55 protein-coding genes and 1 tRNA gene (1 of these 56 running past the window's edge) are annotated in these 55,524 nt (G+C 68.9%); 25 read left to right on the forward strand and 31 right to left on the reverse strand.

Translation table 11 applies throughout. The features are described from left to right. Positions 1-192: 192 nt before the first annotated feature. From dcd to secE, 3 genes are all read right to left on the reverse strand, one after another. Positions 193-741: a dCTP deaminase gene (gene dcd, locus RS883_RS09185; RefSeq protein WP_315759904.1), complete on the reverse strand. Its 549-nt coding sequence runs from the start codon at positions 739-741 to the stop codon at positions 193-195. Between the two features lie 152 nt (positions 742-893). Then, complete coding sequence (gene nusG, locus RS883_RS09190) at positions 894-1,430, reverse strand: transcription termination/antitermination protein NusG (RefSeq protein WP_315759905.1); 537 nt, start codon at positions 1,428-1,430, stop codon at positions 894-896. Positions 1,431-1,442: 12 nt separating this feature from the next. Beyond that, positions 1,443-1,640 carry a preprotein translocase subunit SecE gene (gene secE, locus RS883_RS09195; protein WP_315759906.1) on the reverse strand — a complete coding sequence of 66 codons (198 nt, stop codon included), beginning with the start codon at positions 1,638-1,640 and terminating at the stop codon, positions 1,443-1,445. Between the two features lie 206 nt (positions 1,641-1,846). On the opposite strand from secE, the gene RS883_RS09200 reads away from it, so the two are divergent. After that, positions 1,847-3,328: a M48 family metalloprotease gene (locus tag RS883_RS09200; RefSeq protein ID WP_315759907.1), complete on the forward strand. Its 1,482-nt coding sequence runs from the start codon at positions 1,847-1,849 to the stop codon at positions 3,326-3,328. A gap of 30 nt (positions 3,329-3,358) precedes the next feature. Here RS883_RS09200 and RS883_RS09205 read toward each other — a convergent pair whose 3' ends face one another. From RS883_RS09205 to RS883_RS09235, 7 genes are all read right to left on the reverse strand, one after another. Next, entirely contained in the window at positions 3,359-3,706 is a 348-nt protein-coding gene (locus tag RS883_RS09205; RefSeq protein WP_315759908.1) for a TfoX/Sxy family protein, read from the reverse strand. A gap of 41 nt (positions 3,707-3,747) precedes the next feature. Next, positions 3,748-4,443: a DUF4197 domain-containing protein gene (locus tag RS883_RS09210; RefSeq protein WP_315759909.1), complete on the reverse strand. Its 696-nt coding sequence runs from the start codon at positions 4,441-4,443 to the stop codon at positions 3,748-3,750. Between the two features lie 93 nt (positions 4,444-4,536). Next, positions 4,537-4,612: transfer RNA gene (locus RS883_RS09215), tRNA-Trp, on the reverse strand. A gap of 45 nt (positions 4,613-4,657) precedes the next feature. Beyond that, positions 4,658-7,018, reverse strand: coding sequence for a putative bifunctional diguanylate cyclase/phosphodiesterase (locus tag RS883_RS09220; protein WP_315759910.1), 2,361 nt, complete (start codon positions 7,016-7,018; stop codon positions 4,658-4,660). 63 nt (positions 7,019-7,081) lie between these two features. After that, positions 7,082-7,288 carry a DUF1289 domain-containing protein gene (locus tag RS883_RS09225; protein ID WP_315759911.1) on the reverse strand — a complete coding sequence of 69 codons (207 nt, stop codon included), beginning with the start codon at positions 7,286-7,288 and terminating at the stop codon, positions 7,082-7,084. 8 nt (positions 7,289-7,296) lie between these two features. Beyond that, positions 7,297-8,712, reverse strand: a complete 1,416-nt coding sequence (locus RS883_RS09230) for a DEAD/DEAH box helicase (RefSeq protein WP_315759912.1) — start codon at positions 8,710-8,712, stop codon at positions 7,297-7,299. Between the two features lie 92 nt (positions 8,713-8,804). Then, positions 8,805-9,293 (reverse strand): hypothetical protein, encoded by a 489-nt coding sequence (locus RS883_RS09235; RefSeq protein WP_315759913.1) that lies wholly within the window; start codon positions 9,291-9,293, stop codon positions 8,805-8,807. 91 nt (positions 9,294-9,384) lie between these two features. Between RS883_RS09235 and RS883_RS09240 the strand changes: the two genes are divergently transcribed. Together RS883_RS09240 and RS883_RS09245 are read left to right on the forward strand one after the other, a co-directional pair. Further along, positions 9,385-10,830 carry an FAD-binding oxidoreductase gene (locus tag RS883_RS09240; protein WP_315759914.1) on the forward strand — a complete coding sequence of 482 codons (1,446 nt, stop codon included), beginning with the start codon at positions 9,385-9,387 and terminating at the stop codon, positions 10,828-10,830. 58 nt (positions 10,831-10,888) lie between these two features. Next, positions 10,889-11,668, forward strand: a complete 780-nt coding sequence (locus RS883_RS09245; protein ID WP_315759915.1) for a SapC family protein — start codon at positions 10,889-10,891, stop codon at positions 11,666-11,668. Positions 11,669-11,910: 242 nt separating this feature from the next. On the opposite strand, the gene RS883_RS09250 is transcribed toward RS883_RS09245, so the two are convergent. Continuing rightward, positions 11,911-12,762, reverse strand: coding sequence for an N-formylglutamate amidohydrolase (locus tag RS883_RS09250; RefSeq protein ID WP_315759916.1), 852 nt, complete (start codon positions 12,760-12,762; stop codon positions 11,911-11,913). Between the two features lie 110 nt (positions 12,763-12,872). On the opposite strand from RS883_RS09250, the gene cpdR reads away from it, so the two are divergent. Next, positions 12,873-13,250 carry a cell cycle two-component system response regulator CpdR gene (gene cpdR / locus RS883_RS09255; RefSeq protein ID WP_315759917.1) on the forward strand — a complete coding sequence of 126 codons (378 nt, stop codon included), beginning with the start codon at positions 12,873-12,875 and terminating at the stop codon, positions 13,248-13,250. Between the two features lie 102 nt (positions 13,251-13,352). Here cpdR and mfd read toward each other — a convergent pair whose 3' ends face one another. Next, positions 13,353-16,832 (reverse strand): transcription-repair coupling factor, encoded by a 3,480-nt coding sequence (gene mfd, locus RS883_RS09260; RefSeq protein WP_315759918.1) that lies wholly within the window; start codon positions 16,830-16,832, stop codon positions 13,353-13,355. Positions 16,833-16,960: 128 nt separating this feature from the next. Beyond that, positions 16,961-17,227: a succinate dehydrogenase assembly factor 2 gene (locus tag RS883_RS09265; protein ID WP_315759919.1), complete on the reverse strand. Its 267-nt coding sequence runs from the start codon at positions 17,225-17,227 to the stop codon at positions 16,961-16,963. Positions 17,228-17,298: 71 nt separating this feature from the next. On the opposite strand from RS883_RS09265, the gene recG reads away from it, so the two are divergent. Together recG and RS883_RS09275 are read left to right on the forward strand one after the other, a co-directional pair. After that, positions 17,299-19,359 (forward strand): ATP-dependent DNA helicase RecG, encoded by a 2,061-nt coding sequence (recG, locus tag RS883_RS09270; RefSeq protein ID WP_315759920.1) that lies wholly within the window; start codon positions 17,299-17,301, stop codon positions 19,357-19,359. A 69-nt stretch (positions 19,360-19,428) separates the two neighbouring features. Beyond that, a complete protein-coding gene (locus tag RS883_RS09275) occupies positions 19,429-19,869 on the forward strand; it encodes a DMT family transporter (RefSeq protein WP_315759921.1) in 441 nt (146 codons plus the stop codon). Positions 19,870-19,872: 3 nt separating this feature from the next. Here the strand turns inward: RS883_RS09275 and RS883_RS09280 are convergent, their stop codons facing one another. Together RS883_RS09280 and tyrS are read right to left on the reverse strand one after the other, a co-directional pair. Continuing rightward, a complete protein-coding gene (locus RS883_RS09280; protein WP_315759922.1) occupies positions 19,873-20,193 on the reverse strand; it encodes a PilZ domain-containing protein in 321 nt (106 codons plus the stop codon). Positions 20,194-20,282: 89 nt separating this feature from the next. After that, positions 20,283-21,512, reverse strand: a complete 1,230-nt coding sequence (tyrS, locus tag RS883_RS09285) for a tyrosine--tRNA ligase (protein ID WP_315759923.1) — start codon at positions 21,510-21,512, stop codon at positions 20,283-20,285. Between the two features lie 119 nt (positions 21,513-21,631). On the opposite strand from tyrS, the gene RS883_RS09290 reads away from it, so the two are divergent. The 4 genes from RS883_RS09290 to RS883_RS09305 are packed head-to-tail and all read left to right on the forward strand — an operon-like array spanning position 21,632 to position 26,318. Continuing rightward, the gene (locus tag RS883_RS09290) at positions 21,632-22,696 is read left to right on the forward strand and encodes an anhydro-N-acetylmuramic acid kinase (RefSeq protein WP_315759924.1); all 1,065 of its coding nucleotides are present in this window, start codon (positions 21,632-21,634) and stop codon (positions 22,694-22,696) included. Then, complete coding sequence (locus tag RS883_RS09295; protein ID WP_315759925.1) at positions 22,693-23,865, forward strand: hypothetical protein; 1,173 nt, start codon at positions 22,693-22,695, stop codon at positions 23,863-23,865. Before RS883_RS09290 ends, RS883_RS09295 begins: the two co-directional genes overlap by 4 nt. A gap of 30 nt (positions 23,866-23,895) precedes the next feature. Continuing rightward, positions 23,896-24,978: a hypothetical protein gene (locus RS883_RS09300; protein WP_315759926.1), complete on the forward strand. Its 1,083-nt coding sequence runs from the start codon at positions 23,896-23,898 to the stop codon at positions 24,976-24,978. Next, entirely contained in the window at positions 24,975-26,318 is a 1,344-nt protein-coding gene (locus tag RS883_RS09305; protein WP_315759927.1) for a HAMP domain-containing sensor histidine kinase, read from the forward strand. Before RS883_RS09300 ends, RS883_RS09305 begins: the two co-directional genes overlap by 4 nt. 109 nt (positions 26,319-26,427) lie before the next feature. Here the strand turns inward: RS883_RS09305 and RS883_RS09310 are convergent, their stop codons facing one another. Genes RS883_RS09310 through gltX form a run of 3 tightly spaced genes read right to left on the reverse strand, consistent with a single transcriptional unit; the run spans position 26,428 to position 29,387 of the window. Continuing rightward, positions 26,428-26,628: a hypothetical protein gene (locus RS883_RS09310; RefSeq protein ID WP_315759928.1), complete on the reverse strand. Its 201-nt coding sequence runs from the start codon at positions 26,626-26,628 to the stop codon at positions 26,428-26,430. A 10-nt stretch (positions 26,629-26,638) separates the two neighbouring features. Next, on the reverse strand, positions 26,639-27,922 hold the full coding sequence (locus RS883_RS09315) for a citrate synthase (protein WP_315759929.1): 1,284 nt from the start codon (positions 27,920-27,922) through the stop codon (positions 26,639-26,641). 13 nt (positions 27,923-27,935) lie between these two features. Beyond that, positions 27,936-29,387, reverse strand: a complete 1,452-nt coding sequence (gene gltX, locus RS883_RS09320) for a glutamate--tRNA ligase (protein WP_315759930.1) — start codon at positions 29,385-29,387, stop codon at positions 27,936-27,938. Between the two features lie 71 nt (positions 29,388-29,458). Here gltX and RS883_RS09325 point away from each other — a divergent pair, with 71 nt between their 5' ends. Next, positions 29,459-31,594 (forward strand): ComEC/Rec2 family competence protein, encoded by a 2,136-nt coding sequence (locus tag RS883_RS09325; RefSeq protein ID WP_315759931.1) that lies wholly within the window; start codon positions 29,459-29,461, stop codon positions 31,592-31,594. Next, positions 31,591-32,457 carry a subclass B3 metallo-beta-lactamase gene (gene bla, locus RS883_RS09330; protein ID WP_315759932.1) on the forward strand — a complete coding sequence of 289 codons (867 nt, stop codon included), beginning with the start codon at positions 31,591-31,593 and terminating at the stop codon, positions 32,455-32,457. Before RS883_RS09325 ends, bla begins: the two co-directional genes overlap by 4 nt. A 34-nt stretch (positions 32,458-32,491) precedes the next feature. Here the strand turns inward: bla and lexA are convergent, their stop codons facing one another. Genes lexA through RS883_RS09360 form a run of 6 tightly spaced genes read right to left on the reverse strand, consistent with a single transcriptional unit; the run spans position 32,492 to position 37,255 of the window. After that, positions 32,492-33,163 carry a transcriptional repressor LexA gene (gene lexA, locus RS883_RS09335; protein ID WP_315759933.1) on the reverse strand — a complete coding sequence of 224 codons (672 nt, stop codon included), beginning with the start codon at positions 33,161-33,163 and terminating at the stop codon, positions 32,492-32,494. Positions 33,164-33,218: 55 nt separating this feature from the next. Beyond that, on the reverse strand, positions 33,219-34,400 hold the full coding sequence (glp, locus tag RS883_RS09340) for a gephyrin-like molybdotransferase Glp (RefSeq protein ID WP_315759934.1): 1,182 nt from the start codon (positions 34,398-34,400) through the stop codon (positions 33,219-33,221). Beyond that, positions 34,400-34,873 carry a cyclic pyranopterin monophosphate synthase MoaC gene (gene moaC / locus RS883_RS09345; protein WP_315759935.1) on the reverse strand — a complete coding sequence of 158 codons (474 nt, stop codon included), beginning with the start codon at positions 34,871-34,873 and terminating at the stop codon, positions 34,400-34,402. The genes glp and moaC overlap by 1 nt, the downstream gene beginning before the upstream one ends. Further along, on the reverse strand, positions 34,870-35,658 hold the full coding sequence (gene trpC, locus RS883_RS09350; protein ID WP_315759936.1) for an indole-3-glycerol phosphate synthase TrpC: 789 nt from the start codon (positions 35,656-35,658) through the stop codon (positions 34,870-34,872). The genes moaC and trpC overlap by 4 nt, the downstream gene beginning before the upstream one ends. After that, positions 35,655-36,650, reverse strand: a complete 996-nt coding sequence (trpD, locus tag RS883_RS09355; protein WP_315759937.1) for an anthranilate phosphoribosyltransferase — start codon at positions 36,648-36,650, stop codon at positions 35,655-35,657. The genes trpC and trpD overlap by 4 nt, the downstream gene beginning before the upstream one ends. After that, positions 36,647-37,255: an aminodeoxychorismate/anthranilate synthase component II gene (locus RS883_RS09360; RefSeq protein WP_315759938.1), complete on the reverse strand. Its 609-nt coding sequence runs from the start codon at positions 37,253-37,255 to the stop codon at positions 36,647-36,649. Before RS883_RS09360 ends, trpD begins: the two co-directional genes overlap by 4 nt. Positions 37,256-37,335: 80 nt before the next feature. Between RS883_RS09360 and RS883_RS09365 the strand changes: the two genes are divergently transcribed. Next, positions 37,336-37,764, forward strand: coding sequence for a hypothetical protein (locus RS883_RS09365; RefSeq protein WP_315759939.1), 429 nt, complete (start codon positions 37,336-37,338; stop codon positions 37,762-37,764). 102 nt (positions 37,765-37,866) lie between these two features. Here RS883_RS09365 and RS883_RS09370 read toward each other — a convergent pair whose 3' ends face one another. Both RS883_RS09370 and RS883_RS09375 read right to left on the reverse strand, forming a co-directional pair. After that, positions 37,867-39,363 (reverse strand): anthranilate synthase component I family protein, encoded by a 1,497-nt coding sequence (locus RS883_RS09370; RefSeq protein ID WP_315759940.1) that lies wholly within the window; start codon positions 39,361-39,363, stop codon positions 37,867-37,869. Further along, a complete protein-coding gene (locus RS883_RS09375) occupies positions 39,360-41,306 on the reverse strand; it encodes a peptidylprolyl isomerase (RefSeq protein WP_315759941.1) in 1,947 nt (648 codons plus the stop codon). Before RS883_RS09375 ends, RS883_RS09370 begins: the two co-directional genes overlap by 4 nt. 129 nt (positions 41,307-41,435) lie before the next feature. Between RS883_RS09375 and tpiA the strand changes: the two genes are divergently transcribed. The 3 genes from tpiA to RS883_RS09390 are packed head-to-tail and all read left to right on the forward strand — an operon-like array spanning position 41,436 to position 42,988. After that, positions 41,436-42,185: a triose-phosphate isomerase gene (tpiA, locus tag RS883_RS09380; protein WP_315759942.1), complete on the forward strand. Its 750-nt coding sequence runs from the start codon at positions 41,436-41,438 to the stop codon at positions 42,183-42,185. Between the two features lie 33 nt (positions 42,186-42,218). Next, positions 42,219-42,659: a hypothetical protein gene (locus RS883_RS09385; RefSeq protein WP_315759943.1), complete on the forward strand. Its 441-nt coding sequence runs from the start codon at positions 42,219-42,221 to the stop codon at positions 42,657-42,659. A gap of 5 nt (positions 42,660-42,664) precedes the next feature. Further along, entirely contained in the window at positions 42,665-42,988 is a 324-nt protein-coding gene (locus tag RS883_RS09390) for a YnfA family protein (protein WP_315759944.1), read from the forward strand. A 165-nt stretch (positions 42,989-43,153) separates the two neighbouring features. Here RS883_RS09390 and RS883_RS09395 read toward each other — a convergent pair whose 3' ends face one another. Beyond that, complete coding sequence (locus RS883_RS09395; RefSeq protein WP_315759945.1) at positions 43,154-43,831, reverse strand: OmpA family protein; 678 nt, start codon at positions 43,829-43,831, stop codon at positions 43,154-43,156. Positions 43,832-43,979: 148 nt separating this feature from the next. On the opposite strand from RS883_RS09395, the gene RS883_RS09400 reads away from it, so the two are divergent. Then, positions 43,980-45,281, forward strand: a complete 1,302-nt coding sequence (locus RS883_RS09400) for a hemolysin family protein (RefSeq protein ID WP_315759946.1) — start codon at positions 43,980-43,982, stop codon at positions 45,279-45,281. Between the two features lie 32 nt (positions 45,282-45,313). Next, on the forward strand, positions 45,314-45,895 hold the full coding sequence (locus tag RS883_RS09405; protein WP_315759947.1) for an SAM-dependent methyltransferase: 582 nt from the start codon (positions 45,314-45,316) through the stop codon (positions 45,893-45,895). On the opposite strand, the gene thpR is transcribed toward RS883_RS09405, so the two are convergent. Beyond that, on the reverse strand, positions 45,877-46,413 hold the full coding sequence (gene thpR, locus RS883_RS09410) for an RNA 2',3'-cyclic phosphodiesterase (RefSeq protein ID WP_315759948.1): 537 nt from the start codon (positions 46,411-46,413) through the stop codon (positions 45,877-45,879). The genes RS883_RS09405 and thpR overlap by 19 nt on opposite strands. 161 nt (positions 46,414-46,574) lie before the next feature. Between thpR and RS883_RS09415 the strand changes: the two genes are divergently transcribed. Beyond that, positions 46,575-47,306, forward strand: a complete 732-nt coding sequence (locus tag RS883_RS09415; protein ID WP_315759949.1) for a Bax inhibitor-1/YccA family protein — start codon at positions 46,575-46,577, stop codon at positions 47,304-47,306. 108 nt (positions 47,307-47,414) lie between these two features. Further along, the gene (locus RS883_RS09420; protein WP_315759950.1) at positions 47,415-47,663 is read left to right on the forward strand and encodes a hypothetical protein; all 249 of its coding nucleotides are present in this window, start codon (positions 47,415-47,417) and stop codon (positions 47,661-47,663) included. A 9-nt stretch (positions 47,664-47,672) separates the two neighbouring features. On the opposite strand, the gene RS883_RS09425 is transcribed toward RS883_RS09420, so the two are convergent. Further along, positions 47,673-49,700: a putative bifunctional diguanylate cyclase/phosphodiesterase gene (locus RS883_RS09425; RefSeq protein ID WP_315759951.1), complete on the reverse strand. Its 2,028-nt coding sequence runs from the start codon at positions 49,698-49,700 to the stop codon at positions 47,673-47,675. A 110-nt stretch (positions 49,701-49,810) separates the two neighbouring features. Here RS883_RS09425 and RS883_RS09430 point away from each other — a divergent pair, with 110 nt between their 5' ends. The 5 genes from RS883_RS09430 (at position 49,811) to rplT (ending at position 53,930) form a co-directional block, all read left to right on the forward strand. Further along, positions 49,811-51,334: a fumarate hydratase gene (locus RS883_RS09430; RefSeq protein ID WP_315759952.1), complete on the forward strand. Its 1,524-nt coding sequence runs from the start codon at positions 49,811-49,813 to the stop codon at positions 51,332-51,334. A 66-nt stretch (positions 51,335-51,400) separates the two neighbouring features. After that, positions 51,401-52,252 (forward strand): glucose 1-dehydrogenase, encoded by an 852-nt coding sequence (locus RS883_RS09435; RefSeq protein ID WP_315759953.1) that lies wholly within the window; start codon positions 51,401-51,403, stop codon positions 52,250-52,252. 154 nt (positions 52,253-52,406) lie between these two features. Continuing rightward, on the forward strand, positions 52,407-53,228 hold the full coding sequence (locus RS883_RS09440; protein WP_315759954.1) for an inositol monophosphatase family protein: 822 nt from the start codon (positions 52,407-52,409) through the stop codon (positions 53,226-53,228). Between the two features lie 118 nt (positions 53,229-53,346). Further along, a complete protein-coding gene (gene rpmI / locus RS883_RS09445; protein WP_066699836.1) occupies positions 53,347-53,550 on the forward strand; it encodes a 50S ribosomal protein L35 in 204 nt (67 codons plus the stop codon). Positions 53,551-53,564: 14 nt separating this feature from the next. Continuing rightward, the gene (gene rplT / locus RS883_RS09450; RefSeq protein WP_315759955.1) at positions 53,565-53,930 is read left to right on the forward strand and encodes a 50S ribosomal protein L20; all 366 of its coding nucleotides are present in this window, start codon (positions 53,565-53,567) and stop codon (positions 53,928-53,930) included. A 62-nt stretch (positions 53,931-53,992) separates the two neighbouring features. Here rplT and RS883_RS09455 read toward each other — a convergent pair whose 3' ends face one another. Together RS883_RS09455 and tagH are read right to left on the reverse strand one after the other, a co-directional pair. After that, on the reverse strand, positions 53,993-54,418 hold the full coding sequence (locus tag RS883_RS09455; protein ID WP_315759956.1) for a hypothetical protein: 426 nt from the start codon (positions 54,416-54,418) through the stop codon (positions 53,993-53,995). Positions 54,419-54,494: 76 nt separating this feature from the next. Then, positions 54,495-55,524 carry the 3' portion of a type VI secretion system-associated FHA domain protein TagH gene (gene tagH / locus RS883_RS09460; RefSeq protein ID WP_315759957.1) on the reverse strand. The gene runs 584 nt beyond the window's last position, so the window shows 1,030 of its 1,614 coding nt (coding positions 585-1,614); the start codon falls outside the window, past its right edge; the stop codon is at positions 54,495-54,497.

Consider the following 55,524-nt stretch of genomic DNA (forward strand, 5'->3'; position numbering starts at 1 on the left):
GGGCAGGGCGCGCGAACAAGCCGCGCCCTGCCGTTTACCGATCTGATTTCAGCGTTAGCCTGTCTGCTCTGGCGAACGCGATGTTCTTGCTCGCGACGAGCGCGCGGTAGCCCGCCTGTGCTTCACCGCTAGCAGCGCTGAGCGCACCGACCGAAAGGGCGGAAGGCAATTCCCCAAGGCGGCGCACAGCTCTCAAAGCCTCGGCAGCGTGACCCCGCGCTGGCCCATGTACTTCCCCGCACGATCGGCATAGCTCGTCTCGCAGGGCTGGTCGCCCTTGAGGAAGAGGAACTGGCACGCGCCCTCGTTGGCGTAGATCTTGGCCGGGAGCGGGGTGGTATTCGAGAATTCGAGCGTGACGTGCCCCTCCCATTCGGGTTCGAGCGGCGTCACGTTCACGATGATCCCGCACCGCGCATAGGTCGACTTGCCGAGGCAGATGACGAGCACGTCGCGCGGCACTCGGAAATACTCGACGGTGCGGGCGAGGGCGAAGCTGTTGGGCGGGATGATGCACACGTCGGTCTTGCGATCGACGAAGCTGTTGGCGGCGAAGTCCTTTGGATCGACCAGCGCATTGTCGACGTTGGTGAAGATCTTGAACTCGTCGGCGACGCGCGCGTCATAGCCGTAGGAGGACAGGCCGTAGCTGATGCAGCCCTCGCGCCGCTGGGCCTCGACAAAGGGTTCGATCATGCCGCCGCGCGCCGCGTCGCGGATCCAGCGGTCGGACAGGATCATGTGAGGCTTCCTCTCTCTAGCGGAGCCGAGCGCTCATCCCCGTCCGTTCGCCCTGAGCTTGTCGAAGCGATGCCTTTCTCTTCTACCCTTGAGAAAAGAAGGACCGTGCTTCGACAGGCTCAGCACGAACGGTCGGTGGGTGGCGTATGCTCTTACTTGCTGCGCTCGACCTGCTCGAAGTCGAGTTCGACCGGGGTGGCGCGGCCGAAGATCGACACCGACACCTTGACCTTGGCCTTGTCGAAGTCGAGCTCCTCGACCATGCCGTTGAAGCTGGCGAACGGGCCGTCGAGCACCTTGACCGAATCGCCGATTTCGAAATCGACCTTGATCTTCTGCTTGGGCGCAGCGGCGGCTTCTTCCTTCGAATTCAGCATCCGCGCGGCTTCGGCATCGCTGACCGGCTGCGGCTTGCCCGACGAACCCAGGAAGCCCGTGACCTTGGGCGTGTTCTTGACGAGGTGATAGACGTCGTCGTTGAGCTGGAGCTTGGCGAGGACGTAGCCGGGCATGAACTTGCGCTCGGCCTGGATCTTCTTGCCGCGGCGCACTTCGGTGACCTGCTCGGTCGGCACCTCGATCGCCTCGACCAGCTGCTCGAGGCCCATGCGGGCGGCTTCGGACATGATCGAGTCGCGGACCTTGTTCTCAAAGCCCGAATAAGCGTGGATGATGTACCAGCGCGCCATTTGCTTTTGTCCTTACTGGGCGAGCGAGAGGAGGAACTTGACGAGCGAATCGAAGAAGGTGTCGACGCCAAGGAAGAAGATCGCGAGCAGCGAGGTCATGATGACGACCATCACCGCGGTCATCACCGTCTCGCGCCGGGTCGGCCACACCACCTTGGCGGTTTCGGCGCGCACCTGGCGCATGAACTCGACTGGGGTCGTCTTGGCCACGGGTCCTGTTCCTCACTGCGATGCCGGCGATCCGGGCATGGGCCCGCTGCCCGTTCCCTTGTGGGGGTGCGGTGCGGTCCATCCAGATTGTCGGATTGAGCCGGTGACATAGCGGCCCGCGGCCAGCCCGACAAGAGGGGCGCGCGGCGAACGGCGCGGCGCGGATCGTTTCGGAACCGTCGCGTGGGGGCGGCGTTGGCGGGGGCATGAAGAAGAGCATGATCGACCGCCGCTGGATCGTCGCCGCTTCGGCGATCGCCCTTGCCACCACGCCTGCGACGGCTCAGCGCCAGCGCCCTGCCGCGGCGGCCGCATCGGGACAGGCGGCGGCGATCACGCCCGCCGAGCGACAGCAGGGGCAGCAAGCCAATGCCGGGATCGTCGCCGAATATGGCGGCGCGATGACCGGGCGGACGGCGACCTATGTCGAGGGGGTCGGCCGGAAGATCGCCACCCAGTCGGGCCTGTCGTCCGATCCCGGCGCGTTCGACGTGACGCTGCTCAACAGCTCGGTCAATAACGCCTTCGCGATCCCCGGTGGCTATATCTACGTGACGCGTCAGCTCCTCGCGCTGATGAACGACGAGGCGGAACTGGCCGCGGTGCTGGGGCACGAGGTCGGCCACGTCGCCGCGCGGCACAGCCAGTCGCGCCAGCGGGTGGCACAGCGTAACTCGATCCTGGGTGCGCTGGGTCAGCTGGCGGTCGGCGCGGTGGCGGGGAATTCGGGGTTCGGCCAGCTGCTCGGCCGCGGCGTCGGCACGGGGGCGCAACTCCTGACGCTCGGCTACTCGCGCAGCCAGGAGACGCAGTCGGACGATCTCGGCATCAACTATCTCCGCCGCGCGGGCTATGACACCGAGGCGATGGCATCGATGCTGGATGCGCTGGCGTCGCAGACGGCGCTGGAGCAGCAGCTTCGCGGCGATGCGCGGGCGACGCCGGCCTGGGCGAGCACGCACCCCGATCCGGGCGCCCGCGTCGAGCGCGCCGCGCGGCAGGCGGGCCAGGGGACGGGGACACGCAACCGCGATGCCTTTCTCGCGGCGATCGATGGCATGATGTACGGCGACGATCCGGCGCAGGGCATGATCGAGGGGCAGTCGTTCCTCTATCCGCCGGGCCGCGTCGCCTTCACCGCGCCCCAGGGCTACACGATGCAGAACGGCGCCAAGGCGGTGAGCATCAGCGGGCAGGGCGGCCAGGCACAGTTCGCCTCCGCCGCCTATGACGGCAATCTGGAGCGCTATGTGGCGACCGCGCTGTCGGGGCTCGGCGCGCAGAACGCGCAGCCATCGATCGAGCGGACGACGATCGGCGGCTTTCCCGCTGCCGTCACGACGGTGCGTGGCACGTCGGGGCAACAGCAGGTCGACGTGACGATCGTCGCCTATGCGCCCGATGCGAAGCGCGCCTATCACTTCGCGATCGTGACCCCTGCAGGGCGCGGCGCCGCCGCGTTCGACCCGATGATCTCGTCCTTCCGCCGGATGACTGCGGCCGACACGCAGGCCGCGCGCCCCCGCTATGTGCGCGTGGTGACGGTCAAGGCCGGGGAGACGGTCGACACGCTGGCCCGGCGCATGGCCTATACCGATGTGCCGCTCGAACGCTTTCAGGTGCTCAACCGGCTCGGCCAGGGCGACACCGTACGCGCCGGCGACAAGGTGAAGATCGTCACTTACTAAGCGCGTGAGGGCCGCTGCCCGCAGGCTGGTCTAACCCGCTGCCTTCGGCTTCCGCTTTGCCTTTGGCTTGGGCATCGGCAGCTCGGCGGCGGTCATACGGAACAGCTCCGCTAACCAGTCCCCGTCGTCAAAATGCGCCTCGTCGATGAGGAGGTGGGGCTTGGCACCGGGATAGGGCGACCCCTCGCCGGCATCGGGTGCGTGCGCGCGGCCGGCGCCCGTCGGCGTCACGAAAAGCTGGTCGTCGCACACCAGCGCGACCATCTTGCCATCGAGGTACAGGCCGTATTCGCCGAACATCGCGCGGGCGGTGACATCGCCCGACGGGCCGCCGGCCTGTTCGACGATGAAGGCGACGGTTCGGGGATCGGACGACATGGCGGCGATCCTGCCTGCGAACACCGCCGATTGGAAGCGCGCTAGAAGCGCCCGCCCGACAAAAGCGCGATCAGCAGCGGATCGCGGGTGCGGCGCGGGTCCGCCCGGAACGCGGCTTCCTCGCGGCCGATCGCGCGAAAGATCGAGTCGCTTGCCTGCCGGGACAGCGACGTGGCGATGCCGCCAAGGTCGAAGCCCGACCGGGCGCCGAGCGCGGCGGTCAGGATCTCGAACGCGTCGCCGCGAAGCCCCGCGCTGATCTCCGGGAACATCGCATCGACCAGCGCGCCGCCGGTCTCGCGGCGGAGCAGGTCGGTTGCCGGCGATCCGCCGCCACGCAGAATTGCCAGCGCGTCGGAGAACGTCATGCGGCTTATCGCGTCCATGACGAGCGGCGTCGCACGATCGGCAGCGTCGACCGCGACGTCGTTCACCGCGATCGCGATGCGCCGCTGCACCGCGTCGGTCCGCAGCACCGCGGCGAGCACCGCGCCGCCGCGGCCATTCGCCGCATCGGGCACCGTCAGCCGGGTGAGCTGGTCATCGTAGAAGCCGCCGGGCTGGATCAGCCGCGCGAACGCTGCCTGGCTCGACAAGGTGAGCAGGCGCCGCACGCCCTCCTCGGGCGACAGCGTGCCGATCGGCGTCGAGCACGCCGCGACGACTGCAACCGGCGCAACGGCGATCAGGCCGAGCAGACGGCGCCGCGACGGCGAAACGGGGATGAGGTCGGACATACGCGGCTCCCTGAAGCTTGGAGCCGGCTCTTGGCCCATCATGCCTTGCGCCAGCTTGAACGCGGTGGGCCGGCGCTGATGGAAATTACCGGCTGGCAGGAGTGCACGGACTCGAACCGTGGGCCCTCGGTTTTGGAGACCGATGCTCTACCAACTGAGCTACACTCCTACGAGCCGGTGCGCGCCTTTAGCGCGGGTGCGCGGCGGCGGCAAGTCAGGCTGCGACACTTTCGCCGCGCCTGCGCCGGGTGGCGAGGATTCGCGCCTCGGCAACGGGAAGCGGGCGGCCGAAATAGAAGCCTTGGACCTTGCCACAGCCGAGCGCGCTGGCGATCGCGTGCTCCTGCTCGGTCTCGACGCCCTCGGCCGTGGTCGTCATGCCGAGCGAGTCGGCGAGCGCGACGACCGCGCGGATGATCGCCGTGGCCTCGCGCCCGCCGGTGGCGGCGGCCTGGACGAAGCTCCGGTCGACCTTGATCGTCGAGAAGCGCGTGCGCGAAAGATAGCCGAGCGAGGAATAGCCGGTGCCGAAATCGTCGAGGCTGAGGCGGCAGCCGAGCTCGAGAATGTGCTCGAGCACCTTGAGCGCGCCTGTCCCTTCGCGAAGGAAGACGCTCTCGGTCACCTCGAGCTCCAACCGGTCGGGCGAGATGCCGGATTGCGCGATCGCCTGGGCGACGACGGAGACGAAGGCGGGGTTGTGGAGCTGCTCCGGCGAAACGTTGACGGCGATGCGGATGTCGTCGTCCCAGCGCGACGCCTCGGCACAGGCGTGGCGGAGCACCCATTCGCCAATCGGCGCGATCAGGCGCGCATCCTCAGCCAGCGGCACGAACTTCGCCGGGCTGATCGGCCCGAGTTCGGGATGGGTCCAGCGCAGCAGCGCCTCGAACCCGGTCAGCCGCGCGGTGGCGGCATCGACGACGGGCTGGAAGTTGAGGTGGAGTTCGTCGTTCTGGAGCGCATTGCGAAGCGCGATCTCTAGGACGCGGCGCTCCTCGGCGGCGACATGGAGTTGCGGTTCATAGGTGTGGAAGACGCCGCCGCCTGCATCCTTCGATCGATAGAGGGCGAGGTCGGCCGAGCGGATCAGCATCTCCGCCGTGCGCCCGTCGCGCGGACCGATCGCGAGGCCGACGCTGGCGCCGATATAGAGCGTGTTCTGGTCAACCTCGTACGGCACCGACAGCTTGGCAATGATCGTGCGGGCGAGCGTCTCGAGCCGCTCGGTATCGCGCGCGTCGCGGACGACCACGGCGAACTCGTCACCGCCCAGGCGGCCGATGATCTCGTTCTCCGTCATCATCTGGCGAAGGCGTTCGGAGACTCGGCCGAGCAGACGGTCGCCGACCGGGTGGCCAAGCGAATCGTTGACCGCCTTGAACCGATCAAGGTCGATCATCATGAACGCGCAGCGCGAGCCCCATTTGTCGGCCTCCGCCATCGCATGCGCCAGCGCCTCGTTGATGAGCAGGCGGTTGGGAAGGCCGGTGAGCGCGTCGTAGCGGGCCAGGCGATTGATGCGGTCGCTGGTCTGGCGCGCTTCCGTCACGTCGCTGCCGACACCGCGAAAGCCGATGAACGCGCCGGCTTCGTCATGGCGGGGATTGGCGGCGATCTGCCACCAGCGTTGCTCGCCCGCGACGACGACGGGAAGCAGCAGGTCGCGGAATGCCTCGCGCGCCTTGAGCTTGTCGGCGAGCGTGTGGAGGCCGGCGGCGAACTTGCCCGTTTCCCAGTCCCGCCCGGCGAGCACCTGAAGGAACGGAAGGCCGTTGATCGCGCGCGGTTCCAGCCCGGCGGCAAGCGCGAAACGGGGGCTGGCGCGCACGACGCGGCGCTGCGCGTCGATTTCCCACAGCCAGTCGGCAGCGCTTTCCTCGAACTCGCGGAGCAACAGGCTGACGGTCTCGTCGCGTTCGGAGAGCGCGAGCGCCTGGGCGTGGGTGACGGCCAGCCCGCGGCTGCGGCCGTAGCAGGCCACGCCGAGCAGACCCGCGAACAGCAGTGCCGCCGCGCCCGCGGCCACATGCGCCGAAATCGCGAGCGACAGCGCCATCGCGCCGCCCAGAATGGTGAGGAAGACGATCGTCGCGAGCGGGAGCGAGGCCATCGACACCGCCGTCGCGGTCATCAGGATGACGAGCGTGATCCACAAACCGATCGCCGCATCACCGCCGGTGTTTGGGCCGAACCACAAGGGCGCGACCGCCCAGACGAGGCCAAGTGCCGCGCCGTCCAGCGCGGTCTGGCGCACGTCACGCAGCGTGGCGGCCACGCGCGCACGGTTGTGGCTGGACAAGCGGCGGAACACGACGCCGAGCGCGACGGCGACGACGAGCGTGCCCCATGCGACGCGCTGCCACCAGGGGAACTGCCCGGCCAGAAAGACGGTGAGGACACCGGCACATAGCGTATTGGCGGCCAGCAGCATCAGTGCGAGTTGCACGCTGGTGTTGAGCTGTGCGGCGCGGATGCGCGACCAGTCGACCGGGTCGGTCGTTTCCTTGAGGCCAAGAAGCGCGCGGACATCGATCCGCACGCGGGCAATCGGAATGGTCGGGTCGCTCGTCACCCGCGAACGCTATCGTGTCGCTGGTTATCGATCGGTTAGAGCGAGCGGCCCAGAAACGAAAAATTACGAGTGATGTTCGGACCGTCGGACTGGGAGCGCCGCCATGATCGCGCTTCGCCGTTCGGGCGAATAGCCCGTCCAGCCGGCGATCTCCTCACCCGTGCGATAGCAGCCGAGACAGAGCCCACTTTGGACGTCGAGCATGCAGACGAGGATGCAGGGCGTCTCGATCGCGGCGGGTGGAACCCGCTCGAACCCCTCGTCCGCCACGCCGCGCCTCAGCGGCCGAGTGCGACTTCGAGAAAGGCGGGAACGGGACCGTTCCAGCCGCCATCGTCATGATCCTCGTCGCGGTCGCGGCGGCGATCCCGGCGACCGCCGCGCTCGCCGCGCAGTTCCGGCGCCGGCTCGCGGCGCGCATCGCGCTCGCGGCGCGGTTCGGCCTCGCGGCGGGGTTCGGCTTCCTGGCGCGCTTCGGGCGCGCGCTCACGGCGGGGTTCACGCTCGCGGCGGGGCTCGCGTTCGCGGCGCGGGCGTTCCTCGCGCGGTTCGGGCGCCGCTTCGGCAGCGGACGGCGCGCTCGGCACGGCGATGCGCTCGATCGTCTGGCCGGTCAGCTTCTCGATGTTGGCGATGTTCTCGGCATCTTCGCTGGTGACGAAGGTGAAGGCCGAACCCTTGGCCCCCGCGCGGCCGGTGCGGCCGATGCGGTGGACATAGTCGTCCGGATGCCAGGGCGCGTCGAAGTTGAAGACGTGGCTGACGCCCTTGATGTCCAGGCCGCGCGCCGCGACGTCGCTGGCGACGAGGATGTTAACGTCCCCGCGCTTGAAGCGGTCGAGCTCGGCCAGACGCGCCGGCTGGTCCATGTCGCCATGGATCTCGCTGGAGGCGAAGCCATTGGCGCGCAGCGACTTGTTGAGCTCGCGCACTGTGGTCTTGCGGTTGCAGAAGATGATCGCGGTGCGAACGTCCTCCGCCTTCAAGAGGGTGCGCAGCGCCTCCCGCTTCTTGTCCGCGCGGACGGGAACCAGGCGCTGGGTGATGTTGGTGTTCGTGGTCGCGGGACGGGCGACCTCGATCGTCTTGGGATTGCTCAGGAACTTGTCGGCAAGCTTCTTGATCGGCGGCGGCATCGTCGCGGAGAAGAGCAGCGTCTGGCGCGACTTGGGCAGCTTGGAGCAGATCGTCTCGATGTCGGGGATGAAACCCATGTCGAGCATGCGGTCCGCCTCGTCGATGACGAGCAGCTCGCAGCCGGTCAGCAGGATCTTGCCGCGCTCGAACAGGTCCATCAAGCGGCCGGGGGTGGCGATCAGGACGTCGACGCCCCTTTCCAGCGCCTTGATCTGGTCGCCCATCTGGACGCCCCCGATCAGCAGCGCCATCGAAAGCTTGTTGTACTTGCCGTACTTCTCGAAATTCTCGGCGACCTGCGCGGCGAGTTCCCGCGTCGGCTCCAGGATCAGGCTGCGCGGCATCAGCGCGCGCGTGCGACCCTGGGCCAGGATGTCGATCATCGGAAGGACGAAGCTGGCGGTCTTGCCCGTACCCGTCTGGGCGATGCCGATCAGGTCGCGCATCATCAGGACGGAGGGGATGGCGCTCGCCTGGATCGGCGTCGGCTCGGTATAGCCAGACTCGTTGACGGCGCGAAGCAGTTCGTCAGACAGGCCGAGATCGGCAAAGTTCATGCAAATGTCCGGAAATGCAGCCCCGAAGATCGCGGCCGCGGATTGTGATCGCCGCTTGCGGATTTCGGGCGAAAAGTCAAGTAAAGCCGCGCTCAGCGCGACGGAATGAGCGTCCTAAGGCCCTTGATCCGGCACTCGCCGCCGCTGCGCGAACGGATCGAGTCGCGCTTGGCGCAGATCTGTCCATCCGCGGGCGGACGCAGGTAGAAGCCCGAATAGAAACCGAGCGCGGGACAGTCGTCGCTCAACCGTGCGCGCATCCGGCGCCCGCCCGACAGGACCAGGTCGACGCTGTCGGGCCGGGTGATCGACGCGGCGGCCAGCGATGCGACGGGGACACATTGCTCGGCACGATGCTCGGTCCAGCTGATCGGCGGAAGGGGGGCTGCGGTCGCTGCGGTCGAGACGACGCCGGGCGCCATGCTCATGCGCGGCACGCGGACGATGACGTGACGCTCGATGCGGATCTGCGCCCGCATGCCGGGCGGCGGTGCGGCGCGCGCGACCTGGGCCTGGAGGGCCGTGTCGGGCGCGAGCATCAGCGGCAGCAGGAACAACAGGGGATCGATCAACAAGCTCACCATCTACGCGTCGAACAATCCATCACCCGCCCGGCTTGAACGTGCGATGAATTGGCCCCCCGTCAGGAGCCATGCTAACGGCGCACACACCATGACGCCAGCCCAGACCGACCTGATCGAGACAGCCCACCGCATCGGCGGCGACCGTGCGGTGACGACCGATCCCGCCGATATCGGCCCGTGGCTCACCGACTGGCGCGGCCGCTATCGGGGGGTGGCGCCCGCGATCCTTTCGCCCGCGAGCACCGCGGAAACGGCCGAAATCGTGCGCGCGGCGCGCAACCTGGGCGTCGCGGTGGTGCCTCAGGGGGGCAATACCTCGATGGTCGGCGGCGCGACGCCGCCTGCCGACGGCTCGGCGCTGATCCTGTCGACGCGGCGGATGCGCGCGATCCGCTCGATCGATGCGTCAGCGGGGCAGGCGGTGGCGGAGGCTGGCGTGATCCTGGCGACGCTGCACGACGCGGCGCTGGGCGAGGGGATGCGCTTTCCTCTGACGCTGGGCGCGCGAGGGTCCGCGACGATCGGCGGGCTGGTTTCGACCAATGCGGGTGGGACGCAGGTGCTGCGCTTCGGGACGATGCGGCGGCTGGTTGCGGGGGTCGAGGCGGTGTTGCCCGACGGATCGGTGCATGACGGCCTGTCGGCGCTGAAGAAGGACAATCGCGGCTACGACCTCAATCAGCTGCTGATCGGCGCGGAGGGGACGCTCGGCATCGTCACGGCGGCGGCGCTGACGCTGGTGCCGGCGGTGCGCACGCGAGCCGTCGCGTGGGCGGGCCTCGCCAGCCCGGACGATGCATTGGCGCTGCTGCGCCGGCTGGAAGCCGCGACCGACACGATCGAGAGCTTCGAGATCGTGCCCGGCTCTTCGCTGGCGCTCGTCATCGAGCACATTCCAGGCACGCGGATGCCGCTTCCCGGCCGGCATGACTGGCACGTGCTGATCGAGGCGGCGAGCGGCGATCCGCACGCATCCTTGGCCGAGATGCTCGAAGCCCAGCTTGCGGCGGCGATCGAGGCCGGCCTGGTCGCCGACGCGGTCGTCGCCGTGAGCGAGGCGCAGGCAGAGGCGTTCTGGCGCATCCGCGACTCGCTATCGGAGGCCGAGCGCTCGGCGGGGCCGGCGGCGCAGCACGACATCTCGGTGCCCGTGCCCGTCATGCCGCGCTTCATGGTCGAGGCAGCGGCCGCGCTGGAGGGGGCGTTTCCCGGCACGCATGCCAGCGGCTTCGGGCATCTGGGCGACGGCAACGTCCACTTCCACGTGCGCGCGCCTGCGGGAATGAGCGCCGAACGCTGGTATGCGGAGATGGCGCCGGCGGCGACGCGCATGGTCCACGATCTTGTCGTCGCGGCGGGCGGATCGATTTCCGCCGAGCATGGCATCGGGCAGATGAAGCTTGGCGAGCTTGAGCGTTTGGGCCCGCCGTCGCGGTTGGCCGCCATTCGCGCGATAAAATCCGCGTTCGATCCGGCGGGGCTTTTCAATCCCGGAAAGCTCGTCAACCTTGCGCGCGGCGGCGCCGCGACTTAGACGCGCGCGTCGTTCCAAAAAGTTCCATCACGTCGATTTGGATTCTCAGGAGAGTATCATGGCCAGCGCGCCGCAGGCACAGCTTCCGCTATTCTACAATCAGCTCGAGCCGCTTTCGAGCGCGCAGCATGCCGATTTCCGCGTGCGCCCGTCGAGCACCGCGCCGTTCCTGGCCAACCATCATGCGGTGCCGCTGACAGTGGAGGAGTTCCCGCTGGTGCAGCGTCGGATGCCGATCGTGTTCTCAGTCGGCGACGATCCCGTGCCGCTGGCGCTGATGGGCCTGAACGAGGGGGTGAACACCTTCCTCGACGCCGAAGGCAAGCTGCTGGACGACGAGACGTACATCCCGGCCTATGTCCGCCGCTATCCGTACATGCTCGCGCGGCTGCGTCCGGACAGCGAGGAGCTGTCGCTCTGCTTCGACCCGACGTCCGACACGATCGGCGCGTTCGAGGAGGGCGAGAAGCTGTTTGAGAATGGCGAGCCGACCGAGCTGACGCGCGGCATCCTGAGCTTTGCCGAGCAGTTCGAGCAGGCCGGCCAGCGCACCAGCGCGTTCATGGCCGAGCTCAAGGAGCAGGGCCTGCTGATGGACGGCGAGATCTCGATCCAGCCTGAGGGCGCGCAGCCCTTCGTCTATCGCGGCTTCCAGATGGTCGACGAGGCCAAGCTCAACGAGATGCGCGGCGACCAGCTCCGCAAGATGCAGCAGTCGGGCATGCTGCCGCTCGTCTATGCGCACCTGTTCTCGCTCAGCCTGATGCGCGACCTGTTCGGCAAGCAGATGCGCCAGGGCAAGATGCCGCAGCAGCCGGTGCCGCTCGCGGTCAACTGATCGGCGGCGCAAACGCGCCCTGCCACGAACCGCCCCGGATCAGCGATGATCCGGGGCGTTTGCGTTCAGCGCCCGCGAAAAATCCGATCGGCGACCCTTGCACGCTCGTGCCCGGTCCCTATATTCGAATGGTACGGTTCAGTGTCCCCCCTTTCGCTGGGCCGTGCGACACACCTTCGGGTGTGTCTCCTCCCTGAACCTTGGCCAGCTGGTGCTTTCAGCACCAGCTGGTTTTTTATTGCCTATTCGGCAGCGGCAAGGCGGGGGAGGATGGCGTCGGCGAGCGCGTCAATCATCGCGCGCACCATCGCCGCGATGCGGGAAACGCCGGGTCCCGGCTCCAGCGTCATCGGATCGAGATAGAGCAGCCGGTCGATTTCGACCTGGATTGCATGAATGCCGCGGGCAGGATCGCCGTGCCGTTCGAGGATGTGCCCGCCGGCATAGGGCGCGTTGAGCGCGACGCGGAGGCCGTGAGCGCGCGCCGTCGCCTCCGCCAGCGCCATCAAGGCGCCGCCCGACGCGCGGCCGAAGCGGTCGCCGAGCACCACCTGCGCGCCATCGCCGCCGAGAGTGGGCATCGAGTGCAGGTCGATCAGCACCGCGACGCCGAACCGCGCGTGCGCCGCTGCCAGCGCCTCGCTGAGCGCCGTATGATAGGGTCGGTGATCCTCCGCGATGCGACGCTCGATCGCGGCGCCCGAGAAGCGCGCGCGCCACAGATCACCCGCCGGTCCGGACCGTCTCGGAACGAGCCCCAGCCCGCTGCGCAGCTTGATCGACGGCTGCGGCTGCGTCGTCGCGGCGGCGCCCTCGTCGACCAGCGGATCGCGCTCGCGCTCATGGCGGTTGAGGTCGATCCAGGCGCGCGGACGGCGCGCGATCAGCATCGTCTCGTCGCGATGCGCCGCGCGTGCGATCGCGTCGACGTGGCGGTCCTCCAGCGGCAGCAATGCCGCTACCGGCACGCGCAGCGCGGCGATCAGCGCCTCGGGATAGTCGCGGCCGGCATGCGGCACGGACACCACCACCGGGGAGACGGGGTCGGCGGAGCCATGTCGATCGAAGCTGGGAGGGTTCGGCACTTCGACCACGCTAGGCGCCGACGCCCGCCGCCGCAATCGGCCCGTCGCATGAGGCTGCCTTCGTCTGGAAAATCTTAAGGGCTTCGCTCATACACGGTCGCCTCGACATAGGGGTGGCAATGTACCGAATCTTGCTCGCGGAAGACGATACGGTGATGCGCGACTATCTGACGCGCGCGCTGGAACGTGCGGGCTATCTCGTCAGTGCCGTGGATCGCGGGACGGCGGCGCTGCCGCTGATCGAAAGCGAGCCGTTCGACCTGCTGCTCACCGACATCGTCATGCCCGAGATGGACGGGATCGAGCTGGCCCAGCGCGCCAGCGAGATCGCGCCCGACATGCGCGTCATGTTCATCACTGGCTTTGCCGCGGTCACGCTGAAGGCGGGCAAGACGATGCCGCAGGCGCGCGTGCTCTCCAAACCCTTCCACCTGCGCGAACTGGTGCTGGAGGTGGACCGGCTGTTCGAGATGGAGAGCGTGATTCCCCGGCCGTAGGGGGACGCTCGAACTCATCATCTACCGTTCGCCCTGAGCTTGTCGAAGGGCGTGTTGCGGGACACGTGCTTCGACAGGCTCAGCACGAACGGTTTGACACGATTACCCCGCCGCCTTCGCCAAACCCCGGCTGATCTGCAGCGCGGCGTTGAGACGCGCCTTGGGCGTGGCGAAGGGCCGCGCGACAACCAGCTTCATGTCCGGACGCAGCTTTGCCGTCCCTTCCAGTCGGCCGACATAGGCCATCAGCCCGTCAACGTTGGGGAAGTGATCCTTGGCGAAGCTGACCAGCGCGCCCTTCGGCCCGACGTCCAGCTTGGCGATGCAGGCTGTCTTGGCGTTGAGCTTGGCCTCCATCAGCACCAGCAGGTTCTCGGTCGCCTCCGGCAGCTTGCCGAAGCGGTCGATCAGTTCGGCGGCGAAGGCCTCGATCCCGCGGCGGTCCTCGACCTCGTTGAGGCGGCGATAGAGACCCATGCGCAGGTCGAGATCGGGGATGAAATCCTCCGGCAGCATGATCGGCGCGTCGACGGTGATCTGCGGGCTGAAGTCGCCGGGCGCGAGATCGCCCTCGTCCTTCGATCGGCCCGACTTGGCCTCCAGGATCGCCTCTTCCAGCATCGCCTGGTAGAGTTCGTAGCCGACCTCCTTGATGTGGCCCGACTGCTCGTCGCCGAGCAGGTTGCCCGCGCCGCGGATGTCGAGATCGTGGCTGGCGAGCTGGAACCCGGCGCCGAGCGAATCGAGGTCGGACAGCACCTTCAGCCGCTTCTCCGCCGCCTCGGTCATCAGCCGCTCGGGCGGGGTGGTGAGGTACGCATAGGCGCGCGTCTTGGCGCGACCGACGCGGCCGCGCAGCTGATACAGCTGGGCGAGGCCGAACTTGTCGGCGCGGTTGACGATCATCGTGTTTGCGCTCGGGATATCGAGCCCGCTCTCGACGATGGTGGTCGAGACCAGCACCTCGAACTTCTTGTCGTAGAAGGCGGACATCCGCTCCTCGACCTCGCTCGGCGCCATCTGGCCGTGCGCGACGACGTAGCGGACCTCGGGCACGTCGCGGCGAAGGAACTCCTCGATGTCCGGCAGGTCGGCGATCCGCGGCGTGACGAAATAGCTCTGTCCGCCGCGATAATGCTCGCGCAGCAGAGCCTCGCGCAGGACGACGGGATCCCACGGCATGACGTAGGTCCGCACCGCGAGGCGATCGACGGGCGGCGTCTGGATCACCGACAGCTCGCGCAACCCCGACATCGCCATCTGGAGCGTGCGCGGGATCGGTGTGGCGGTGAGGGTGAGGACGTGGACGTCGGCCTTGAGCGCCTTCAGCCGCTCCTTGTGGGTGACGCCGAATCGCTGTTCCTCGTCAACGATGACGAGGCCCAGCCGCTTGAAGTCGAGACCCTTGGCGAGCAGCGCGTGCGTGCCCACGACGACGTCGATCGTGCCGTCGGCGAGGCCGTCCTTGACCTTCTTGACCTCGGCCGCGGGGACGAGGCGCGAGATGCGGCCGACGTTGATCGGGAACCCCTCGAACCGCGCGGTGAAGTTCATGTGGTGCTGGCGTGCGAGCAGCGTCGTCGGGCAGATGACCGCGACCTGCTGCCCTGCCATCGCCGCAACAAAGGCGGCGCGCAGCGCCACCTCGGTCTTGCCGAAACCGACATCGCCGACGATCAGCCGGTCCATCGGCTTGCCGGAGCCGAGGTCGCCCAGCACGTCGTCGATGGCGCGATCCTGATCCTCGGTTTCCTCATAGGGGAAGCGGTCGAGGAAGGCGGGATAGCCGCCGGTATCGGGCTCGGCCACTTGGCCGGGGCGGAGCGCGCGCTTGGCGGCGGTCTTGATGAGCTCGCCCGCGATCTCGCGGATGCGCTCCTTCATCGCCGCCTTGCGGCGTTGCCAGCCCTCGCCGCCCAGACGATCTAGGCTCGCACCCTCTTCACCCGAGCCGTAGCGGCTGAGCACTTCCAGGTTCTCGACGGGGACGTAGAGCTTGTCGCCGCCGGCATAGGAGAGCGCGACGCAATCGTGCGGCGCCTTCTGCACCGGGATTTGCGTCAGCCCCTCGTACCGACCGATGCCGTGATCGACATGGACGACGAGATCGCCGGGCGACAGCGTTGCGAGCTCGGCAAGAAAGGCGTCGGTCGACTTCTTGCGCTTCTTGCGGCGGACCAGCCGGTCGCCGAGCATGTCCTGCTCGGTCAGGACGGCGACGCCGGGCGCGGTGAAGCCGTGGTCAAGGGGCAGGACGATCAGCGCCGTGCCAAAGCTCTTGCTGGTGTCGGCGGTGCCGAGCGCCTCCTGCCAGCTCTCGGCGGTCTTTGCGCCCTTGAGGCCATGGTCGGCGAGCAGGCCCATCAACCGCTCACGCGCGCCGATCGAATAGCTGGCGAGGATCGGCTTGCGGCCGTCCTTCCTCAGCTTTTCGACATGCGCAACGACGGCCTCATAGACGTTCGCCTGCGCGGTCCGCTCGGGCGTGAAGTCGCGAGGGCCGTCGACGCCGAAGTCGAGGACGCGCGCGCTTTCGGGTTCGCGGAACGGGGTGGCGAGGTGCGCCGGCGCTTCCTCGACCTTGGCAGCCCATTGATCGGCGAGGAGGTAGAGCTGGTCCTGACCGAGTGGGCGATAGCTGCCGGGGTCGCTCGACTGCGCGCGGACGCGATTGGCCTGATAGTCTGCGATCGCTTCGAACCGCGCTTCGGCTGCGGAGATCGCGTTGGCGTCGCGGACGATGACGGCGTCGTCGGGCAGGTGGTCGAACAGCGTCTCCAGCCGGTCCTCGAACAGCGGCAGCCAATGCTCCATGCCGGCCAGCCGGCGACCGTCGCTGATCGCCTGATAAAGCGGATCGCCCGTCGCGGTCGCGCCGAACCGCTCGCGATAGCGGCTGCGGAAGCGCTTGATCGTATCCTCGTCGAGCAAGGCTTCGGAGGCGGGGAGCAGCGTGAAGCCGTCGATCCGCCCGGTGGTGCGCTGGTCGGCGGGGTCGAACGTGCGGACGCTCTCGATCTCGTCGCCGAAGAAGTCGAGTCGAAGCGCCGCCTCCGCGCCCGAGGGGAACAGGTCGACCAGGCCGCCACGGATCGCGAACTCGCCCGCGTCGTGGACGGTGTCGGTGCGAACATAGCCGTTGCCGGCGAGCAAGGCGGTCAGCTTGTCGAGCGAGATGCGCTCGCCCGGCGCGAGCCGCGCGACGAGCTGGCGGATGCGAAAGCGGGTAAGGACGCGCTGCGTCGCAGCGTTGACCGTCGTCAAGAACAGGCGAGGGCGCGTCGCCTTTTGCTGAAGCGCTTGAAGCGCGGCGAGCCGCTCCGACATGACGCGCAGCGAGGGGCTGGCGCGGTCATAGGGCAGGCAGTCCCAAGCGGGGAACTGGATGACCTCGATCTCGGGCGCGAAGTAGGGCGCGGTGGCGGCGATTGCGCGCATCTCGTTGTCGTCGGTCGCGACGAACACCGCGCCACCCGACGCCGCTCGCGTCAGATCGGCGAGCAGCGAGGGCAGAAAGCCGCTCGGCACGCCCGAGAGGGTGAGCGGGGCCTTGGCGGCGAGGATCTTGGACAGGTCGGGCATTGTATTCCTGAAAGCCCTCTCCCCTTCAGGGGAGAGGGTTGGGAGAGGGGCGGTTCAGGCGGCCCGGTCGGCCCCTCTCCCGACCTCGCTTCGCTCGGCCACCCTCTCCCCTGAAGGAGAGAGGGCTATTACTCCGCGATCGGCACGTAGTTGAGCGCTTCCAGCGCCTGCATCATCGGCCCGCGGTACTCCGGCGGGACCGGCTGCGATCCCGTGGCCCAGCCCATGATGTCGACGTCCTGCTCCTCCAAAAGGCGCTCGAACAGGTCGATATCGGCGTCGGTCCAGCCCGCATGGTGCCGGTCGAAAAAGCCGCCGATCAGCAGGTCGGCTTCCTTGGTGCCGCGGTGCCAGGCGCGAAAGCGCAGGCGTTTGAGGCGGTGTTCGCGATCCAAGCGCTTCTCCAATGCACAATAGCCGGCGGGCGCTGGCGGCGGCCGTCGGCTGGTGTATGGGCGAGATAGGCATGAGACCCGAATTGCTCAATCCGCTGTTTGCAGAGATCACGTCGCTCAAGGGCGTCGGGCCGACGCTAGCGAAGCCGCTGGAGCGGCTGAAGATCGCGCGCGTCGTCGACATGGCGTTCCACCTGCCGACCGGCTTCGTCGATCGGGTGCGGCGCGACGAACTCAATCCTGCCGATGCCGGTCGCGTCATCGCGATCACGCTGACGGCGATCGAGATCCGCAGCTCGTCCGGGCGCGGGCCGACGCGGGCGATCGCGACCGACGGCGCGGGCAATGCCGTCGCGCTCACTTATTTCGGTGGCGGCTCGGGCTGGGTGAAGAAGCTGTTCCCGATCGGTGAGCCGCGCTTCGTCTCCGGCAAGCTCGAAACGTACGGCGAGGCGTTGCAGATCGTCCATCCCGACATCGTCGTCCCGCCCGAGGAGGCGGACACGGTCGGCGGGCGCGAGGCGATCTATCCGCAGTCGGAAGGCATCAATTCCAAGCGCCTGGCGAACTTCGCCGCGCAGGCGATCGAGCGCGCGCCGGACCTGCCCGAATGGATCGAGCCGAGCCTGCTCGCACAGCGGCAATGGCCGGCGTGGCGGGATGCACTGGCGCGCGTTCATGCCGACCCGGCCGACGGCGTGGCCCGCCATCGGCTCGCCTATGACGAACTCTTCGCCAACCAGCTCGCGCTGCTGCTCGTCCGCGGCGAGGCGCGGGCGAAGCGGGGGCGGGCGCTGGTCGGCGACGGACGCCTGCGCGCCAGGCTGAACCTGCCCTACACGCCCACCGGCGCGCAGTCGCGAACGGTGGCGGAGATCGAGGGTGACCTTGCCCAGCCGCGGCCGATGCTGCGGCTGCTCCAGGGTGATGTCGGATCGGGCAAGACGCTGGTGGCGACGATGGCGCTGCTGATCGCGGCGGAAGCGGGTGCGCAGGGTGCGCTGCTCGCCCCGACCGAGATCCTCGCGCGCCAGCACTACGAGAACCTCTCGCGCACGCTTTCGGGCATCGCGCGGGTCGCCATTCTCACCGGGCGTGACAAGGGCCGCGTCCGCGAAGCAACGCTGATGGGTCTCGCGGCGGGCGAGATCGACATCCTGATCGGCACGCACGCGATCTTTCAGGAGGCGGTGACGTACCGCGACCTCGGCCTGGTCGTGGTCGACGAACAGCACCGCTTCGGCGTGGCGCAGCGGATGCTGCTCCAGGCCAAGGCCGAGCGACCGCCGCACCTGCTCGTCATGACCGCGACGCCGATTCCGCGCACGCTGACGCTGGCGCAATATGGCGAGATGGACGTCAGCCGTCTGGACGAGATGCCGCCGGGGCGTGAGCCGATCGAGACGCGCGTCGTGTCAGACGACCGGCTGGCGGAGGTGATCGAGGGTCTCGGCCGGCATCTGGCGAGCGGGGGACAGGCGTATTGGGTGTGCCCGCTCGTCGAGGAAAGCGAGAAGTCCGACATGGCGGCGGCGGAGATGCGCGCCGAGGTGCTGCGCAAGCGCTTTGGCGAGGACGCGGTCGCGCTCGTCCACGGTCGGATGAAACCGCCCGAGAAAGATGCCGAGATGGCGCGCTTCTCCTCGGCGCAGGCGGGCGTGCTCGTGGCGACGACGGTCATCGAGGTTGGCGTCGACGTGCCCAACGCGACGCTGATCGTCATCGAGCATGCCGACCGTTTCGGACTTGCTCAGCTACATCAGCTCCGCGGGCGGGTGGGGCGCGGCGGGGGCAAGTCGATCTGCCTGCTGCTACGCGGCGGGGGCCTCAGCGAAACGTCGCGTGCGCGGCTGGCATTGATGCGGGAAACCAATGACGGCTTCGTCATCGCCGAGCGCGATCTGGAACTGCGCGGCGCGGGCGAATTGCTCGGCACGCGCCAGTCGGGCGAGGCGGCATTCCGGCTGGCGACGCCCGAGCTGATGGGCGAACTGCTGCCCGTAGCGAACGCGGACGCGCGGCTGCTGGTCGACCGCGACGGCGGCCTCAAGGGCGCTCGCGGGGAAGCGGCGCGGCTGGCGCTGTACCTGTTCGAGCGGGATGCAGGGGTGGCGTTGTTGCGATCAGGGTGAACGGCCTAACCCGTCGCCCGGCACACGTCCGGGGTGACGGTGGCGAACTGATCCGCTAGCGCCGCCGCCATGAACGCGCTCGTCCCCATTCTTGCCGCGCTGCTCGCCGGTGTCGGGCTCGCCACGCAGTCGCCGACCAATGCGGCGCTGGGGCGGTCAATCGGGTCGGTGACGCTCGCGGCGCTCGTTTCGTTCGCCGTGGGCACGGTGATCCTGATCGCGGCATGGTTGAGCTTCGACCGCACCCCGCTTGCGGCCTTGCGCGGTGCCAGGCCGTGGATGCTCGTCGGCGGCGCGTACGGAGCGTATTTCGTCGCGGCGGCGGCGTTTGCGGCGCCGCGGCTGGGCCTGGCGTCTATGCTGACGATCATGATCGCCAGCCAGTTGCTGACGGCACTCGTCATCGATCATTTCGGTCTCATCGGCCTGCCGCGCGCACCGATCAGCTGGGTCAAGGTCGCGGGCGTGCTGATCGTGCTCGGCGGCGTCATCCTCGTCCGCCGCGGCTGAGGCTCAGCGGCGGAGCACCGTCGCCAGCAGATCGTAATAGCTTGCGCGGTCGAGCCCACTGTCGAAGCGGCAGCCGAGCCGCCCGTCGATCGACCAACGCACTTCTGCCGCGATCGCACCGACGATGGGGAGCGTCACGCGAATGCGATCGCCCTCGCGCAGCCTCGCCTCGGACCTCGCCATCAAGCCGTGTGGCGAGAGGTTGACGATAAGAAGCGGGAGCGCGCGCGCGTCGGGACCGAAGGCGCGCACCGGCAGCTCGACCTCGTCGCGCCACTCGGCCCTGCCGTCCGCCAATGCTTGCTGCGCGCCTGAATAGGCCACGTTGTCACCCCCGTTACCCCGGCCGCCACCATCGCATGGACGCCGTCAACGGCGCGGAAAAGAAGCTGGTTTACGGGCGGTTAGGCGACTCAGCCGCGCGTCAGCATCCCGTGATGCTTCTTGCCGGATGAAATGCGCAGGCCGGCCTCGCCGACCTCGATCACCATCGTCTCGTCCTCAACCTTCGCACCATCAACGCGTGCGCCTCCACCCTTGATGAGGCGGCGGGCCTCGCCCTTCGACGCGGCGAAGCCGAGCGCGACCAGCGCGTCGACGATGCCGATCGATCCGCCGGGCACCGCATGGGTGGGCAGTGCCTCTCCAGCGGCGCCCTCTTCGAAGGTCTTGCGCGCGGTCTCGGCGGCGAGCACGGCGGCGTCGCGGCCGCGGCACATCGCCGTTGCCTCGTCGGCCAGGATCTTCTTGGCCTCGTTGATCTCGGCGCCGCCCAGCGCCTCCAGCCGCGCGATCTCGTCCAGCGGCAGGTCGGTGAAGAGGCGGAGGAACCGGCCAACATCGGCGTCGTGCGTGTTCCGCCAGAACTGCCAATAGTCATAGGCGGGCAGCGCGTCCTCGTTCAGCCAGACCGCGCCCGACATCGTCTTGCCCATTTTGCCGCCATCGGCCGTTGTGATGAGCGGGGTGGTGACGCCATACACCTCCTGCCGGTCGACACGCCGGGTCAGCTCGATCCCGTTGACGATGTTCCCCCACTGGTCCGAGCCACCCATCTGGAGCCGCACGCCCAGCCGCCGCGACAGCTCGCGAAAGTCATAGGCCTGGAGGATCATGTAGTTGAATTCGAGGAAGGAGAGCGACTGCTCGCGGTCGAGCCGCAGCTTGACCGAATCGAAGCTCAGCATCCGGTTGACCGAAAAATGCTGGCCGATGTCGCGCAGGAACGGGATGTATTCCAGCTGGTCGAGCCAGTCGGCGTTGTCGACCATCACCGCATCGCTCGGGCCATCGCCGAAGGTGAGGAAGCGCTCGAACACCGTCTTGATCGACGCGACGTTGCCCGCGATCACTTCGTCGGTCATCAGCTTGCGCGCTTCGTCCTTGAAGCTTGGATCACCGATCTTGCCGGTGCCGCCGCCCATCAGCACGACGGGCTTGTGCCCCGTCTGCTGCATCCGACGGAGCAGCATGATCTGGACGAGACTGCCGACGTGCAGCGACGGCGCGGTCGGATCGAAGCCGATATAGCCCGGCACCACCTGCTTTTCGGCCAGCGCGTCGAGCGCGGCGGCGTCGGTGACCTGGTGGATATAGCCGCGCGCCGACAGCGTGCGAAGAAGATCGGATCGGTATTCGCTCATGATGCGCGCGCCGATAGCATGAAATCGTGCCCGCGCGAGGGGGGACGTCTCGACTTCGCCGGGTGACGGGGTAGAGGAAGGCGATGGACAGGGGCGCGTGCGTGCGGGCGATCGGATTGATGTCGGGCACTTCGCTCGACGCGATCGATGCCGCGCTGATCGAAACCGATGGCGAGGGGCAGGCAAAGGCGCTCGGCTTCCTCGCCAGCGACTGGAGTGACGCCGACCGCGCGCTGCTGATGGCGGCGACCGAGCGCGCGTTGGCGATGGCCGCGCCGGGACGCGATCCGATCATCGACGAGGCACAGCGGCGGATCGACGTCGCCCATGCGGAGGCGGTCACCGCGCTGCTGGAGAAGACCGGCGCGGACGAAGTCGCGGTCGTCGGCTTTCATGGTCAGACGATCGCGCACCGGCCCGATCGCGGCTGGACGTGGCAGCTGGGCGATGGCGCGGTGCTGGCGGCGATGACGGGGATCGACGTGGTCGCCGATTTCCGCAACGCCGATGTGGCGGCGGGCGGGCAGGGGGCACCGCTGCTCCCGGTCTATCACCGCGCTCTGACCGCGGGGCTCGAGGGACCGGTGGCGGTGCTCAACCTGGGCGGCGTCGCGAACATCACCTTCATCGATGGCGAGACGCTGGTCGCATTCGATACCGGGCCGGCCAACGGCCTGGTCGACAGCTGGCTGGCGGAAACGCGCGGGGAGCGCTTCGATGCGGACGGCGCGCTGGCGGCGGCGGGGCGGGTGGACGAAGCGGTGCTGACCGCGATGCTCGACCACCCCTTCTTCGACGAGGCGCCGCCCAAGTCGCTCGACCGCAACGACTTCACCATCCAGCCCGCGCGCGGCCTGTCGCCAGAGGATGGCGCGGCGACGCTGACCGCCTTCACCGCGCAATCGGTGGCGGAGGCGCTGCGCCAGTTGCCCGCGCGGCCGCGGCGGCTGATCGTGGCGGGCGGCGGGCGGCGCAATCCGACGATGATGGCGATGATCGCCGAGCGGACGGGCCTGTCGCCGGAACCCACCGATGCGCTCGGCTGGAACGGCGACGCGCTGGAGGCGGAGGGCTTTGCCTATATGGCGGTGCGATCGCTCAAGGGGCTGCCGATCAGCTTCCCTGGCACCACCGGCGCGCCGCGGCCGATGGCGGGCGGCACGCCCCACCGGGCGCGCGCATGATCGCGGGCCTCATCTTCGCGACCGAGGCGGCCGAGGACCGTGCCGAGGCGCTGGCGGCGACGCTGCCGTTCGGCGGCATGACGCTGATCGAGTATCAGGCGCGGCTGCTGATCGGCTGCGGTGCGGGTCAGCTGATGATCGCGGTCGCCCGCGTGACGCCGGCGTTGCTGGCGGCGGTCAATCGCATCGCTCGTCGCGGCGTCACGATCGATGTCGTCCGCTCGGCCGAGGAAGCCGCAGCCAAGGCGCATCCGCTCGCCAGCATCGTCGTCGTCGCCGATTCGCTCGTCACCACCGATCAGGCGATGCGCGCCATCGCCTTTGCCCAGCCCGACACGCTGATGGTGACGAGTGAGGCGACGACCGCCGCGGTCGAGCGTGTCGATGCCGACCATGTCTGGGCCGGCCTTGCCGCGTTGTCCGCCGCCCGGCTCAAGGAAATCGCCGGCATGCCGCGCGAATATGACTTTCAGTCGACGCTGCTGCGGGTCGTCGTCGCGGGCGGCGCGGCGCACCTTCAGCTACCCGCCGCCGCCAAGCGCGCCGGGCACGGCGTCGAGCGGCAGTCGGGCGCGCTTGCCAGCCGCGGCAATGCGGTGCTCGCGGCGCTGGCCAACGGGCGGACGGGGTGGCCCGATCGATTCGTGTTCACGCCGATCTCGCGCTTCGCCTTGCCGCGGCTGGCGGCCAAGGGCGTGCCGCATTGGGCCGCACCTGCCGCGGCCGGCGTGCTGACGCTGGGCGGGCTGGTCGCGACCTGGTGGGGCAGCACAGGTGTGGGCGTCCTCCTTGCGGTGCTCGGCATCGCTTCGCTGTCGACGGGGTCGCTGCTGAGCTGGCTGCGCGGAGACGACCGGCGAGCGATCGCACAGGAGGCGGCGATCGCCGCCATTGCTGCGCTCGCGGTACTGATGACGGGCGTGGCCGCGAGCGTCGGGGATGTCAGCGCGACGCCGCTGCTGCTCGCGATCATCGGCATCGCCGCGGCGGCGATGGTCGAGCGGAGCCGCGCGCGGGCCGGCTGGTGGTGGGGCAGCCCGGCGGGTTATCCGCTGATCCTGGCGCCGTTCGCACTGGCGGGCTTTGCCTGGGCGGGGCTGGGGGTCGTCGCCGCTTACGCGATGGCAAGCTTGGCCGCGGCCGTAGAAAGCCTGCGCGGCAAGGCTTAGCGGCTCTTTAACGACAGTCGGGATAGGCCCATGCCGATGTCGCTCGATCCGGCCGACCTGCGCGATGGCGAATCCGTCGACGCCGCTACCCTGCTGGCCCGCGCCGGCGGGGCGGAGGCGCGTCTGCGCCGCTCGCGCGTCCATGCAGTCCGTGACCTCCTGCTGCCCGATGCCGCGCGGCTGGACGACCGACGGCGCGCGTCGCTTCGCACGCTGATTCGCGCGATCGTCGGCACGATCGGCGCCGATATCCATGACCATGCCGCGCGCCGGCTGACCGATCGCGGCGAAAGCGCGGGCGCACGGGCGCTGGCGCGGGTCGAGGCGCGGCACATCCTGCCGCCGGTCGAGCGGCGGCTGGGCGAGGAGATGACCGTCGCGACCGACCTGATCGAGCGGGTGACGCTCGACCTGATCGGTGAAGGATTGCCGAGCGGCCTGGTCGAGGCGTCGGCCTCACCGTTTCAGGGCACTCGTACGCTTGAGCAGCGGGCCGCGGCGCTACGTCAGGCGGAGAGTCGTCGCCTCAGCCCGCCCGATCAACCGCCCTATGCCACCGACCTGCCCGCCGAGAGCCAGGCGCACTTCACCTGGTGGATCGCCGCCGCGATCGCACAGGCGGCGCGCCCGCCGCTGATCGACGCACAGGCCGCGGTCGAGCGCGCATTGGCAGAGGGCGCAGAACACTCGCTGGCGCAGGCGGACGAGGGCGAGCGCCTGGAAGCCGCGGCGATCCGCCTGGCTGCCGTCGCCGACCTTCGTGGATCGGCCCTGGCCGGCGCGATCGATCATTGCCTGGCCGAGCGGCGCATCGTCCTGCTTGCGGCCTTGCTGGCGCATGCCGGTGGCACCACGTTCGAGGTTGTGCGAGCGCTGATCGCGGAGCCCGCCGACCCGCGGCTGTGGCTGCTGCTGCGCGCGATCGAACTGCCGCGTGAACAGGTGGCGCGGCTGGGCTATGCGCTGAGCGAGGCCGACCATCGCCGCGACGTCGAGCGCTTTGCCGATCATCTGGACACCTTAATGGCTTTGTCCCAGGCCGATGCCGTCGCCGCGGTCGCGCCGCTCCGGCTGCCCGCGGCGTTCCGCGCGGCGATGGGGGACGATCGATGAACCCGCCGGATACCGCCACCGCGCGGATCGATGCCGAGGGCGTGCTGGTCGCGGCCGACGGGCGGCTGGCGATCATCAATGCCGCGGCGGGGGGCGGCGACGGGCAACCACTCGCGCTGCCGCCGATCGCGTCGCTGGCGCGGCTCTCACGGCGGCTGGGTATCGTCATTGCGCGGCCTGTCACGATCGCCGATGGCGACGAGGATGTCGGGCTCTGGGTGCGCGCCGTGCCCGCCGATGGCGGCACGCGGATCGAGGTGAGCGGCTGGCGCCCCCGCGACGCGGCACCCCCTCCGATCGAGGGCGAAGCCGACCCCTTTGATGCCGCCGAAGCGCAGTTCGTCTGGGAGAGCGATGCGGCGATGCTGCTGACCGCGGCATCGGGCGACCTCGCCCCCGCATTGATCGGTCAGCCGCTGACGCGCGTGTTCGACCTTTCGGCGGACGAGGCGCTGGTGCCGCTGCTCGCCGCGGCCGCAAATCGAACCAGTTTCGCCGATCAGCCCGCCCGGCTGGCGAGCGACGCCCGCGCGGTTCGGCTGAGCGCGCGTGCGCGGCTGGACGCCGGCGGCGGGTTCGCGGGGTTCGCCGGCACCGGCCGGTTTGCTGAGGACGTTTCGCCTGAGCCCTCCGCGCAACCGGCGGCATTCGGCGACCAGTTCGCCGAGCGGCTCGACCGCGCGCTCCGTACCCCGCTCCAGCGCATTGTCGCGCATGCCGATTCGATCGGTGCACAGGCGGACGGCCCGGTGCGCGCCGAATATGTCGATTACGCGCAGGATATCGCCAGCGCCGCGCGCCACCTGATGGGTCTGGTCGACGACCTCGTCGACTTGTCGGCGATCGAGCGCGCTGACTTCCATGTCGAGGTCGAGCCGATTGACCTGGCCGACGTTACGCGCCGCGCAGCGGGGCTGTTGTCGGTGCGCGCCGCCAATGCGGAGGTGCGGATCGACCGCCCGGCATTGGGCGAGACGCTGCCCGCGATCGGTGAATTTCGCCGTGCGCTCCAGATCCTGGTCAACCTGATCGGCAACGCGGTGCGCTACAGCCCGCGCAGCGGATCGGTGTGGCTGCGGCTGGACCGCGAGGGTGCGACCGTGTCGGTGACGGTCGCCGACCAGGGCCGCGGCATCGCGTACGAGGATCAGGCGCGCATTTTCGACAAGTTCGGCCGAGTCGATCCCACCGAGCCGGGCGGCAACGGCCTGGGTCTCTACATCGCCCGGCGCCTCGCGCGCGCGATGGGCGGCGACGTGAGCGTCGAAAGCGAGCCGGGGCAGGGTGCACGATTCACGCTGACGCTGCCGACCGACCCCAACTCCGTTCGTCCTGAGTAGCCGCCGAGCGCAGTCGAGGTGGCATATCGAGGGACCGCCACGGATGCTTCGATATGCGACTTCGACAAGCTCAGCCGCTACTCAGCACGAACGGCTTGGAGGAGCATTCTCAGCGTAGCCGCCGCCCCAGCAGGATCAGAAACAACCCGACCACCGACACCGCGGACCCGACCGTCACCCAGACCGAATCGCCGATCATGAAGCTGGACGAGGGCCAACGGATGATGCCGATGCCCTGGAGCATCCAGAAGATGCCGAGCAATGCGACGGCCAGGCCGAGTGCCGAAAGGATCGAGCGCAGCCGCCGCATCGCCTGGGCCTCAGCGCTGGTCGACGGGGACGTAGTCGCGCTGCGTCGGCCCGGTATAGAGCTGGCGCGGACGACCAATCTTCTGCTCTGGATCCGAGATCATCTCGTTCCACTGCGCGACCCAGCCGACCGTGCGGGCAAGCGCGAATAGCGCGGTGAACATCGTCGTCGGGAAGCCGATCGCCGACAGGATCACGCCCGAATAGAAGTCGACGTTCGGGAACAGCTTCTTCTCGACGAAATAATCGTCCTTGAGCGCGATTTCCTCGAGCCGAAGCGCGGTCTCGAACACCGGGTCGCTGACCTTGAGCGACTCGAACACCTCGCGGACGGTCTGCTGCATCACCGTCGCGCGCGGGTCGTAGTTCTTGTACACGCGGTGACCGAAGCCCATCAGGCGGAACGGGTCGTTCTTGTCCTTCGCGCGGGCGATATATTCCGGGATCTTCTCGGGCGTGCCGATCTCGCGCAGCATGTTGAGCGCGGCTTCGTTGGCGCCGCCATGCGCCGGACCCCACAGGCAGGCGATGCCCGCCGCGATGCACGCGAACGGATTGGCACCCGACGACCCGGCCAGACGGACGGTCGAGGTCGACGCGTTCTGCTCATGATCGGCGTGCAGGATGAAGATGCGATCCAGCGCCTTCTCGACGACCGGATTGACCTCATAGGGCTCGGCCGGAACGCCGAAGGTCATGCGCAGGAAGTTGCCCGTGTAGGACAGCGAGTTGTCGGGATAGAGGAAGGGCTGTCCGATCGAATATTTGTGCGCCATCGCCGCGATCGTCGGCATCTTGGCGATCAGCCGGTGGCTTGCGATCATCCGCTGGTGCGGATCGGCGATGTCGGTCGAATCGTGATAAAAGGCCGACAGCGCGCCGACCACGCCGCACATCACCGCCATCGGGTGCGCGTCGCGGCGGAACCCGCGATAGAATTGCGCCAGCTGCTCGTGCAGCATCGTGTGCCGGCTGATCGTGTAGGTGAACTTGTCGAGTTCGTCCTTCGACGGCAGCTCGTGGTTGAGCAGGAGGTAGGCGACCTCCATGAAGCTCGACTGCTCGGCAAGCTGACCGATCGGATAGCCGCGATGGAGCAGCACGCCCTCGTCACCGTCGATGTAGGTCAGGCCCGAATCGCAGCTGGCGGTCGAGGTAAAGCCTGGGTCGTAGGTGAACATGCCCGACTGGGCGTAGTATTTGCGGATGTCCACGACGTCCGGCCCGACGCTGCCCTGCCTGACGAAATAGTCCTTGTCCCCGATCTTGATCGTCTGGCCGGTGGTGTCGCTCATACGCGTGTCCTTCCTATCGGTCGGCCGTAACGGCCATCTGGTCGGCGATGCGTGCCAGGCTCTCGGCGCGGCCGAGCAGGACCAGCACATCGAAGATGCCGGGGGACGTCCGGCGCCCGGTCAAGGCGGCGCGCAGCGGCTGTGCCGCCGCGCCCAGCTTGATCCCGCGCGCGTCCGCTACCCCGCGTACCGCCGCTTCGAGCGCCTCCGTATCCCAGTGCGGCAGTGCGTCAAGAGCAGTGTGCAACGCAGCAAGAACCTCGCGGTTCACGCCTTCGAGCAGCGGGACGGCATCCTCGTCCACCGAAAGCGGCCGAACCGCAAACAGGAATCCGGCGCCGCCGGCCAGTTCGTTGAGGTTGGCGGCGCGCAGCTTCAATACCGGCATCGCGGTTTCGATAGCCGCCCGCTCCTCGGCACCGACGCCCAGCCGCTCGGCCACGAGCTCCGCCAATCGGGCATTGTCCGCAGCGCGGATATAGAGCCCATTGAGGTTCTCGAGCTTCTTCTGGTCGAAACGCGACGGTGACTTGCCGACGCCGGCCAGGTCGAACCACTCGATCGCCTGCTCGCGCGAGATGATCTCGTCGTCCCCATGCCCCCAGCCGAGGCGCAGGAGATAGTTGTTCAGCGCCTCCGGCAGGATGCCGAGTTCGTCGCGATACGCCTCGACACCCAGCGCGCCGTGCCGCTTCGACAGCTTCGCGCCGTCCGATCCGTGGATCAGCGGAATGTGCGCATAGATCGGGTCGGGCCAGCCGCCCTCGACCGCGTCCATCGCGCGGATCAGCGCGAGCTGGCGAAAGGCATTGTTGAGATGGTCGTCGCCGCGGATGACGTGGGTGACGCCCATGTCGTGGTCGTCGACGACCACCGCGAGCATGTAGGTCGGTGTGCCATCGGACCGGAGCAGCACGAAATCGTCGAGCTCGGCATTGGCGACCGTCACCGCGCCCTGCACGCGATCCTCGATCGTGACGCTGCCCTCGGTCGGCGCCTTGAGCCGGACCACATAGGGCGCGCCCTCGGGTGCTTCCTGCGGCGAACGATCGCGCCAGCGGCCATCGTATCGCATCGGCTTGCCGGCGGCGCGCTGGCTTTCGCGCAGGGCGGTCAGCTCTTCCGGCGTCGCATAGCATTTATACGCGTGCCCCGCTTCGAGGAGGCGATGCGCCACCTCGGCATGGCGGTCGGCGCGGGCGAACTGGAACACGGCCTTGCCGTCCCAGTCGAGGCCTAGCCAGCGCATCCCGTCGAGGATCGCGTCGATCGCCGGCTGCGTCGAACGCGCCCGATCGGTATCCTCGATGCGAAGCAGGAACTTGCCGCCATGGTGGCGCGCATACAGCCAGTTGAACAGCGCGGTGCGCGCGCCGCCGATGTGGAGGAACCCGGTGGGCGACGGCGCAAAACGGGTCACGACGGCGGCGTTCGGATCGGCGGGGTGATGATCGGTTGCGCCCAAGCGCGCTTGCTCCCACAAGATGAAAGGTGATGGCTTTCTGGCCCGGCCGCGCCCCTAGCACGCACCCCGGCATGCTTCAAATCGGGGCATGGCGGCCGCGCTTCAACCCGCGGAAATCGATCGAGGCCTGGCTGGAGGCCGAGCGCGACCAATTGCCCTTGTGGCTGCCGGTGGCGCTGGGCGGCGGAATGGCGGCGTGGCTCATACTGCCCGCACGCGGGCAATGGATCGCGTTCATACTGGGGATGACGGCGATCGCCGCGGCGGCGCTGGCGAGCGGGCGCGGCGGCCGGCTGGCGCGGGTGATCGCGATCGGCGGGCTGGCGATGGCGATCGGATGCACGCTGATCTGGTGGCGGGCCGAGCGCGTCGCTGCACCGATTCTGTCCAGGCCTACGATCGTCGAGATGACGGCGCGGATCGAGGCGACCGACCGGCAACCTGCGCGTGGGATCGTGCGGCTGACGCTGGCGCCGGGACGAGACGATCTGCCGCCACGGGTTCGGGTCAATGTCGACGAAAAGGTTCTGCCCGCAGGTGCGGTGCCGGGCGCATCGGTGCGGCTGCGTGCCCGGCTGATGCCGCCCGCACCGCCTGCGGTTCCCGGCGCCTACGACTTCGCGCGCGTTGCGTGGTTTGCGCAGCTCGGCGCCACCGGCCGGGTGCTCGGGCCGGTGACGATCGTCGGCGCGCCGCCGGTCGCGGCCGAGGCGATGCGCACACGGCTGACGCGGCATATTCAGTCGCGTGTTGCGGGCAGCGCCGGCGGGATCGCCGCCGCGCTCGTCACAGGGGATCGGGGCGCGATCGCACCCGACGATGACGAGGCGATGCGGCGCTCGGGCCTTGCGCATCTCCTGTCGGTGAGCGGCCTGCACGTGACTGCCGTGGTGGGTGCGACGATGCTGGTCGTGCTTCGATTGCTGGCGCTGATCCCGGGCCTCGCGCTGCGCGTCCGTCTTCCCGTCGTTGCCGCGTTGGCGGCAGCAGCGGTGGCGGCCTTCTACACGTGGCTGACGGGGGCGGAGGTGCCGACGATCCGCTCGCTGATCGCCGCGCTGATCGTGCTGGCGGCGCTGGCGCTCGGGCGGGAGGCGATCACGCTTCGGCTCGTCGCGGCGGGCGCGTTGATCGTGCTGGCGCTCTGGCCCGAGGCGGTCGCGTCGGCAAGCTTTCAGCTCAGCTTCGCCGCGGTGACCGCGATCGTCGCGCTACATGAGCATCCGGCCGCACGCCGCTGGTTCGGCCCGCGCGAGGAGCGCTGGCCGCTTCGCTTCGTCCGCGGCCTGGGCTCGCTGCTGCTGACCGGGCTCGTCATCGAACTTGCGCTGATGCCGATCGGCCTGTTCCACTTCCACAAGGCGGGGCTCTATGGCTCGGCCGCCAATCTCGTCGCGATCCCGCTCACCACCTTTGTCGTGATGCCCGCCGAGGCGCTGGCGCTGGCGCTCGATGCCGTCGGCCTTGGCGCGCCGGTGTGGTGGGTGGTCGATCGGGCGTTGTCGCTGCTGCTGTGGCTGGCGAACACCGTGGCTGCGGCCCCCGGGTCGGTCGCCGCGCTGCCGACGATGCCGCCGGGGACCTATGCGCTCGTCATCGGCGGCGGGCTGTGGGTCGCCTTGTGGCGGACGCGGTGGCGCTGGCTGGGCGTGCTGCCGTTCGCGGTGGGCATGACGATGGCGCTCGCGGCGCCCGCGCCCGACCTGATCGTCACCGGCGATGGTCGCCACGTCGCGTTCCGGACGAGCGACGGCGCGATGCGGGTGCTGCGAGAGCGTGCCGGCGACTATGTGCGCGGCGTCCTTGGTGAAGCGGCGGGGATCGACGGCGAACTTGGCGCGATCGATGACGCCAGGGACGCGACCTGCACCGCGGATGCCTGTCATACGGTCATCGAGGCGGGCGGGCGGCGCTGGCAGGTGGCGGCGACGCGGAGTGGCTATCTGCTGCCGATTCGGGAGATGCTCGAACTTTGCCGGACGAGCGACATCGTCGTCAGCGACCGGCGGCTGCCACGCGGATGCGATCCGCGCTGGTTGCGGCTTGACCGGCAGATGCTGGCGAAGACCGGCGGCATGTCGATCGATCTCGATCGAGCGACCGTGGCGCGCGTGATCAGCGCGGGCGATCACCCATGGCTCAGCCCAGCCGGCGTGGCGCCGCCGCGCTTGCCGCGGGCGCCGCGAAACGGCACGCAGGTCAAATGATCCGCATTCTCCTCCTGGCCGCCACCGTGACGCTCGCGCCGCAATCGTCCGAGCACGCCCGCCAGCGCGCCGAGTGGAACCGGCCTCAGGCGCCGTTCCGCATCGCCGGCAACCTCTATTATGTGGGAACGAGCGAGCTTGCCGCCTATCTGGTCACCGATCCCAAGGGCCATGTCCTGATCGACGGCGCGCTGGCCGAAAGCGCGCCGCAGATCGAGCGCAACGTCGCCGCGCTCGGCTTTCGCATGCGCGACGTCAGGCGACTGCTCATCAACCACGCGCACTGGGATCACGCCGACGGCCTGGCAGCGCTCAAGGCTGCCAGCGGCGCGCCGCTTTGGGCCAGCGCCGCTGACCAGCGGACGCTAGAGACTGGCCGCGCGACCGATCGCAGCGACATGACGCCGTTCGCGCCGGTGAAGGTCGATCATGTGCTCAAGGATGGTGAGGTCGTGGCGGTTGGCGCGACGCGGATCACGACCCTGGCGACGCCGGGGCATACGCCCGGATGCACGAGTTTTCGGTTGACCGTGCGCGACCCGAAGATCGGGCGTGGCCGGCCCCTAGACGTCCTCCTTGCATGCAGTTTGACCGTCGCGGGCCAGCCTTTGGTCGGCAATCGCCGCTACCCGACCGCAGCGGCGGATTTCCGACGGAGCCTGGACCGGCTTGCCCCGCTTCGGCCCGATATCTTCGTCAACTTCCACGCGAGCGGCTTCGACCTCGCCGAGAAGCGCGCGCGGCAAGTGAAAGGTAATGCCGGCGCCTTCGTCGATCGCGGCGAGTGGCCACGCCGCCAGGTCGTCATGCGCCGCGCGTTCGAAACGGAATTTGCCCGGCAACGAGCCGGCGGCAAGCCTTAGGCAGAACCCCGACGGAGGACCGGTCGTCGCCGGCTCAGTAGCGCCGGAGCAGCCCTGCGAGCTTGCCCTGCACGCGCACCTGATCTGGGTGATAGCGCTGCGGATCGTAGCTCGCATTCGCGGGATCGAGACGGACCAGCGCGCCTTCCTTGCGGAAATATTTCAGCGTCGCCTCGTGCTCGTCGATGAGCGCGACGACGATCTCGCCGTCGCGAGCCACGTCTTGGCGACGGATCAGCGCATAGTCGCCGTCGAGGATGCCCGCCTCGACCATCGAGTCGCCCGATACCTCCAGCGCATAATGCTCGCCCGCGCCGAGCAACGCGGCGGGCACGGGGAGCATCGTCGCGCCCTCCATCGCCTCGATCGGAACGCCGGCGGCGATCCGGCCATGGAGCGGGATCTCGATCACGTCGTTGGCCGGGACTGGAAGCGTCGGGGCGGCGGACGCCGTCGTCGTGGCAGCCGGCTTGGGCTTGGTCGCGACCTTCGCCTCCGGCATCTTCAGCACTTCGAGCGCGCGCGCGCGATTGGGCAGGCGGCGTAGGAAGCCGCGCTCCTCGAGCGCGCTGATCAGGCGGTGGACGCCAGACTTGGACTTGAGCTCCAGCGCGTCCTTCATTTCTTCGAACGACGGCGAAACGCCGGTCTCGGCCAGACGATCGGAAATGAAGCAGATGAGTTCGTGCTGCTTGCGCGTGAGCATCGCACCTCTCCCCAAGGAACAGACGCCGAACGTTTATGCATTGTTCCCCTTGCTGTCAAGCAAGGTCGAGGATGCGTACCGAGTCGCCCACGCTCGCCGGCGGGGCGTGCGGATCGCGATGGACGAGGCAATCGGCGCGCGCGAGCGTGCGGAGCATCGAGCTGTCCTGGATCGCCGCGACATGGACGCGGCCGTCGATCCGGCGCGCGCGAAGATAGTCGGTCCGCTCACCATTGGCGGGGAGCGCCTCGCCCAGCACCGCCTCGCCGAGCGTCGGCAGTGGGTCGGCCGCGCCCGAAAGATGCGCGACCAGCGGGCGGACGAACAGCGTTGCGGTGACGAAGGCGGAGACGGGATTGCCGGGCAGGCCGACGACGACGCCATCGCCGATCCTGCCCGCCAGCATCGGCTTGCCCGGTCGCAAGGCCACGCGCCAGAAGTCGATCGAGGCGCCCGCGGCCTCCAGCGCAGGCCGCACCAGGTCATGGTCGCCGACCGAGGCGCCGCCGGTGGTGACGAGGATGTCAGCTTCCGCCCCGGCGAACGCATCGCGGAGGGCCTCCAATCGATCGGGGAGGATGCCGAGGTCGATGACGTCGACGGGCAGGTCGGCGAGCAATGCCGACAGCATGACGCCATTGCTCTCGGGCAGTTCGCCGTCGCCCACCGTGGCACCGGCGGGGCGTAGCTCGTCCCCGGTCGCGGCGATCGCGATGCGCACGCGGCGTCGGACGGGAAGCGCGGCGTGCCCGCCGACCGCGGCCAGCGCGATCCGTGCAGGCGTCAGGCGCTCCCCGGCGTCGACCAGCACGTCGCCTTCGTCGAAGTCGAGGCCGGCGCGGCGGACGTTGCGGCCCGGATTGCCGGGCCCTTCACCGTCGAGGTGGATCCGTTTGCCGTCTGCGCGCGCTTCCTCCTGCACGAGCACGCAATCGGCGCCGGCGGGCATCGCCGCGCCGGTGAATATACGGACGGTCTCACCCGGCCCGAGCGAACCAACATAGGGTCGGCCGGCGGCGCTCTCGCCGATCAGGTCGAATGGGCCGGGCAGGTCGGTGTGCGCGATCGCATAGCCGTCCATCGCGGACAGGTTGCGCGACGGCTGCGTACGTAGCGCCGCGATCGGCTCCGCCGCCCAGTGGCCCGCCGCCTGATGCAATGGCGCCTGCTCGATTGCGAGCGGGGATGCGAGCGCGAGCAGCCGCGCCTGCGCCTCGGCGAGCGGGAGCAGAGCCATCAGGCGGGAGCGAACCAGTCGCCGGACTTGCCGCCCGTCTTGGACAGAAGCCGAATATCCTGAACAATCATCGCCTTGTCGATCGACTTTGCCATGTCGTAGAGGGTGAGGAGCGCGGTGCTAGCGGCGACCATCGCCTCCATCTCGACGCCGGTCTGCCCTGTCGTGGCGGCGGTGGCGGTCACCGACACGCCATCGGCCTCGACGCTCAGCGACACCTCGACATTGGTCAGCGGCAAGGGATGGCAGAGCGGGATGAACTCGGCGGTGCGCTTCGCGGCCATGATGCCGGCGATGCGTGCAACGGCGAGCACGTCGCCCTTGGCGACTGCGCCGTTGCGGATCGCCTGCGCAGCGGCAGGGGACATGGTGATGCGGCCGCCGGCGACCGCGCGACGCTCGGTCGCTGGCTTGTGACCGACGTCAACCATCCGCGCCGCGCCAGTTTCGTCGAGATGGGTGAGCCCGCTCAACCGACCATCGCCCGCGTTGCCGCCTCGACATCGGTCTGGCGCATCAGTGCCTCACCGATCAGGAAGCAGCGGATGCCGTGTTCGGCCATCGCATCTAGCTCGGCGCGCGTGTTGAGCCCGCTTTCGGCGACGAAGGTGCAGCCTGCCGGGGCCGCGCCAACCAGATCATACGTCTTGTTGAAGTCGACCGAGAAGTCCTTGAGATTACGATTGTTCACGCCGATCAGCCGCGATCGCAGCCGGGCGGCGCGGTCCATCTCGGCGGCGTCGTGGACCTCGACCAGCACGTCCATGCCGCGCTCGAACGCGGCGGCCTCGATCTCCGCCATCGCACCGTCGTCGATCGCGGCGACGATGATGAGGATCGCGTCAGCCCCCATCGCGCGCGCTTCGGCCACCTGCCACGGATCGACCATGAAGTCCTTGCGCAGCACGGGCAGGTCGCACGCGGCGCGCGCGGTGACCAGATAGTCGGCATGACCCTGAAAGCCCGGCGCGTCGGTCAGCACCGACAGGCACGTCGCGCCGCCGGCCGCATAGGCGCGTGCATGCGCGGGCGGGTCGAAGTCGGCGCGGATCAGGCCCTTGGACGGGCTCGCCTTCTTGATCTCGGCGATCAGTGCGTGACGGCCCTCCGCGGCGCGGGCGTCGAGCGCTGCCTTGAACCCGCGCGGGGGAGCCTGGTTGGCGGCGCGAGCGTCCAAGTCGGCAAGGCTGGCCTTGGCGCGACGCTCCGCGACCTCGTCATATTTGCGGTCGATGATGCGGCTGAGCATGTCGCTCATACGCGGTCGATCCAGCGGCGGAGGAGCGCGGCGGCGCGTGCGCTGTCGATCGCTTCGGCGGCCTGTGCCGCGCCGTCGCCGAGCGTGTCCACGCGGCCCGCGACCATCAGCGCGGCGGCCGCATTGAGCAGCACCGCATCACGATAGGCGCCCGCGCCGCCGGCGAGCAGGTCTTTAAGCGCGTCGGCATTTTCCGGTGCTTCGCCGCCGCGGATCTTGGTCAGCGGATGGCGGGACAGGCCCGCATCCTCGGGGCTGATCGTCTCGGGCAGCGCGGCGTTGCCGACATTGGCGACGATGCTGGGACCGGCACAACTCAGCTCGTCGAGCGCGTCCTCGCCCGACACTACCGCGCCGGCGGTCGCGCCGAGCAGTTCGAGCGACTCGGCATAAAGCGGTACGTAGTCGGGCCGAGCAATTCCAACGAGTTGCCGTCCGACCCTCGCCGGATTGGCGAGCGGACCCATCAGGTTGAAGATCGTCCGCCGCCCGATCCGCCGCCGAAGTGGTGCCAGCCGCGCGAGCGACGGATGATGGTTGGCTGCGAACAGGAAGGCGATGCCGAGTTCGGACAATGTCGCCTCGGCGGCGGCGGTCGCGGCGTTGAGATCGAGGCCCAGCGCCTCCAGCGTGTCGGCGGCGCCCGCCTTTGACGAGGCGGCACGGTTGCCGTGCTTGGCGACGGGCACGCCGCACGCCGCGACGACGATCGCGACCGCGGTCGAGACGTTGAGCGTGTGATGGCCGTCGCCACCGGTGCCGCACACGTCGATCGCGTCGTCCGGCGCGACTAGGTCGATCATCCGCTCGCGTAGCGCACGCGCCGCCGCGGCAATCTCGATCGCGGTCTCGCCGCGGATCGCGAGTTCGGTCAGGAACACCTCGATCGCGGGCTCGTCGGCGCGGCCGTCGAGGATGTCGGCAAAGGCTCGCGCTGCGCTGTCGTGCGACAACGGTGTCGCCGGCTCGGGGAGCAGAGTCGTCACGGTCATGCCGCCAACCCCGTCGGCAGATGCGCCGGCATCGTCGCGGGCAGGCCCGCTGCGCGCAGGAAATTGGCGAGCATCGCATGGCCATGCTCGGTGGCGATGCTCTCGGGATGGAACTGGACGCCGTGGATTGGCAGGTCGCGGTGGCGGAAGCCCATGACGCTGGCGTCGGCCGCGGTCGCGTTCACGACCAGGTCGGACTGCACGTCGGTGACGATCAGCGAATGGTAGCGGGTCGCGGTGAAGGGCGAGGGCAGGCCCGCGAACAAGCCCGTGCCATCATGTTCGACCGGACAGGTCTTCCCGTGCATCAGTCCGCCGCGGACCACCTTGCCGCCGAAATGCTGGCCGATCGCCTGATGGCCTAGGCACACGCCGAGCAGCGGCCTGCCAAGGTCCGCACAGGCGGCGACGAGATCGAGGCTGATGCCCGCTTCGTTGGGCGTGCACGGCCCCGGCGAGATCAGGAACGCCTGCGCGCCGGTCGCGATCGCGTCGCGCGCGGTCATCACGTCGTTGCGCTCGACCCGCACCTCGACCCCCAGCTCCATCAGATAATGGACGAGGTTCCAGGTGAAGCTGTCGTAATTGTCGATGACAAGGAGCATATCGCGCATCATCTAGCCCGCGTTCAGCGCCGCGCAAGCTTGGCGGTCGAATGGAGAGGCGAACTGCCGGAGAAATGCCCATGCGCCGCTTCGTCCTCCTGCCGCTGATGCTGCTGGCCGTGCCGGGACAGGCGCAGGAGCCGCAGGCGCAGCCTCAAGCGCGTGAGCAGACCGCGTCGCGCGGCACGCCGCAGCGCATCCGTAACCTGATGCTCCGCGACGGCGAAAAATGCCCGGTGGCACAGGGCGACGAGATCGTCGTGTGCGGCCGCCTCGACCCGGATGAGCAGTATCGCATCCCGAAGGAGTTTCGGGAGGTGCCCGTGGTTGCCGGCAACCAGAGCTGGACCAATCGTGCGCAGACGCTGATGGACGTCAACCGGCCGGGCATGCCCAACAGCTGTTCGGTGGTGGGCACCGGCGGGCAGACCGGATGCAACCAGCAGCTGATCGATCAATGGTACGCGTGGAAGCGAGAGCAGCGGAGCGAAGCGGCACGGGTGCCGTGAGGAATTATCGTCACCCCGGACTTGATTCGGGGTCCCGCTACCTTGTCTGCCGTTGGAAAAGGAAGAAGCGGGATCCCGGATCAAGTCCGGGATGACGGTGGATTACTGGCCGAACCCGGCCTCGCCGGCGCGCGCGATCGCCTCTCTCGCGGCGGCGAGCAGCGCGCCGGCCTTTGCCTCGCACTCACGCTGTTCATAGGCTGGGTCGCTGTCGGCGACGATGCCGGCGCCCGCCTGGACGTGCATGACCCCGTCCTTGACGATGCCGGTGCGCAGCACGATGCACGAATCCATCGATCCGTCGGGCGAGAAATAGCCGACACCGCCGGCATAGGCGCCGCGCGCTTCCGGCTCGAGCTCGGCGATGATCTGGCAGGCGCGGACCTTGGGCGCGCCGCTGACCGTGCCGGCAGGAAAGCCCGCGAACAGCGCGTCGATCGCGTCGCGATCGGGGCGGAGCGCGCCGACGACGTTCGAGACGATGTGCATGACGTGGCTGTAGAATTCGACGGTGTAGCTGTCGGTCACGCGCACGCTGCCCGCGGTCGCCACGCGGCCGACGTCGTTGCGGCCGAGGTCGAGGAGCATCAGGTGCTCCGCGCGCTCCTTCGGGTCGGCGAGCAGACTGTCCCGGTTGGCCGCGTCCGCCTCCGGCGTCGCCCCGCGGGGACGGGTGCCGGCGATCGGCCGGATCGTGACCTCGCCATCACGCACGCGGACCAGGATCTCCGGGCTGGATCCCGTCAGCGAGAAGCCCGGCAGGTCGAGATGGTAGAGGAAGGGCGACGGATTGATGCGTCGGAGTGCGCGATAGAGCTCGATCGGCGGCAGCGGGAAGGGGGCGGTGAAGCGCTGGGCGAGCACCACCTGAAAGATGTCGCCCGCGGCGATATATTCCTTCGCCGCGGCCACCATCTCGCCATAGCGGCCGGGGGCGAGCACGGGCTGGAGCGCGGGCGCTTCTGCCTCGACCCGGACGGGCGCGGGCAGGGGGGCGCTCGCGAGGCGAGCGGCGGTCGCCTCGATCGCCTCGCACGCGCGATCGACGGCGGCAGGGCCGTGCTCGGGCCAGGCGGGGGCGACGATGAACAGCGCGTCGGCGAGCCGGTCGAAGACGAGCAGCACGCTCGGCCGTACGAACAGCATGTCGGGGACGTCGAGCGCGCGGTCCTTGGGCGCGGGCAGATTCTCGACCAGCCCGATCGTCTCATAACCGAAATAGCCAACGAGACAGGCGAGCGCACGGGGCAGCGCGGCCGGCACGTCGGCGCGGCAAGCCTCGACCAGCGAGCGTAGCGCCGCGAGGCTGTCCTCGGCACAGGGTTCGAATACGTCGCGGTTCGTCAACCAGGCACGATTGACCTCGGCCGCGGCGCCGGTCGCGCGGAAGACGAGGTCGGGGGCGAGCCCGATGAGGCTGTGCCGCCCGCGCACGGCGCCGCCCTCCACCGACTCAAGGAGGAAGTCGCCGCGGCCGGGCTCGATCAGTTTGAGCGCGGCGGCGACCGGCGTCTCGGTATCGGCGAGCTGGCGCTGCCAGAGGAGCGCCGGCCGCCCGGCGGCGAGCGCAGTGCGGGCGGCGTCTACTCCCTCGATCACTCGGCGGCCGCGCCCTGGCCGGCGAGGTCGGCCTTGAGCTTGGCGAGGGCGGCGGCGTTGCGCTTGGTGCCGATCAGCTTCTTGGCGGCGTTCGAGAACTGCTCGGCATATTCGCGGCCGACGACCGAGCCGAGGCCGGCGCGCGTCGACTGGACCGCGCCCGGGTTTTTGCTGGCATCGCCGGGCGTGATGCCGGTGACCGTCACGACGAACCAGCCGCCATTGTTGGGCGCCTCCAGCACCTTGGCGGTGCCCCGCTTCATGTTGAACATCAGCGCAACCGGCGGCGGCAGCTGGATGCGGCGCGCGGCGAGCTCGGCGCGCGAGACGTCGACCGTCTGGACCGGCGGCGCGCCGGTGGCCCCCGCGGCGCCCAGCGCCTGCTGGAGCGCGGTGCCGCGACCGACATTGGCGACGACGGCATCGGCGACGCGGCGCGCGGCCAGCTTGGCCTGTTGACGGCGCCAATCCTCGACCACGGTTGCGCGGATCGACTGGAGCGGGCGGGCGGCCGAGGGGACGATCCGGCCGAGCGCGACGATCGCAAAGCCGCCGTCCTGGCCCAGCGGCACGATCGTCGGCGCGTCGCCGTCCTGCGCGGCGAAGCCCGCCTGCATGACGGTGGCGACGCGCGGATCGGGCTGCTGTTGCGGCGCGTCGGGATTGAGCGCCTGCGCGGTGAGCGCGGGCGTCGTCTGCGCCTGGAGCTTCTGGTCGGCGATCAGCTCCTCGAACGTGGCGCCGTCGCCGATGCCGTTGTCGAGCTTCTCCTGCACCGCGACCAGCGCCTCGGCTTCCTTCTTCTTGCGCACCTCGGCGGTGAGTTCCTCACGCACCGCGGCGAAAGGGCGGCCCGCCGACTGGCTGATGCTCGCCACCTTGATGATGTGGAAGCCGAGCGGCGAACGGACCGGGCCGACCACGCCGCCCTGCGGCGCGGCAAATGCCGCCTGCGCGACGTCGGCGGCGCTCTGCGTCGCGAAGCCCGACTGCTTGACGTCGCGGATCGTCGTCGCCTCGAGACCGGCGGCACGGGCAGCGTCGGCGACCGAGGTGCCGCCCTTGACCTGCCCGGCGATCTTCGCGGCGAGCGCCTGGTCGGCGACGATCACCTGCTCCAGCGTGCGCGTGGCGGAGGGCCCGTATTTGTCGCCCGCCGCCTTGTACGCCGCCTGAAGCTCGGCATCGCTCACCTGGACGCGGCCGGCATAGGCCTCCGGCGTCACCACGGCATAGCGAACCACGCGCCGCTCGGGGACGAGGTAGCGCTGACGATTGTCGCCGTAGAAGGCGGAAAGCTGCTGATCGGTCGGGTTCGCCGCGGCATCGACGCGCGCTGGGATCAGGCCGATCTGACCCGCACGCCGCTCGAGCAGCAGGTTGGCATAGGGCTGTGCCATCTGATTGCCGACCTGCGCCGCGCCGATCGTCGGGGCGAGCAGCCACTGCGCATAGGTCTCACGCGCGATGTCGCTGCGAAGCTGCACGGGCGTGATCTGGCGCTGCGCGAGCGCGCGCTCGAAATTGGTCTGGCTGAACTTGCCGTCGAAGCCCTGGAACGCGGGGATGCTGGCGATCTGGCCGTCGACCAGTGCCTTGGACGCGACCATGCCGCTACGCTCCGCGAACTGTTCCAGGACGAGGCCGTTCTCGACGCGCGCAACCACGCTCTCGAACCCGCCCGCGGCAAGGAAGCCGGCCATGTCGAGGCCTTCCTGCTGTTGGCGGACGGCGTCGAGCGCGAGGCGAGTGCGCTGGCGCAGGTCGTTCTCGCTGACGGTGTCGCGCGCGACCTCGATCACCGAGCCGCCGCGGGTCGCGCCGCCCTGATTCAGGCCATTGATGTCGGCGACGCCGAAGCTGATCGCGATGATCGCCAGCGCGGCCAGCGTGAACAGGACGCCGAACCGCGACTTGACCACCCGGCGGAAGAAATTGAGCATCGCGTTCCGTTCGCAACCCGTGAAAAGAATGGCGCGCTTTAAGCGGCGGCGCGGGCCGCGACAAGGTTGTGCGGCGGCGCGGGTGCTGCCATCGGGTGCATACGAATGCAGAAACGGGCAGGGGTTGGAATGACGCGTCGCAAGCTGGTCGCCGGAAACTGGAAGATGCACGGGCTGAAGGGCGCGGTGGGCGAGATCGAGGCGATCGCCGGCGCGGCGGCCGCGAACCCCGGCGTCGACGTGGCGCTGTGTGTGCCGACGACGCTGCTGGCGCTGGCGGCCGAGCATGCCGGCGCGCTCGCGATCGGGGCACAGGACGTGCACGAGCGCGATTCGGGCGCGCATACTGGCTGCATCTCCGCGCCGATGCTGCGCGAGGCGGGCGCGACGACGGTGATCGTCGGCCATAGCGAGCGCCGCGCCGACCAGAATGAGACCAGCCACGACGCCTGGGCCAAGGCCGCCGCAGCGCGCCGCCACGGCCTGTCGGTGATCCTGTGCTGCGGCGAGACCGAGGCGGAGCGCGACGCCGGCCGCGCCGAGCGCGTCGTCCAGGCGCAGATCGAGAAGTCGGTGCCCGAGGATGCGAGCGGCGACTGGTTCACGCTGGCCTATGAGCCGCGCTGGGCGATCGGGACCGGACGCACGCCGACGGTCGAGGAGATCGCCGCCATCCACGCGATCGCGCGGGCGAAGATGCGCCAGATGGTCGGCGACGCGGCCGACGGCATCCGCATCCTCTATGGCGGCTCCGTCACGGGCGCGAATGCGGGCACGATCCTGGCCGCGCCGCATGTCGACGGAGCGCTGGTCGGCGGCGCCAGCCTGACCGCCGAGAAGTTCGTGCCGATCATTGAGGCGGCGGCAGCGCTCGGCTAAGCGCCGCTGCGGGTTCGCAATCGGGGGAAGATGATGCTCGTCAAGGTGTTGGTGGGCGCGGCTGCGCTGGCGATGGTGCAGGGCCCGCCATCGCCAACCTTCTGCGAGCGGATGGCGCCGACGATCGATATGATCGCGGTCGAGCGCGGGCGGCAGGGCAACGCGACAGGCGAGTGGCGGCGTGACACCGCGACTCTCGGCATGGCACTGGTCGGCGGCATCGCTGCGACCTCGATCTCCATTCGCCCAATCAGCGAGACCACGACCTATGCCGAGGCGACGGCGCTCGTCGACAAGGCGTGCGCAACGACGAAGGCCGGCGTCCGCTGCCGCTTCGAAGGGCCGGTGCGGTTGAAGATGGGCACGCGAAAGGGCGAGATCGACATGGCGGCGCAGCCGGGCGAACGCGCGGAGGTCGAGATCAGGGGCACAAAGATCTTCTGCCGCGATCCGCGTGCGTTCAAGGACGCCTGATCGGCGTGCCGACGCTTGCCGTCTACGGGGCTGCGGCGCTCGCGGAGATCGGCGGGTGCTTCGCCTTCTGGGCGTGGGCGCGGGCGGGGCGGGCGACGTGGTGGCTGGTGCCGGGCGTCGCCTCGCTCTGCCTGTTCGCCTGGCTGTTGACGCTGAGCGAGGCGGATCATGCCGGACGCGGCTACGCGGCCTATGGCGGCATCTATATCGGCGCGGCGCTTGCCTGGTTGTGGGCGGTCGAGGGCGTGCGGCCGGATCGGTGGGACATGATTGGGCTGGGGCTGTGTCTGGTGGGCGCGGCGGTGATCCTGTGGGGGCCGCGTGGCTAACGCCTACGCACTTGCCCTCATGGTTCCCCGGCGAAGGCCGGGGTCCAGTTGGGAGACGCCCGCGATAGGCGCCTCGCTTCATTGCGAGGGTCTTCCCAACTGGGCCCCGGCCTTCGCCGGGGAACAAGAGATAGTAGGGGGCGGGCCTGAACCCGCCCCGCTCCGTCAGCCCATGTCGTCCTCGGCGATCGGGACGAGCTTGATCTCGACCCGGCGATTCTGCGCGCGACCTTCCTCGGTTTCGTTGGACGCGATCGGTTCGGTCTTGCCGAAGCCGCGGGTGGCGAGACGCGCCGACTGGACGCCGCGGCTGGTCAGATACTCGGCGACGGCGCCAGCGCGGCGCTCCGACAGCGCCTGGTTGTACGAATCCGAGCCCACCGAATCGGTATGGCCATAGACGTCGACATAGGTTTGTTCATAGCGGCGGAGGGTGTCGGCGACACGGTCCAGCGTCGAGCGGAACTCGGGCTTCACCGCGCTGCTGTCGAAGCCGAAGGTGATCCCCGACGGCATGTCGAGTACCAGCTCGTCGCCGCGGCGGACGACCTCTACGCCTGTGCCGGCCGTCCGCTCGCGAAGCTCGCGCTCCTGACGGTCCATGTACGCGCCGACGCCCGCGCCCGCGAGCGCGCCGATGCCTGCGCCGACGATCTTCTCGGTCCGGTCGCGGCGCCCGCCGACGATGTCGCCCAGCAGATAGCCGCCGAAGGCGCCGCCCAGGCCGCCGATCGCTGCCTTCGAGATGCGGCGCTCGCCCGTTTCGGGGTCGGTGACGCAGGCGCTGGTGACGCCGAGCGAGGCGATGACGGCGACGACGCCGAGCCGCTGTGCGAGACGCATGATTCCTCCTTGCTGAGTTTCGTGGATGCAGCGGCAACCGCCGCACGCGCCCGTTGTTCCGCCTGCGCACTGAACGGGCGGTGAAGCCCAGCAACACTTTGACAGTTGTGCCGCCCGCGCGAACGGCTATTGGCTAAGACAGCATCCGATGGACCCGCTTCCCCCCTTTCCCTGGATCGATGTCGTCATCATCGTGGTGCTGTTCGCACTGAACGGCGTGTTCGCGATGAGCGAGCTGGCGCTCGTTTCCGCCCGTCGTGCGCGGCTGGAGGCGATGGCGCGGGGCCGCAATCCTGGCGCGACCGCGGCGCTCAAGCTTTCCGAGGATCCGGGCAAGTTCCTGTCGACGGTACAGATCGGCATCACGCTGATCGGCATCCTGACCGGCGCCTATTCGGGTGCGAGCCTGGGCGGGCCGACGGCCGCGCGGCTCCAACTGATCGGCGTGCCCGCACATGTCGCCGACACCGCCGGCTTCGCGCTGGTGATCGGCATCACCACCTTCCTGTCGCTGATCGTCGGCGAGCTGGTGCCCAAGCAATTCGCGCTGCGTTCGCCTGAGACGATCTCGTCCTGGATCGCGATCCCGATGCGCGGCCTTGCCACCATCTGCGCGCCGTTCGTGTGGCTGCTCGATTCGACGACGGGCCTGGTCTTCAAGCTGCTCGGCCTCAGCCGCGAGGCGGAGAATCGCGTGACGGCCGAAGAGCTTCACCTGATCGCCACCGAAGCGGCGAAATCGGGCGTGATCGAGGAGCACGAGCGCTCGATCATTTCGGGCGTCGTTCGCCTTGCCGACCGACCTGTCCGCGAGATCATGACCCCGCGCACCGATGTCGACTGGCTCGATCTGTCGATGCCGGACGAGGCGCTGCGGGACGCGCTTCGCTCAACGCGGCATACCCGTCTGCCGGTCGCGGAGGCGACGATCGACAGCGTGGTGGGCGTCGTCCAGGCGCGGGACGTCGTCGCCGCATTGATCGAGGGCCGGGTCATCGACCTTCGTGCGCTCACCAAGCAGGCGCCGGTGCTTCCCGACCAGGTCGACGCGATGGATGCGCTGACGCTGCTGCGCGGGGCCGAGGTGCCGATGGGCTTCGTCCACGACGAATACGGCCATTTCGAGGGGATCGTGACGCCCGCCAACCTGCTCGCCGCGATCGCGGGCGATGCACGCGGGCGCGACGACACGTCCGACGAACGCGTGGTCGTTCGCGACGACGGCTCGCTGCTGGTGTCGGGGCAGATGCCGGCCGATGCGCTGGCCGAATGGATCGGGATCGAGCTGCCCGAGGATCGCGATTATGCGACGGTCGCGGGCCTTGCGCTGGCAGTGCTCAAGCATCTGCCGACCGAGGGCGAGCATTTCGCCGAGCAGGGCTGGCGCTTCGAAATCGTCGACATGGATGGGCGCAAGATCGACAAGCTGCTGGTCGCCAAGCTGCCCTGACGGCGCGGCACGGCAAGGAGGAAGAACCACCGATGCCCCGCTTTGTCGCCGCTTTCGCCCTAGCCCTGCTCACCGCGGCCTGTGCGACGCCGATCCCGCCCTTGCCGGCGGGCGCCGATCCCGACGCGCGGCCGGCGCGCCATCCCGACATCTACTACGAGCCGAGCCCTGACGAGGTCGTCACCGCGATGCTGACGCTCGCCGAGGTGAAGGCGGGCGACACCGTCGTCGACCTGGGTTCGGGCGACGGCCGCATCCCGAACGCCGCGGCGCGCCAGTTCGGCGCACGGGGCAGGGGGATTGAGCTCGACCCGCGGCTGGTCGCGGTGGCGCGCGACAATGCCGCCCGCGCCGGGCTCGGCGATCGGGTGACGTTCGAGGAAGGCGACATCTTCAAGGCCGACCTGTCGAGCGCGACGGTGGTGACGCTGTTCCTCCAGCCCGGCATCAATCGCCGGCTGATGCCCAAGTTGCTGGCCGAGCTGCCGCCCGGCGCGCGGATCGTCAGCCATTACCATGCGACGCGCGGCTGGCCGCCCGTCCGGCGCTCGCGCTCGCGGGGCCGCCCGTTGTTCCTCTGGATCGTGCCGTCGCGTCAGCCGGTCAGCGGATAGCGCTCGACCGCCTCATAGCTCGCGCCGCCCTGGCCGAGATGGCTTTCGAACAGCATGAAGTGGCTGAGGGTGAAGGGCTCGCTGGTCAGCCCCGCGTGATCGGCAAGCCAGCGATCGGCCGGCCCAGCGCTGCCGCCCATACGTGCGACGGTGATGTGCGGCAGGTAGGCGCGCCGCTCGGGCTCCAGACCGGCGCGGACCAGCGCCTGATCGACCTTGCGATGGAGTGCCGCCAGCGGATCGTATGGGCGCACGGCGGCCCAGAGCGCGTTGGTGCGGCCACGGTGATCGAACTGACCGACACCCTCGATCCGGAGCGTCGGCACCGGTGCATGGACGCTGGCGAGCGCGAGCGCCGCGTCTTCCGCCATGCGCCGGTCGACCTCGCCGATGAAGCGGAGCGTGATGTGAAGCTGCTCGTCAGTCTGCCAGCGCGCGCCGGGCACGCCGCCCATCGCCGCGAGCAACTGCTCGCGAATGGCCGGGGGCGGGCGGAGGCCGACGAACAGGCGGTGCATGCCCGGGCCATGCGCGCTTGCCGCGGCATGCGCAATCAGGCACGTTTTTCTTGTAACGAAACATGTCTGTTGAAGGGCCGAGCACCGGTTTCGCTTGAAAGCGCGCGCCCGTCCCACGATATTCGCGAGTATCCGGCATGAGCCGGGCAAAGGAGTTCAAGATGGCAAACTGGTCGGATCCCCGGGCCGCCTCAGCCGCTCCCTACGCCACGCGCGCAGGTTCGCGCGGCGAGGCGTATGACGCGGGGCTGCGGTCCTACATGCTCTCGGTCTACAACTACATGGCGTCGGGCGTTCTGCTGACGGGCGTGGTCGCGCTGCTGTTCGCAGCGTCGGGCGCGGCCGCGGCGGTGTTCGGAACGCCGCTGCGCTGGGTCATCGCGCTGGCGCCGCTGGCGTTCGTGATGGTGCTGAGCTTCGGCCTCAACCGCCTGTCGACGTTCGCGACGCAGGCGCTGTTCTGGGCGTTCGCGGCGGTGATGGGCCTGTCGATGTCGGCGATCTTCCTCGTCTACACCGGCCCGTCGATCGCGATCACCTTCTTCGCGACCGCCGTCGCGTTCCTGTCGCTGAGCCTCTACGGCTACACGACGAAGCGCGACCTGTCGGGGCTGGGCACATTCCTCATCATGGGCCTTGTCGGTCTGATCGTGGCGTCGCTGCTCAACCTGTTCTTCCAGTCGCCGGTGATGAACATGGTCATCAGCGCGATCGGTGTGCTGCTGTTCGCGGGCCTCACGGCCTATGACACGCAGCGCATCAAGAGCATGTACGACTATGTCGCGGGCACGGACATGATGGGCAAGGCCGTGGTGATGGGCGCGCTGTCGCTCTACCTCGACTTCGTCAACATGTTCCAGTTCCTGCTGTCGTTCATGGGCAGCCGCGACTGATCAAAATCAAACTGACGAACGAAGGGCCTGGCGGGCGACCGCCGGGCCCTTTTTCGTTGGGGAACAGGGAGGCGGGAGCGCTCGTTGATTGCGAAGAAGGAGAGCGACATGGCAGATCCCAACAACGGCATCAGCGAAGACGGCATCGACAGCCTCTCGGTCGCGCCGCCCGATCCGACGGCGGATGCCGACACGGCCACGGCAGGCGGCGACGGCGACATTTCGCAGGACGGTGACGCGGTTGATATCGGGTCGGAAGACTCGATGGACGCATCCGATCCGCCCTCGACCTCGGCACCGGGGTCGCAGCGCGACGTCGAGCAGGCGGGCGAGACCGGACGCCAGCACGACGCCTGATCCGATCGATCAGCCGGCGCGGCGCCCCCGCGCCGGCGCGCTCGATTGAAGCCGTTCGAGATTGAATTCGGCATCGAAGCGCAGACCCGCCTGGCCGTTCTGCGCCCAGCGAAGCTCCGCGGTCATCAGGTCGCCCTCGACCAGCTCGATCTGGACCGTCGATCCGACCATGGTTGCCGGGAAATCGATCCCGTCGACCATCGCGCCGGTCGGCGACACGTTTCGGATGCGCACCTCGCCCGCGCGGCCCCCGGCGATCAGCCTTGCCCAGCGCAACGTGCGCAGGCGCGGCGCGCGGCTGACCTGCACGCCCTCGGGCGTGGCGATGCCGTTGCCGGCGAGCAGCGATGCATCCTCGAACGGCATCGGCCGCCCATAGACATAGCCCTGGATATGGCTGCAGCCGAGACCGGCGATCAGGGCGATCTCGTCCTGCACCTCGACCCCCTCGGCGGTGGTCTCCATGCCGAGCGTGGTCGCCAGCGTCACGATCGCCTGGATGATCGCGGCATTGCGGTTGCCCTTGACGGCCGCGCCGCGGACGAAGCTCTGGTCGATCTTGATCTTGTCGAACGGCGCCTTGCGCAGATAACCGAGCGAGGAATAGCCGGTGCCGAAATCGTCGAGCGCCAGCCGCACGCCCAGCCGCTTGAGCGCCGCGAACATCGCGTCGGACGAGGCGCTCTCGTTGAGAAACACGCTCTCGGTGATCTCGAGCTCAAGCCGCGACGCGGGCAGTCCGCTGCTGGCAAGGGCCGAGGCGACGATCGCGGGAAGCTGGACGTTGGCGAACTGGATCGGGCTGACGTTGACGGCGACGCGGCACTCGCCCGGCCAGCGCGCGGCATCGGCGGCGGCGGTGCGGAGCACCCATTCGCCGATCGGCTCGATCAGGCCGCTTTCCTCGGCCACCGGGATGAACTCGCCGGGCGAGACGGCGCCGCGTACGGGATGCTCCCAGCGGACCAGTGCCTCGAAGCCGACCACGCGCGCGTCGCTGGTCTGGACGACGGGCTGATAGACGACGTGGAACTCGCCGCGAGCGAGAGCGCCGCGCAGATCATCCTCCAGCGCCTTTCGGTGGCGGGCGCCCTCCAGCATGTCCTCATGGTAAAAGCGGTGTGTGCCACGGCCGTCGGCCTTGGCGGCATAGAGGGCGAGGTCGGCGCTGCGGATGAGCGTCTCGGAGTCGCTGCCATTCTCGGGCGCGACGGCGATTCCGATCGAGCATCCGATCGTGACTGACGATCCGGCGAGGAAATAGGGCTGGGACAGCGCGGCGATGATCGTGCGGGCCAGTTCGGACAGCGCATCGGGGGCGGGCGCGTCGGGGACGATGAGCTGGAACTCGTCGCCGCCCAGCCGACCGACCAGCTCGCTTTCGCCGGTACACCGCTGAAGCCGCTGTGCGACCTGCTTGAGGAGCGCGTCGCCGACCTGGTGGCCGAGCGTGTCGTTGACCGCCTTGAACCGGTCGAGATCGAGGAGAAGCAGCGCTACCCCGCGCCACCCGCGCCGCGACTGCGCCAGTGTCTGGTCGAGCGACAGCCGCATCCGCTGACGATTGGCGAGGCCCGTCAGGCCGTCGAACAGCGCGAGGCGGGTGATCTCTGCCTCGGCGCGGCGCTTTTCGGTGAGGTCGCTGCCGGTCCCCGTGAACCCCTCGAACTGTCCGAACGTATCGAAGCGCGGACGTCCGGACACGGTCCAGTGGCGGAGCGCCGATCCCTCGCCGGATTCGAGCGAATAGTCGGAGAAGGACGTGCGGGAGGAGAAGTGGAAGGCGAGCGTCCGCTCGGTATCGCCATTGCCGTCGCCCGACAGGCGGAACAGGTCGATGAACGCGCAGTCGCCCGTCTGGCAACCCAGCGCGCGCGACACCTTTTCGGAGAGATAGCTGACCTGGCCGTGACGGTCGGTTTCCCAGAACCAGCCGGCGCTGTGCTCCTCCGCCTCGCGCACCAGCCTTCCGGTGATCCCGTCATGGGAGTCGGCGATGACCGGCGGGGCCTCGCTCGCGCGAAGCCGGTCGCGCATGCGCCCGAATGATCCGATTATTTCAAGCCTGCCCGTCACTTCCGCTGCTTGCACTCGCGAGGGTTTCGGAAACGTTGCGAGCGTCGGATTGGCCGAATATGGACCGTCGCATGACCGTCACTATCCGCACCGCAGACCTGATCGACAGCGTCGCCGACGCGCTCCAGTTCATCAGCTATTTTCATCCGATGGATTACATCCGCGCGCTGGGCGATGCCTATGAGGCGGAGCAAGGCCCGGCGGCCAAGGACGCGATCGCACAGATCCTGACCAACAGCCGCATGTGTGCCGAGGGGCACCGGCCGATCTGTCAGGACACCGGCATCGTCAACGTCTTCGTCGAATGGGGCATGGACTGCCGCCTGGATGATACGAGCCGGTCGCTCCAGGACGTCGTCGACGAAGGCGTACGGCGCGCCTACCTCCATCCGGAAAACAAGCTGCGTGCGTCGGTGCTCGCCGACCCGGCTTTCACCCGGCGGAACACCAAGGACAACACGCCCTGCGTCCTCAACGTGACGATGGTGCCGGGTTCGAAGGTATCCGTCGATGTCGCGGCAAAGGGCGGCGGCAGCGAGAACAAGTCCAAGTTCAAGATGATGAACCCCTCCGACTCGATCGTCGACTGGGTGGTGGAGATGCTGCCGCAGATGGGCGCGGGCTGGTGCCCGCCGGGGATGCTGGGCATCGGCATCGGCGGTACGGCCGAGCATTGCGTGCTGCTCGCCAAGAAGGCGCTGATGGAGCCGATCGACATGGCGCAGTTGAAGCTGCGCGGACCGCAGAACGATATCGAGGCGCTGCGGATCGAGATCTTCGATCGCGTCAACGCGCTCGGCATCGGTGCGCAGGGGCTGGGCGGGCTCTCCACCATCCTCGACGTCAAGATCATGGATGCGCCGTGCCACGCCGCGGGCAAGCCGGTGGCGATGATCCCCAATTGCGCCGCGACGCGCCACGCGCACTTCACGCTCGACGGGTCGGGGCCCGCCTATCTGGAGGCGCCCGACCTCGAAGCCTGGCCCAAGGTCGACTGGAAGCCCGACGCCGCGGCGATCCGCGTCGACCTCGACACGCTGACGCCCGCCGATGTCCAGGGTTGGAAGCAAGGCGACCGGCTGCTCCTCAACGGTAAGATGCTGACCGGCCGCGATGCCGCGCACAAGCGGATCAAGGACATGCTCGATGCCGGGCAGGAACTGCCGGTCGAGTTCAAGGGCCGCGTGATCTATTATGTCGGGCCGGTCGATCCGGTCGGCGAGGAGGTCGTCGGTCCGGCGGGTCCGACCACCGCGACGCGGATGGACAAGTTCACGCGCATGATGCTCGACCAGGGCCTCCTCGCGATGGTGGGCAAGGCCGAGCGCGGCCCCGCCGCCACCGATGCGATCCGCGATGCCAAGTCGGCCTATCTGATGGCGGTCGGCGGCGCGGCCTATCTCGTCGCGCGCGCGATCAAGGGATCGAAGGTCGTCGGGTTCGAGGACCTGGGCATGGAGGCGATCTACGAGTTCGAAGTGAAGGACTTCCCCGTGACCGTCGCGGTCGATGCCGAAGGCAACAACGTCCACCAGCTCGCGCCGCTGGTCTGGCGCGAGAAGATCGCGCGGGAGCGACTGCTCGAAAAGGTTTGAGCAAGGAACGGCCGCTCGCGTGGTCGGTTCATCGCCGCAAGTCCCTGACAATCAAGGAGTGCGGCGATGAGCGATCTGATCGACATGATCCACGAGGATGGCCTGCCCGGCCACGAGTCCGAGCTGGAGCCCAAGCCCGAGTGGCAGCCGCGCTATCCGGGCTCCGGCCGGCTGGAAGGCAAGGTGGCGATCGTCACCGGCGCCGACAGCGGCATCGGCCGCGCGGTCGCGGCACTCTACGCGCGTGAGGGTGCGGACGTCGCCGTGCTGTACCTGTGCGAGCATGACGATGCGGAGAAGACCGCGGAGATCGTGCGCGGCGAGGGCCGGCGCGCGCTGACGATCGCGGGCGACGTCGGCGACAAGGCGTTCTGCGAGGCGGCGGTCAGCCAGGTCGTCGGCGAGTTCGGCCGCCTCGACATCGTCGTCAACAATGCCGGCGAGCAGCACCCCGACCCGGACATCACCGACATCACCGAGGATCAGCTTCGCCGCACGTTCCAGACCAACATCTTCGGCATGTTCTTCATGGTGCAGGCGGCGATGCCGCACCTGAAGGAAGGCGCCGCGATCGTGAATTGTACGTCGGTGACGATGTATCAGGGCGAGAAGGAACTGCTCGACTATTCGTCGACCAAGGGGGCGATCACCGCGTTCACGCGCAGCCTGTCGGAGAATTTGATCGGCAAGGGCATCCGCGTGAATGCCGTCGCGCCGGGCCCGATCTGGACGCCACTCAATCCGTCGGGCGGCGCCACGAAAGAGAAGCTCAAGAGCTTTGGCGAGGGGACGCCGATCGGGCGTGCGGGGCAGCCGAACGAGGTGGCGCCGTCGTTCCTGTTCCTGGCTTGCGACGATGCGAGCTACATGTCGGGGCAGGTGCTGCATCCGAACGGCGGGACGGTGGTGAACGGTTGAGCCTGCTCCGTTCGTGCTGAGTAGCGACTGAGCTTGGCGAAGACGCGTATCGAAGCATCGGTGGCGATCCTTCGATACGCCGCTTCGACTGCGCTCAGCGGCTCCCCAGGACGAACGGGGTTGTGCGGATTGCGACAGCCACTAGGTCGACAACATGCCCGTCAGCCAAGCCGATATCGATCTCGCCCACCGTCTCGCCGATGCGGCGGGCTCGGTGATCCGTCCTTATTTCCGCGGTGAGTTCGGGCTCGAGACGAAGGGTGACCAGTCACCCGTCACCCTCGCCGACAAGGAAGCCGAAGCGGCGATGCGGCGGCTGCTCGACGCCGAACGCTCGGGCGACGGGATCGTCGGCGAGGAATATGGCGAGAAGGCCAGCGTTACCGGTCGCCAGTGGATCCTCGACCCGATCGACGGGACGCGCAGCTTCACCGTCGGGCGCGCGATCTTCGGCACGCTGATCGCGCTGGTCGAGGATGGCTGGCCGGTGCTGGGCATCATCGACCAGCCGGTGCAGCGCGAGCGGTGGATCGGCGTCGCCGGGCGCGACACGCTGTTCAACGGCAAGCCGGCGCGTACGCGGCCATGCCCGTCGCTGGAGGGCGCGATCGTGGCGACCACCAGCCCGCATCTGTTCGCCGAGGGGGACGTGCCGCACTTCATGTCGCTGGTCCGCGCCGTGTCCAAGGGGTCGCCGCGGCAGGGACCGGTCTATGGCGGTGACTGCTACAATTACGGCCTGCTGGCGAGCGGGCATCTGGATATCGTCGCCGAATCCGGGCTCAAGCTCTACGACTTCGCGGCGCTGGTGCCGGTGGTCGAAGGGGCCGGCGGGCGGATGTGCGACTGGAACGGCGACCCGCTGACCGCGGCGAGCGAGGGCCATGTCCTGGCGATCGGCGATGCGGCGCGCACCGACGAGGTGCTGGAGGCCATCCGCGGCGTCGAGGACGATCACGACCACGAACATCTCTGAGGCTTGCCAAAACCCGCGGCGGACGCTAACCGCCGCCGCTTCCACGATCGGATAGACGAACGGCCTGGCCAGTGTGGGCTGCCATGGCAGTTCCGGATCGTCGACAAAGGAGACGAAAATGCCCAAGATGAAGACCAAGAGCGGTGTGAAGAAGCGCTTCAAATTCACCGCGACGGGCAAGGTGAAGCACGGCGTCGCCGGCAAGCGCCACCGCCTGATCAGCCACAACGCGAAGTATATTCGCCAGAATCGTGGCACCAGCGTGCTGTCGGATGCGGATGCCGGTCACGTGCGCCTCTGGGCGCCGTACGGCCTGAAGTAAGAGAGGGCTGAGACATGGCACGAGTGAAGCGCGGCGTTACGACGCGGGCGAAGCACAAGCGGATCCTGGAACAGGCGAAGGGCTATTATGGCCGTCGCAAGAACACGATCCGTATCGCGCGTCAGGCGGTCGAGAAGGCCGGCCAGTACGCGTATCGCGACCGCAAGGTTAAGAAGCGGACGTTCCGCGGCCTCTGGATCCAGCGTATCAACGCCGGTGTCCGCGCCGAGGGTCTGACCTATTCGCAGTTCATGCACGGCCTGAAGCTGGCGGGCATCGAACTCGATCGGAAGGTGCTGGCCGACATCGCGATGCACGAGGGCGAAGCCTTCTCCGCGATCGTCGCTCAGGCGAAGAAGGCGCTGCCGCAGGCCGCGTAATTCTTGGCTGACGAACGAAAGAGGGCGCCGGTCTTGCGATCGGCGCCCTTTTTCGTGTCAGGTCAGCGGCACTCGACGTTGTTGCGGTCGATCGCCTCGCCTGCCGCAGCGCCCGCCGCACCGCCGAGCAGGGCACCGAGTAGGCCTGAGCCGCCGGGACGCAGCGCCGTGCCGAGCACGCCGCCGGCCAGACCGCCGACAATCAGGCCCGTGGTGCCGTCGCTGCGGCGGCAATAGTAGCGCCCGTCCTGGCCCGCATAGACGCGGTCGTTGCGCGACAAGCGGCGCGGACGATAACGCGCATCGTCGCGATAATAGCGATCGGCATAATAGCCGCCGTACGAGGGATCCGGACGATCCCAGTCATAGGCACCATAGCCGCCGCCATCCGCATAGCGCGGGCCGCCCAGGCCGTAATCGCTACAACCCGCGGTCAGGGCCACGCCGCCCAGGGCGGCGCTCGCCAGCGCCAGTTTGATCGCACGCATCGACATCTCTCCTCGCGTTCCCCCTGGCGGATGAATGCGGCAGCGCGCGGTTTGTTGCGTCAGCGATACCTTTGGATCAACGTCGCGCCTTGGCCTGGCGCGATTGCTCCTCGTAAGCCTTTCGGAACTCACGCGCGAAGACTTCCATGAAGGCTTCGTCCGACCCCTGCGCCACGCCGCCGAATTCACGCTCATACGCCGCCCAGAGCGCGGCATCGCGGCCACCGGGCAGGATGCGCTGAAGCAGCCCCTTGGCCTCGGCGCGCCCCTTGATGGCGTTGGGGGAGAAGCGGTCGAGCGTCGACTTGAGCGCGCCCTGCATCGCCTTCAGCGTCGCCATCTGGTGCGATTGCAGGTCTAGGAACGCGTCCTCGATCGCGCGCTCGGCGGGCATGAAGCCGCGCTGGGGCGGGTTGAGGAGGCTCGCCACCGCTTCCTCCGGCGTGCGGGCGAACTTGATCGGGTTGTTGCCGTCGAATTCGAAGCCGGTGGCGTCGGCGCCCATCTGAGACTTGGCGCGGGCGCGAGCCTCGACCATCAGCACCAGCCCGGCGACCAAGCGGCGCATCAGCGCGCCCGCGCGCTCGACGAGCGCGGGGTCGGCGGCGAGCTTGTCGGGGGGCAGGCCGGCGCCGCGGGCAAGCGCGGCGACGTCGCTCGCTGCGTTTGCGGGGGGTGTGGCGGCCGCCGCCGGCATCGCTGCGCCGGGCGGCAGCGTCGGTTGGCGCGGCTCCACCGGCGGCCGCGCGGCGGCCCAGGCGGCGGCGCCGGGGGCGTCGCTCCAGTTGGCTTCGGCGGCGGTGGCGGGGAGGGGCGGCGGCGCGGCGATCGGCTGGCCGAAGCCGCCGCGTGCCCAGTCGACGACGTTGCCCTCGGCGATCTTGCCCCACACGTCGTCGGGCGCGGGATCGCGCGGTCGGTCGGGTGCGGCGCTCGACCAGGCGGAAGCGGGCTCGGCGGGCGGCGGGGGCGGCGACCAGACCGATGCGGCCGGCGGATCGGGCGCGCGCATCGACGGCGACCAGCCTGCCTGACCGGTCATCGGCGCGGCTGGGGCGGGCGTGGGCGACGCCCAGCGCTCCGCAGCCGGCGGCGGTGCCCAGCCA

This window comes from Sphingomonas sp. Y38-1Y (assembly GCF_032391395.1).
Lineage (GTDB): Bacteria > Pseudomonadota > Alphaproteobacteria > Sphingomonadales > Sphingomonadaceae > Sphingomonas.

What these genes read in the sequence shown, in the direction of transcription:
- dcd (WP_315759904.1), bottom strand. Translation starts at nt 741, where the DNA reads ATGATCCTGTCCGACCGCTGGATCCGCGACGCGGCGCGCGGCGGCATG.
- nusG (WP_315759905.1), bottom strand. Translation starts at nt 1,430, where the DNA reads ATGGCGCGCTGGTACATCATCCACGCTTATTCGGGCTTTGAGAACAAG.
- RS883_RS09200 (WP_315759907.1), top strand. Translation starts at nt 1,847, where the DNA reads ATGAAGAAGAGCATGATCGACCGCCGCTGGATCGTCGCCGCTTCGGCG.
- RS883_RS09205 (WP_315759908.1), bottom strand. Translation starts at nt 3,706, where the DNA reads ATGTCGTCCGATCCCCGAACCGTCGCCTTCATCGTCGAACAGGCCGGC.
- RS883_RS09210 (WP_315759909.1), bottom strand. Translation starts at nt 4,443, where the DNA reads ATGTCCGACCTCATCCCCGTTTCGCCGTCGCGGCGCCGTCTGCTCGGC.
- RS883_RS09230 (WP_315759912.1), bottom strand. Translation starts at nt 8,712, where the DNA reads ATGAACTTTGCCGATCTCGGCCTGTCTGACGAACTGCTTCGCGCCGTC.
- RS883_RS09240 (WP_315759914.1), top strand. Translation starts at nt 9,385, where the DNA reads ATGACGCCAGCCCAGACCGACCTGATCGAGACAGCCCACCGCATCGGC.
- RS883_RS09245 (WP_315759915.1), top strand. Translation starts at nt 10,889, where the DNA reads ATGGCCAGCGCGCCGCAGGCACAGCTTCCGCTATTCTACAATCAGCTC.
- cpdR (WP_315759917.1), top strand. Translation starts at nt 12,873, where the DNA reads ATGTACCGAATCTTGCTCGCGGAAGACGATACGGTGATGCGCGACTAT.
- mfd (WP_315759918.1), bottom strand. Translation starts at nt 16,832, where the DNA reads ATGCCCGACCTGTCCAAGATCCTCGCCGCCAAGGCCCCGCTCACCCTC.
- recG (WP_315759920.1), top strand. Translation starts at nt 17,299, where the DNA reads ATGAGACCCGAATTGCTCAATCCGCTGTTTGCAGAGATCACGTCGCTC.
- RS883_RS09275 (WP_315759921.1), top strand. Translation starts at nt 19,429, where the DNA reads ATGAACGCGCTCGTCCCCATTCTTGCCGCGCTGCTCGCCGGTGTCGGG.
- tyrS (WP_315759923.1), bottom strand. Translation starts at nt 21,512, where the DNA reads ATGAGCGAATACCGATCCGATCTTCTTCGCACGCTGTCGGCGCGCGGC.
- RS883_RS09290 (WP_315759924.1), top strand. Translation starts at nt 21,632, where the DNA reads ATGTCGGGCACTTCGCTCGACGCGATCGATGCCGCGCTGATCGAAACC.
- RS883_RS09295 (WP_315759925.1), top strand. Translation starts at nt 22,693, where the DNA reads ATGATCGCGGGCCTCATCTTCGCGACCGAGGCGGCCGAGGACCGTGCC.
- RS883_RS09300 (WP_315759926.1), top strand. Translation starts at nt 23,896, where the DNA reads ATGCCGATGTCGCTCGATCCGGCCGACCTGCGCGATGGCGAATCCGTC.
- RS883_RS09305 (WP_315759927.1), top strand. Translation starts at nt 24,975, where the DNA reads ATGAACCCGCCGGATACCGCCACCGCGCGGATCGATGCCGAGGGCGTG.
- RS883_RS09310 (WP_315759928.1), bottom strand. Translation starts at nt 26,628, where the DNA reads ATGCGGCGGCTGCGCTCGATCCTTTCGGCACTCGGCCTGGCCGTCGCA.
- RS883_RS09315 (WP_315759929.1), bottom strand. Translation starts at nt 27,922, where the DNA reads ATGAGCGACACCACCGGCCAGACGATCAAGATCGGGGACAAGGACTAT.
- RS883_RS09325 (WP_315759931.1), top strand. Translation starts at nt 29,459, where the DNA reads ATGCTTCAAATCGGGGCATGGCGGCCGCGCTTCAACCCGCGGAAATCG.
- bla (WP_315759932.1), top strand. Translation starts at nt 31,591, where the DNA reads ATGATCCGCATTCTCCTCCTGGCCGCCACCGTGACGCTCGCGCCGCAA.
- lexA (WP_315759933.1), bottom strand. Translation starts at nt 33,163, where the DNA reads ATGCTCACGCGCAAGCAGCACGAACTCATCTGCTTCATTTCCGATCGT.
- glp (WP_315759934.1), bottom strand. Translation starts at nt 34,400, where the DNA reads ATGGCTCTGCTCCCGCTCGCCGAGGCGCAGGCGCGGCTGCTCGCGCTC.
- trpC (WP_315759936.1), bottom strand. Translation starts at nt 35,658, where the DNA reads ATGAGCGACATGCTCAGCCGCATCATCGACCGCAAATATGACGAGGTC.
- trpD (WP_315759937.1), bottom strand. Translation starts at nt 36,650, where the DNA reads ATGACCGTGACGACTCTGCTCCCCGAGCCGGCGACACCGTTGTCGCAC.
- RS883_RS09360 (WP_315759938.1), bottom strand. Translation starts at nt 37,255, where the DNA reads ATGCTCCTTGTCATCGACAATTACGACAGCTTCACCTGGAACCTCGTC.
- RS883_RS09365 (WP_315759939.1), top strand. Translation starts at nt 37,336, where the DNA reads ATGCGCCGCTTCGTCCTCCTGCCGCTGATGCTGCTGGCCGTGCCGGGA.
- RS883_RS09375 (WP_315759941.1), bottom strand. Translation starts at nt 41,306, where the DNA reads ATGCTCAATTTCTTCCGCCGGGTGGTCAAGTCGCGGTTCGGCGTCCTG.
- tpiA (WP_315759942.1), top strand. Translation starts at nt 41,436, where the DNA reads ATGACGCGTCGCAAGCTGGTCGCCGGAAACTGGAAGATGCACGGGCTG.
- RS883_RS09385 (WP_315759943.1), top strand. Translation starts at nt 42,219, where the DNA reads ATGCTCGTCAAGGTGTTGGTGGGCGCGGCTGCGCTGGCGATGGTGCAG.
- RS883_RS09395 (WP_315759945.1), bottom strand. Translation starts at nt 43,831, where the DNA reads ATGCGTCTCGCACAGCGGCTCGGCGTCGTCGCCGTCATCGCCTCGCTC.
- RS883_RS09400 (WP_315759946.1), top strand. Translation starts at nt 43,980, where the DNA reads ATGGACCCGCTTCCCCCCTTTCCCTGGATCGATGTCGTCATCATCGTG.
- RS883_RS09405 (WP_315759947.1), top strand. Translation starts at nt 45,314, where the DNA reads ATGCCCCGCTTTGTCGCCGCTTTCGCCCTAGCCCTGCTCACCGCGGCC.
- thpR (WP_315759948.1), bottom strand. Translation starts at nt 46,413, where the DNA reads ATGCACCGCCTGTTCGTCGGCCTCCGCCCGCCCCCGGCCATTCGCGAG.
- RS883_RS09415 (WP_315759949.1), top strand. Translation starts at nt 46,575, where the DNA reads ATGGCAAACTGGTCGGATCCCCGGGCCGCCTCAGCCGCTCCCTACGCC.
- RS883_RS09420 (WP_315759950.1), top strand. Translation starts at nt 47,415, where the DNA reads ATGGCAGATCCCAACAACGGCATCAGCGAAGACGGCATCGACAGCCTC.
- RS883_RS09425 (WP_315759951.1), bottom strand. Translation starts at nt 49,700, where the DNA reads ATGCGCGACCGGCTTCGCGCGAGCGAGGCCCCGCCGGTCATCGCCGAC.
- RS883_RS09430 (WP_315759952.1), top strand. Translation starts at nt 49,811, where the DNA reads ATGACCGTCACTATCCGCACCGCAGACCTGATCGACAGCGTCGCCGAC.
- RS883_RS09435 (WP_315759953.1), top strand. Translation starts at nt 51,401, where the DNA reads ATGAGCGATCTGATCGACATGATCCACGAGGATGGCCTGCCCGGCCAC.
- RS883_RS09440 (WP_315759954.1), top strand. Translation starts at nt 52,407, where the DNA reads ATGCCCGTCAGCCAAGCCGATATCGATCTCGCCCACCGTCTCGCCGAT.
- rpmI (WP_066699836.1), top strand. Translation starts at nt 53,347, where the DNA reads ATGCCCAAGATGAAGACCAAGAGCGGTGTGAAGAAGCGCTTCAAATTC.
- rplT (WP_315759955.1), top strand. Translation starts at nt 53,565, where the DNA reads ATGGCACGAGTGAAGCGCGGCGTTACGACGCGGGCGAAGCACAAGCGG.
- RS883_RS09455 (WP_315759956.1), bottom strand. Translation starts at nt 54,418, where the DNA reads ATGCGTGCGATCAAACTGGCGCTGGCGAGCGCCGCCCTGGGCGGCGTG.